We start from the raw sequence: 57,671 nt of genomic DNA on the forward strand, positions 1-57,671 counted from the left end.
TATTGATCGTCAACGATGGCACTTCATGAGCCAAGCCTGCACGAATGGAAGCCTGACGTGCCGGATTCTGACCAAGCCCTGCCTGCAGCACGTTGCCCATAATGACTTCATCTACAGCGTCCCTGGATACTCCAGCACGCTCCAATGCTGCTTCTAATACAATACCGCCCAGCTGCGTAGCACTAATCCCCGCGAGCGCCCCTTGAAAACTCCCGATTGCTGTACGTACGGCACTGGCAATAACGATTTCCTTTTGACTCATCGTTTTTCACTCCTCGCACCTTAACATGATGTTCACGCTTTCATATGATTCCATCTTTTTCGATTTTCTCCTGCTTTGCAAGGAAAATACACCACACATTCCGTTAGCAAAATCAGGCTTCCTCCACTGTGAAAGGAAGCCTAGCTACCGACTTACGGTCGTTCATTATTGCTGATGCAGAATTCTGTAGAGTGCCACGACGCAAACCGCGCGTGTCGTAGCTTTGTTCGGGTCAAATTTTCCGCCGACAGGGTCAACCAGTCCAAGTCCAACCACGTTGTTGATAGACGAAGCTGCCCAAGATGGCCACGTCTTGGAATCTGAGACGGACTTAGCCGTTCCCTTTTTATTCACCATGCGATCGAGGATCACCGCCGCTTCTGCACGTGTCACTGGCTGATCCGGCTTGAAGGTATTGTCAGCATACCCCTTAACCAGACCTTTGGCGACAGCGACCTGAACCGCTCCCTGTGCATAGTCTGGTATCTTGTCTTTGAATTTCAGCTGCGCTGAGGCCGGCAGCTCCCATTCAAACGTACGAGCCAACAGCGTGACGAATTGTGCGCGGGTCAATGAAGCTTCTGGACCAAAGGTCGTTGCGGTCAAGCCTTTGACATAACCCTGATTCGCCATATAGGTAATTTCAGCTTTTGCAGGATGGTTCGCGATATCGACGAACGCCGCACCTGGCATATCGAGATAATAAGGCACGTATTTACCGAGGGAATTCACCTCGTAGACCCATTCCCCTTGTGCATTGAGGGTGCCCAAAAGCGGATCCAGCGTGTTGTTCACTTCGTTGACGTACAATAATCCGATTCCTTTACCAGCAAGCCAATTCTTCGGCACGAGCTTCAATTCAGCCGGTACTGTCGAACTCATATTTTGTTGATCGCCATTCGGCTTGATGGTAAACGAGTAGTCTGCCGGGACGTAACCAGGCAGTTGCTGCTCGATGATCGAATCTACATCGATGGTGATGCTGTCGAGGGAGGAAGCGGCCTGCGCAAATGAATACTTCACGTCGAGCTCGCTACCCAATGAGAGACTGCCCGGAATCTCCGGCACGACGATCGCACCGTTTGGCTTGCCCGCCTGATTTGGCAGGAGCAGCGACATCTCGTCGAAGTAGAGCGTGCCTTTGTCCTGCGTAATGCCATCGTTTGCCTGATCCACGACGTAGATACTCTTCAGCTGCAAAGGATAAGCCACTCCGCCCGGGAAGTACCCCTTCACTTGTTTCCAGCCGGACCAGTCTATCTCTTTTGCCAGATCGACGTATACCGGCTTGCCATTCGCATCGATGACTTCCGCTCGCAGCCAATGTCTGCTGTTGTCTCCATATACCCACATTCCGATTCCAATCGGATTGCCAGGAATCGTTACCGGTTTTGCTCCTAGTACACCGTATGCAATACGCATTTCCGAGCTCGGTGCCCCCGAGAAATTGTACACCAGCTTGCCAGCCTTCTTCGTGCGGAAAACGGGTTCCGTAACGGCAGCAAAGGCTCCGCTAGAGCTGATGCTGGCAGGCAATGCCGTATGGTACATGCCTACCTGGTTGTCGAAGGTGAGCCACGGCTGTTCAAATTGGCCGACAGCAAAAGGAACTCTTGTGCTTACACCATCATAGGAGATCGTCAACGTTCCATTGCCAGGCTGCTCTCCGGCCACCAGCTGTAGCTTGTTATTGACGCTGGCTACAGCAGAATCCACGCTGACCTGTACGCTTTGCGGCGTTGCTGTCAGAGTCGCGCCCTTCTTTGTCTTCAATTTGATATCGAGGGTCAAGGCTTGTCCTGGAGCAACCGTAATTGGATTCGGCGTCACGGTGATCTGTTGGATATCCTGACCGGAGACGACCTGAATCGCTTTACTCTGCACCACATTGCCCGATCTTCCTGAAATCGTAACGGCACCGGAGCGTGTTGGGGTAAATTGCTGACCTTGTATCGTCCCCGCATCAGTATCCCAAGCAACCTGAGACGCATTGAGCGCGTATGGCAGGTAGTGAATGTCATAGCCTTTGCTCGCATTCAATGTCACCGTCTGACCGATCAGGATGTCTGTCGGTACGTCAATCTGAAAGCCTCTCAGATCGCCACCCGTAGGTGCCGTATTGAAGACAGCCAGCCCGGTCGGTACGCGCCGTTCTGTTCCTCCCGTTGGACGGATCGCCAAATTGGCATGGATATCACCCAGCATGCGCGCAGACATGGTTGTCGATCCGCCGCCATCAAAGTTCACAGCCCGAAAAGACCCGATCTCAACCATGATTCTGGCCAACTCATCCAAATAAACGCCTTTATTTCCCTCTACCGTCACCATGTACAGCGTCTTGCCATCCTGGGAGGCACCGACTGCCGTACGGGCATTGAGGGATGTAATCGATTTGTCAGCCTGGAATGAGGTCAGCGCTTTTCCTTGATCGACGAGCAGGACGTTCCCTCCGACAGCTTGTACCCAGTCTTGATTGAGCGGTGTTGTTTGGTACTCTACTTTTGCTGTAGAACCAACCGGGAATTGCTGCTTCAAAAATTCGGCTGCTGCTCCGTGTCCCCACAGGACATAGCCATTGTAAGGTATGTAAAAGCCCGGCTGATTAACACGTACTTCTTTCGCTACGTTATCGACGAAGAGAACTTCGACGACATCCTTATAGCCGGAGATTGTCCCCAAGCTCGTTTGCCCAAAGGCAGGTGTATACATGTTCAACTGATTTTGGTGACTTTTTCGGCCCTCGCTTGGGTTGTACTCTTCCTTATTGATCCCCTGTAGCGGGTATGCGGTTCCGCTGTTTGCCGTCACTTTTCCATTAAATCCGAACTTTTCGACGAGAGCGGTCTTATCGGAAGTGATCCCCAAGCTGTACCAGTACGAGATCAGTCCCATCGATGAAACCAGCTGCTGATCCTTCATGACGATGCCAAAGGGAGCCCCTCTTTTGGTCATGTTGAAAAAGTCCGCGTTGATGGCCGCCACAGCTCCCGTTTCTCTCGCCATTTGGGTAATCGTTTGACGCTCTGTCAGCCTGCCATTGGTTCCGTAAATGGGCTTAACCTCTACATACGGATTGTTCAGATCCACCTTAGTGACCATGACCGTGACGGCCTGATCTCCATATGATTTGGTATATTTGATTAATGTGGTCCCTTCCCCAATTGGCGTTTGCCACATCATCTGCAATGCACTTGTCTCCGATCTGGCCTGTGCGACATTTGTCGCAAGTGGCACAAACGGAACAAAAGCTCCCCAGGCCATCGTGCTGGCCGTGAGCAGCGTAACGACATTCCGCGCTCTCATGTTGGTGACTCCTCTCCGTTTACCGAACTCTTTTTTCATCTATCTGCTGCTGAACATGTCTAAACTGGCCACTGCCAGTGGTATTTGATAAGCAGACAACTAGTAGTTAGACGCACGAGGTGGATTGATAGTTTCGGATTTTTTCCATTTTCATTCCTTACAAATCATGACAAATCTTTCGAATAGGCTGGCAATGAGAAAAACCGTCCGGGGTTCGCTTGCTTCCGGACGGTTTCTTTCACACGATGAGCGATTATGATTTAGATTGACCGGGCACAAATGGAGCAGGTCGTTCGGCACGCATGCCATAGTGATGAAGGATCGCTTCCACGATGCGCCGTGACGCCTCGCCATCGCCGTATGGGTTGGCGGCGTGCGCCATTTCATCATACGCCTTTGGATTCGTCAGCAGTTCCTTTGTCATCTGATAGACCTGAGCTTCATCCGTTCCCGCGAGCTTCAACGTCCCTGCAGCGATGCCCTCGGGGCGTTCCGTCGTATCACGCAGCACCAGAACGGGTACGCCGAGCGAAGGAGCTTCCTCCTGTACGCCGCCCGAATCCGTCAAGATCAGGTGAGCACGTGCAGCAAGGTTGTGGAAATCGAATGCATCCAACGGATCGATCAACACGATACGCTGATGATCGCCCAGCACCTCCTGCGCTACTTCCTGCACAGCTGGATTCAGGTGAACCGGATACACGACAGCGATTTCCGGATGCTCATCTACCAACCTTCTGACGGCGCGGAAAATTCTCCGCATGGGTTCTCCGAGATTCTCCCGGCGATGCGCGGTCATGAGCACCATTTTGTGGTCAGATACATGTTCCAGGACTGGATGCGTGTAATCTTCACGTACGGTCGTTTTCAAGGCATCAATAGCGGTGTTGCCGGTAATGTAGATGGCTTCTTCGGGCTTGTTCTCGCGTCTCAGATTGTCAGCCGCTCCATCCGTTGGGGAGAAGTGCAGATCAGCCATTACGCCAGTCAGCTGACGATTCATCTCCTCCGGAAACGGCGAGTACTTGTCCCATGTCCGCAGTCCCGCCTCTACATGACCAATCGTGACCTGATTGTAAAAAGCAGCCAGACTCGCGACAAAGGTCGTCGACGTATCCCCGTGTACCAGCACGATGTCAGGCTTCACTTCCTTGATCACCGCATCCAGACTTTGCAAGGCGCGTGTCGTCACATCCACCAAAGTCTGTCTGTCCTTCATGATATTTAAATCATAATCAGGTGTAATCTCAAAAATCTCCAGGACTTGATCCAGCATCTGACGATGTTGGGCGGTCACGCAAACGACCGACTCAATCTGTTCATTGTATTTGTTCAATTCATGAACCAGCGGAGCCATCTTTATCGCTTCCGGACGTGTGCCGAAAACCGTCATTACTTTACATGTCTTCATCGGATTTCCTCTCCTACTGCTACTTTGTGCCGTACAAGCGATCTCCTGCATCCCCCAAGCCAGGAACGATATAACCGTGGTCGTTCAGTTGCTCATCTATGGCTGCTACGTAAATATCTACTTCCGGGTGCTCTTCCTGCACCATTTTAATGCCTTCCGGTGCGGCAATCAGACACATCAGCTTCAGGTTTTTCGCACCGCGGTTCTTCAGTGCGGTAATCGCTGCTACAGCTGATCCTCCTGTGGCCAGCATTGGATCGATCACGATCAGTTCACGTTCCGCCACGTCAGATGGCAGTTTGACGTAATACTCAACAGGCTGCAGCGTCTCTGGATCACGGTAAAGGCCTACATGGCCTACCTTCGCTGCCGGGATCAGCTTCAAAAGTCCGTCTACCATTCCCAGTCCCGCGCGCAGGATCGGTACCAGCCCTACTTTTTTCCCAGCAATGACATTGGACTTGCAAACTGCCACAGGTGTCTCGATCGTCGTCTCTTCCAAGGGCATTTCACGGGTAATTTCATATCCCATCAAAGTAGAAACTTCGTCTACCAGCTCTCGAAACTCCTTGGTACCCGTGTTTTTGTCACGAATATACGTCACTTTATGCTGAATTAGGGGGTGGTCAAACACATATACACGGCTCATGTACGTTCCTCCGTTTTCCTATCAATATCTTTATCATAATAGCGAACGAGCCTGCTGACGTCAATTTGCCTAATCTTCGTACATTTATGCGCAACGCGAAAAAAAAGACCCGGTTCACATGACAACCGGGCCTTCCTCTACTGCTATTTAGATGCTGAGACCTTCGTACATAGGAAAACGTTGGCACAACGCAGCTACGCGCTGGCGAGCTTCATCATGCTTTGCAGCGTCTTCCGGATTTTTCAGGGTCAGGGCGATGATCGCTGCCACTTCTTTCATCGCTTCCTCGTCAAAGCCGCGGCTCGTTACAGCAGGTGTACCCATGCGCACGCCACTCGTTACGAACGGGCTTTCCGAGTCGTATGGAATCGTGTTTTTGTTGGTAGTGATGTTGACTTCATCCAGTAAATGCTCCGCTACTTTACCAGTCAGACCGATCTTGCTGACATCGATCAGCACGAGGTGATTGTCAGTACCGCCAGATACGAGAGTCAATCCCTCTGCTTTCAACGCTTCTGCGAAAGCTTGTGCATTCTTTACGATGCGGGCAGCGTAGTCTTTGAAATCAGGCTGCAGCGCTTCGCCAAAGGCAACTGCCTTCGCAGCGATCACGTGCATCAAAGGACCACCCTGTACGCCTGGGAATACGGATTTGTCGATGCCTTTTGCAAATTCTTCCTTGCACAAGATCAAACCACCGCGAGGACCGCGCAGGGTTTTGTGTGTAGTGGAAGTGACAAAATGTGCATATGGTACTGGGTTTGGATGCAGGCCTGCAGCTACCAGACCCGCGATGTGCGCCATGTCTACCATGAAATAAGCGCCTACTTCATCCGCGATTTCACGGAATTTCGCGAAGTCAATTGTACGTGGATATGCACTCGCACCAGCCACGATCAATTTCGGTTTATGCTCCAATGCTTTTGCACGTACGTCTTCATAATTGATGCGATGTTCTTCCTGATCTACCCCGTACTCTACGAAGTTGTACAGCGTACCGGAGAAATTGACCGGGCTACCATGTGTCAAGTGTCCACCGTGGGAGAGGTTCATACCCAGAACGGTATCTCCTGGCTTCAGGATGGTGAAGTAAACGGCCATGTTTGCTTGCGCGCCGGAATGCGGCTGCACGTTGGCGTGTTCTGCACCGAACAGTTCTTTCACGCGATCGCGGGCAATGTTTTCAGCAATGTCCACGTATTCGCATCCACCGTAGTAGCGACGGCCTGGATAGCCTTCCGCATACTTGTTAGTCAGCACAGTGCCCATTGCTTCCATGACTGCCTCGCTGACAAAGTTTTCAGACGCAATCAGCTCGATTTTGTCGCGCTGTCTGCCGAGCTCCAACTGGATAGCCTCCAGAATTTGTGGGTCTTGTTTGCGTAAATGATCTAACATCGTAGGTCTCCTCCTCAAGATAGGCTTGTCCCTTATTGGGTTTGGAATTACGTACAGCTTTGGTCAGATAGTTTGCGATCGTAGACAGCCCGCGCTCCGCCAATCAGTTTGGGACGCGTCCGTGCTGCTGTGACGTGGGCTTCCCCTACCGTACGCAGTGAGGGGCGAATCGGGACAGCCACATGCTTCATATGCATCCCTATCAACGTATCGCCAATGTCCACGCCTGCATGTGCCTGAATATGCTCCACGACTACAGCATCCTCCAGCTGTTGGTACGCATGAGCAGCCATCGAGCCTCCTGCAGCAGGAACGGGAATGACCGTAACCTCATCCCAGCCGAATCGCTCCATCACTTCGCGCTCCAGCACCAGAGCCCTGTTCAAATGTTCACAACATTGAAAGGCGACAGCAAATCCCATTCGTTCCTGAACCTCGCGAACGCCACGATAGATCGCAGCAGCCACTTCCTGGCTCCCTGCATTCCCGATCTGCTTGCCTACTACCTCGCTCGTGCTGCAGCCCAGGACCAGCAGCTGTCTGGAAGTCAAAGCTGCTTCACGTGCCACTTCGTCCACAATCTCGCTGACTTGTCTTTCAATAGCGAGCAAGTCCACTTACTTCACTCCCAATTGATTCGCTTCGATTTGGGTGATCTTTTCTACGCGGCGCTCATGACGTCCGCCCTGAAATTCGGTTTCCAGCCAAATTTTCACGATATCCAATGCCAAGCCTGGGCCAATAACCCGCTCACCCATAGCCAGCACATTGGTGTTGTTGTGCTCTCTGGTCGCTCTCGCTGAAAAGGTGTCGTGCACCAGAGCACAGCGAATACCCGGAACTTTGTTGGCGGCAATCGACATGCCGATCCCCGTCCCGCAAATCAGGATTCCCCGGTCAAACTCACCTGCGGCTACTTTTTGCGCTACAGGCAAAGCATAGTCGGGATAATCCACCGAGTCTTCACATGAGCAGCCAAAGTCTTCTGTCTCGATGTTCATGGAAGATAGCCAGTTCCTGATTTCTTCCTTCAGCTTATATCCACCATGATCAGCAGCAATTGCTACTTTCATCCGTCATCCCCCGCTTGTTTCATGATCTCAACCATTATACATCATTTTCCGACAAGTAAAAAGTGAACATTTATCCCTGTTCATCAATAAATGTTCGTACTCTCATGAAAAACAAGGCTCTGGATTGGAACCAGAACCTGCAAATCTTTATGATTCACGAAAACGCTTTTGAACGAACACCTCTAAAAGCATGTCCAGTGACTCCTCGATCTCAGCCGCACATCTGCGGTAGTCTTCCAAGGCGCCGCCAAAAGGATCCGCAATATCGCCGTAGCCTTCCACGCCGACAAACTCACGCAAGGTGAAAACCTTGTCCTTGACCGCAGGAAAATAGTCCAAGATCGCTTGCTTATGGCTATTTGTCATCGTCAGAATCACATCTGACCACTCTATCAGCTCTTCACTCAAACGGGTAGACTTGTGGTCGTGTTCGATCCCCCGCTCCTTCATCACCTGGATGGCGTGTACAGAAGCAGGCTGGCCATCATAGGCAGCGACTCCTGCCGAGCGAATTTCATATCCTTGCCCTTGCGTCTTGGCCCGGAACAACGCTTCCGCCATTGGACTGCGGCAGGTATTTCCGGTACAGACAAACACGATTCGTTTCACGATCTCGCTCCTCCTATACCCACGTCATACAGCTATAACACAAATTTTAACCCAAAACCAAACAAAATAAGACCACCTATTATTTCGCTATACTCCCCAAGCCATCCTCCCACACTTCTGCCAAGCAGCAAGCCACAGTACGACATGGCTGTGCCCATCAGACCAAACAAAGAAATGGCCAGTATCTTATTTACTTCCATCAGACCAAAGGATACCCCGACAGTCAAGGCATCCAGACTGACACTGAAGGCAAACAGCAGCAGGCCAAACCCTGTCGTTCGCAAGACGCTCTTCTGGTCGCCTTTCCCAAATCCGTTCCATAGCATATGCGCTCCCAGCAGCATCAGTACACCACCGCCAATCGAAACAGCGATATCTCCGATCAGCTCAGACAAGTAGGCACCAACAGCGATACCGAGAATGGGCATGACAATATGAAACAAGCCAATCGTTATACTGACTCTCACAATCTCTCGCAAACGAATTCCTACCATGCCAACGCCAATTCCCAGTGAAAAGGCATCCATACCGAGCGCAAAGGCGATCATAAGCAAGGTCAGGAATTGTCCCCATTGAAACAAGACCAGGTCCAATTTGCCTCCCCCTCCTGTCCTTTCACCTTATGCGGACAAGAAGGAGTTTAGACGCTTTATACTGACAAGACCCGGCCACCTGCAGCCTTTTCCAGACGATTCATTACGGCCATCCCCAATCCTTCACGGGAAAATGTCTCAGAGACGATATACTGGACCTTTTCTTCATCAAACTGCCGAAGTGCCGCGTAGAGCTGCTGAGCCACCTCGTCCAGTCGAGCGGTAGAACCCACAGACAGCACCACGTCCGCCTCTGCAAATCCACCCCAAAAATCGGCAGATTCTTCGGTAGCCAATACCCCCGTGCGAAGCCCGTTTCGCTTTGCCTCCCGCAGCATATCTGCCTGTTGCCTGCGAACTTTGTCGGCCTCACCCGTTACGAGCCACATTTCCCCTTCTGGAGCGTAATGCGTGTACTTCATTCCCGGCGCTCGCGGTGTCTCTACTGCGCCCACTTCGAAAGACGGGTCCAACTCGACATGTCCGATCACCGCTTCCAGCTCTTCTCGAGTAACGCCACCCGGCCGCAGAATAATCGGCGGGTCCACAGTCACATCGATCACCGTGGATTCCACTCCCACACCCGTTGGACCTCCATCCAGCACACCCGCAATCCTTCCGTCCAAATCAGCCAGTACGTGAGCGGCAGTAGTCGGACTCGGTCTACCCGAGCGATTCGCACTTGGGGCAGCAATCGGCACGTCCGCTTCTTTCAATAAAGCAAGAGCGATTTTGTGATCCGGCATCCTCACCCCGACAGAATCCAATCCGGCTGTCACCAGGGAAGCTACCTGATCCGTTTTGGGCAGTATGATCGTCAATGGGCCCGGCCAGAACGCTTCCATCAAACGATTTCCCTTTTCCGGGATATGTCGCGCTACCGTAGGCAGTTGGTTTCTTTCCCCAATATGCACAATGAGCGGATTATCACTCGGTCTGCCTTTTGCTAAAAATATTTTTTCCACAGATTCATCAGACAATGCATTGGCTCCCAGTCCGTAGACAGTCTCTGTCGGAAAGGCTACTACTTCCCCGCTTCGCAGCAGAGCGGCTGCATCCACAATCTGTGTACAACTCTGTAAGTTTTCCACATTTTTTTCCACATGCTTATCCACAATCCATACCTTTGTAGCTTGATCCAGCTCCATTGCAAAAAATCCTCTCTCTAGCTCGTTTCATAACCATTAGTGACTTTAGTATAGTTGTGCGTGATGAAGTTTTCAACAGCCTGTGGGTAACTTGTGAATAACTTTTTGGTTACTCGTGGAAAAAGCAAGTGTTTGCAATTTGTTACTTTCTTTTCCCGGCTATATAGTAGTATGTGTAAAGAAGCTACTCCTTCATTACACGTTTAATAACGAAAGGATCTGATCCTGCCATGACTACGCGCAAATCCGTTGTTTCCGCGCTGTTGAGCACAAGCCTCATTCTCGGTGCGATTGCAGTACCTGCTTTGGCTGCTCCTCCTGTACAGCCTGCGGCTGCTGGTACCCAACAAGAATCCCGTATCGTATTTACCCCGAAATCCACCAACATCTCTGCCAAAGAATATGAGGCAAAAATCACAATCCCTATCATTAGCGGTCTGGCAGACAAAGCATTTGAAACCCAGCTAAATGCCGAATTGCAGAAATTTGCCGCTGAATCGCTCAAGAATACCCAAGCGCAGAGCAAGGCAGATGCGGAACTTGCCAAGAAGGGAGGCTGGGAGTTGCGTCCTCACGCTCTCGATATTTCCTATAACGTAATCCACACAGGAAAGCTCCTCTCCTTTGCTGTCACAACCTACACCTATACAGGCGGCGCTCATGGCATGACAAATGTAACCTATTACAATATCGCCAATCTGGATAAAGCTCAGAGTCTCCAGCTTTCAGACCTGTTCCAGCCCGGCTTTGACTTCAAATACGTCATCAACAACCTGATCAAGCAGCAAATCGCGGATGAAGAAAAACGGACTGGCTTCGAGATGTCGTATTGGTTTGAAGGAATTTCCGACAACCAAGCCTTCTCGTTCAAGGATGGAAATCTCGTCATTCACTTCGGGCAATACGAGATAGCTCCTTATGCAGTGGGCATGCCTTCCTTTACAATCCCTGCCCATCGCTTTCAAAACCTTTTGAAGGCCGATATACGCGACCTGTTGAAATAGCTTGTACACAGGTTTCCTAGACAAACTTCTTTCTTGGATGCACTACCTCGATCGTTGTTTCCAAAAAGAAAAAGACACGGACACGTGTCTTTTCATCCCTTTACGAAAACAGACTCTCCAGCTTTTCCCACAAAAAGAACTTTACCTGCACTTCGGGTTGTGGAGGAGCCGTTGGCACTTCGGAAGCCTTGGCTGTCTCGGGCTGTTCCTCCACGAATTCAGCTTCGTCATCGGTCACATCACCAGCTACCGCATCTGATCTGTACAAAGCCGTTCTAAGCTGACGTTCATTCTGCCAATCTTCCCTGTAGGTGTGGATGCTGCTTCTTTTGGGTTCTTCTGGCGTCGAAACAGTCGGCGCCATTTCCGCGGCATCCGCGTTGGACATATCGATAAAGCAGAGTGGCGGAAACAGAACACACCACCAGTTTTGCCCTTGCGCTTCTCCAATCGAGACTCGCAATGCCTGATACTCCCCAGCCGGATAGACGTAAGAGCCGTACATTTTCGTCGGGAATGGCACCTGTCCAAAATCAACGACTGCCTCGTACGCAAATCCCCGCTCACGCATCGTTTGATCTACGACCTGCTGCAGTTCAGGCAGGCGAGCTGCGACGAACTCCTGCGCCTCTTCATACGTCTTGATTTGGTCCGCCCAGCTGTTCATTTTTTCGATCAACGCGTCACGTACTTCTCGCTTCAACCATTGGTCCTGTACGGAGTCGCTATTGGCAATAATCCGCAAGCGAATCGATTCTTGAGGGATTGGCCCATTGTCAAGCACATTGGCCGAGGTAAGCTGTCCCTCCCAGCTCATCATCAACAGGAAAAAACTAAAGCCCAATAATAGCAATCGTTTCATATATATCCGTCTCCCTTTACCGTTCTGTCTCTATAGCCACAGTATGGGGAAAAACGGACGATTTCATACCCGATCGCACGAATCTTTTCACAATTCAAGCAAAAAAACAGGTTGATGCCGGAAGCCTATTTTCTCAGCCCCAGCACAACCCGCTCGATTCCAGCCAAATCAGGGATGACCACCACTTCATCAATCACGCCCGATAGGCGCAGCAAATCTGCCACATCCCGCGCTTGATAAATCCCAATCTCAAAAGCGACCAAAGCCTTCTGCTTCAGGATCACAGGCAATGCTTCGCACAGCTGTCTGTAAAAATCCAAACCATCCTGCCCTCCGTCCAATGCGAGGCGCGGCTCATAGGAACGGACCTCCTCATCCAGCACATCGACATCGGAGCTAGGGATGTACGGAGGATTGGAGACTAAAATATCGAGTTGTTCCCCGGCCTGAATGAATGGCTGTACAAGATCGCCTTGTAGAAATCGAACCTGTACCCCTAGACGGTCAGCATTTTCCCGCGCAATCGCTGTGGCATCTGGCGAGATATCCACTGTAGAGATTTGCCAATCCGGTCTTTCACTGGCCAGTGTGATGCAGATAGCCCCGCTCCCGGTCCCAATATCTGCAACAGTCAACCGCTCACCATCTGTCCAGAGCTTAGCAGCATGCAGGAGTACCTGTTCCACTAAAATCTCTGTCTCCGGCCTCGGAATCAATACACCTGGACGTACGACAAAAGAACGGCCGTAAAATTCCTGTGTCCCAAACATGTACTGCAGTGGCTCATGGTGGACACGTCTCTCGCATAAAGCAGCCAACTGTTGGACTGTCTCAGGGGAAATCGGATCGGTCATCGACGTGAGAAATCGCGTACGATCCCATTTCAGACAGTATCGGATCATCAGCTCGGCTTCAAAAACCGGATCTTTCACACCGTGCTCGCGTAAAAAGGAAGAAGCCCGTGTCAGGGCTTCCCGTAACGTCGACAAATCCGACCAATTAGGCTGTGTGGGCATGGCTTTTCAACAGCTCCGTCTGTTCGTGCATGATCAGGTTGTCGATCACTTCGTCCAACTCGCCTTCCAATACTGACTCCAGTCGATGGAGGGTCAAGCCGATCCGATGATCCGTCACACGGCTTTGTGGATAATTGTACGTACGAATCCGTTCGCTGCGGTCACCTGTACCTACCAGGCTTTTACGAGTTGCATCTGCCTCCGCATTTTGCTGCTGCATGTAAAAGTCATACAGACGAGCACGCAGTACGCGCAATGCCTTATCCTTGTTGGAATGCTGTGATTTCTCATCCTGGCAGGAAACCATAATGCCTGTAGGAATATGGGTCACACGAACGGCTGATTTTGTGGTGTTTACGCTCTGACCACCCGCTCCACTGGAACAGAAGGTATCGATACGAATATCTTTTTCGTTAATTTCTACTTCCACGTCTTCTGCTTCTGGCAATACGAGAACCGTTGCCGTGGAGGTATGAATACGTCCGCCCGATTCCGTAGCCGGAATACGTTGTACACGGTGTGCACCACTTTCGAACTTCAGCTTGCTGTAAGCTCCTCGACCACTGATCGAAAAGACGATTTCCTTATAACCACCGATGTCTGTCGGACTAGCCTCCAAAATCTCCAGCTTGAACCCATTGCGCTCGGCAAAACGTGTATACATACGGAACAGTACCGCTGCAAACAAAGCCGCTTCATCGCCGCCTGCTGCACCGCGCACTTCCATAATAACGTTCTTTTCATCGTTCGGATCTTTTGGCAGAAGCAGGATTTTCAGGCGATCTTCCAGCTGTTCCTTACGCACCGTCAGCTCGGAAATCTCCAGCTTCACCATTTCACGCATTTCATCGTCCAGTTTGTCTTCCAGCATGATCTTGGCATCGTCCATCTGGGACACAACTGATTTATATTCACGGTAAGCCGTCACTGTTTCTTCCAGGGAAGACTGCTCCTTGGACAGCTCACGCAAGCGCTTTGTATCGCTGATGACGTCGGGGTCACACAGGAGATCGGTTACTTCTTCAAAACGCTCTTCAACTGCAGATAAGCGCGTAAACACTGTACTTCACCCCATCGCAAAGAATACTGAAATACAATCGTATCGTAACAGATAAATTATAGGAAGAAAACCGTAATAAGTCAAAGAACAATATTTGCTGGAACGGCATTTGGGGGATGTAAAAAGGCCCGGCATTGCCGAGCCTCCCGTAGTCAGACCCGGGCTATCTGTGAAAACCTTCATTCGAGGTTACGTGAAAGTCATAACGCGGTATTTTTCGGTGAAGTGCAGCAATGACCTTCTTTTCAATCTCCCGTGCCTCTTTGGCCGTTACGTTGTGCTTCAGATCAAGAGTAACATATGCATTGCCGCCGTTGAGTGTGATACGGGCATTTTCCACACCCGGAACCGATTTGGCCATCATTTCCATGTTGTTCATATCCACATGCGAATTTCGCACATTGGAATGTCCGATAATCAGGTTGGGATTTTGATTGCGTCCCATCAAATCGTCACGATCCACCGAACGAGGAGCTGGACTGTGCAGGACATCCCCGGCCTGGTTCGTCTGTGTCGTTCTTTTCGTCATCATTTGTTTGCGATCGTAATCAAAGTTCCCGTAATTGGTGCATCCGGCTGTCAGAGCCGTAGACAGAACGATGATGCTTGCCAGCATAAGCGGGCTTTTCCAAATGGCAGCGCGTTGCATGAAACAGCCACCTCCTTTTTGCCTTTAGTCTGTGCATCGGCGAACACAGACATGCACGGGCAAAAGAAGAGGCGGCCTTTATTGTTCGTTCGTGAGCGGGGGATGGTAGTAATGAGGGCGGCATACGCTGCTGTAAGTATCATTGCCTGCGATTTCTATTGTCTCCCCACTGTAAACCGGCTTCCCGTTTTTAAACTTGAGAATATGTGTTGCTTTTTTGTTGCAATAAACGCAAACCGTTTTGATCTCTTCCACTTTGTCGGCTTCACACAGCAGTGCAGCGCTTCCTGGGAACAGCTCATTTTTAAAATTCTTCAACAACCCGTATACAATCACTGGAATACTCAGCTGATCGACAATGGAAACCAGCTGGGTAACGTGGTGCTTGCCAATAAACTGCGCTTCGTCTACCAGCACACAATCCGGCTTCGTCTCTTCTCCCGCTACAATTTCAAACAGATCTGTCTCTTCACTGATCGGAATCGCTTCCCGACTGATCCCCACACGAGATGCCACTTTGCCAACCCCAAACCGGTCATCGACTGCCGGCGTAAAGACCATCACTTTTTTCCCCGATTGCTCGTAGTTGTGTGCAACGGTCAGCAACTGGATCGATTTCGATGCGTTCATTGCTCCGTAACGAAAATATAATTGTGCCACGATTCCTATCTCCCTTGGTTAAGAAGTTCTACCTGCGATTCTACTCGGTTTCTATACTATTTTAGAGGAATTTGACCGATCTCGTGAAGTCATCAAATAAAAACAAAACCAGGCAGATCGCTCTACCTGGTTGCTCCAATCCTCTCCGATTAGGAAAGATTGTATTTGCGTTTGAAACGGTCCACACGGCCGCCAGCGTCTACGAATTTTTGTTTACCTGTGAAGAATGGGTGGCAGTTGGAGCAGATCTCCACTTTCAGCTGTTGCTTCACGGAACCGGATTCAAATTCGTTACCGCACGCACATGTAACGGTTACAATGTTGTACTTTGGATGAATACCTTGTTTCATTTCGCTACACCTCTTTTTGCCCTGAATCGTTTGCCGAAACAGAGTTATTAAACACACCTTACAGATTAACACGACACTCATTGATTTGCAACAACAAGTCCGCTTACGCCATGTTTTTCCTACGACGCAATTCTTCAGGCGGGATATGGGTAAAGGAGCCAATCACTACATCTGGAAGCTCCTCCTGATAGATCTCGATCGCCTGCTTCATCCCGAATACTTCTCCCTGTGCTTTCGGAATCATCGACAGGTAGCTTTCCGGATCGATGTTCAGATTGCGCAGCTGAATCAATTTGATCCCTGTGCGACGGATGAAGTCGATCATCGCTTCCATCTCTTCTTCACGGTCAAACACGCCTGGGAAGCACAAGTAGTTAATCGAAGTGTACACTCCTTTGGAGGAAGCGTACTCCGCAGATCGCGCCACATTTTCCAACGTGTAGTTGCGTGGACGATAGTAAGCATTATAATGCTCGTCGATTGCACTGATAATGCTGACGCGCATCAGATCGAGGCCAGCATCCACAATTCCTTTGATGTGATCAGTCAGCCCTGCATTGGTGTTGATATTGATAAAGCCCATGTCGGTCTGTTCGCGAACACGCCGCATGGCAGGGACGATAATGGAGGCCATCGTGGAAGGCTCGCCCTCACAGCCTTGTCCAAAACTGATGATGCTGTCCGGCGTCTGCAAATGATGCAGCATGACTTCCACCAGCTCGTCTTCGGTCGGTTTGAAGTTCATCCGTGTCTGCGGTGAAGGGAATCCACTGTCCTCTGGCTGCTCGGAAATGCAGCCGTAGCAGCCTGCGTTACAGGTATAGGAGACAGGCAGACTTCCTTCCCAGCGATGAAAAAAATTATTGGACGCAGTCAGGCACTCATACTCCAGCGCACAGTGCGACAAATGCTGCAGAATGCGGTTTTGTGGAAACAGCTCCAAGGTGTTCTCCACTCGCTTCTTCAGCTCGTCCATCGGGAAATTGAGTGGGTCCCATTTGTAAATATCATCGCTTGCTCTCCCAGCTACCCAAAAGCGATCGTCCTTCCACACGACGGCGGAATAGCCAAAGAGCGGCAATTTGCTCTCTTTGTTGCTTTTTACGTAGCCTGGGAGCAGCAAGCGGGTAATTCCCTGAGGAACCAGTGCTCCCACCGCGGTATATCCGTCCAGCTTCACCATTTCTCCTGATTCGGGGTCCATCCCGATCGGTAATGTATCAGGAAGGCTGACCAATGTCGCACCTTCCGGCAGTGGAATCAGTTCTTCCTCAAGGATTTCCGTCAATATATCACCATTACGCGCAACCGCGAACAATTCGGGGTGTTCATAGACATTGCCTTTTTCATCTGCATATACCAAATACATGGAAAAAACTCCTCGCTTCTTTGCTTTGCCCATTGTATCGCATTGAAAATGCAATGTAAATTAGTGAAGGTTTACCTTCCTAAAAACGGCATAGGGTTGATAGGGACATCATCCTGGCGTACCTCAAAATGTAGATGATAGCCTGTAGAATCACCTGTTCTACCCATGAATCCAAGCACTTCTCCCACCTCTACTGTTTGCCCTGGCGAGACGAGGATACTCCTCATATGGGCGTAGAAGGTTTGCAAGCCGTCTCCGTGGTCGAGCACCACCATTCGTCCGTACCCAGATCGATTAGCACCTGCTTCAACGACCAATCCGGCTTTTGCAGCAAGTATAGGTGCCTTGGCTTCTTCTTGATTCCACAGGTCTACCCCTTTATGGCTTTTCCCCCAGCGAGTGCCAAACCCACTCGTAATCGTGGCTTCTTGAACCGGCCATGCCAATCCGCCTCGTATACGAGCGGACACTTGTCTGCTCGCTGCCTGAGCCGTATTTCTGCGTTGATTGACCTCTTCTGGCTGCATCTGCTTGTTGGCCATCACAGGAACATAGACGACCTGTCCCACGTACAGGTTGTCCGATAACCACCTTAACAAAGGATTGCGTTCGATCAGCAGCTCTTTGCTGACTCCGTAGCGCTGGGCGATATAATTGAGTGTCTCACCGCGTTTGACCATATGTCGTACTTCGTCATTGCTGATAATGAGCTTCAGGCCAATACCAACCAAATGTGGATTCTTGATCTTATTGGTTTCCACCAGCTTATGTAGGGATAATCCGTATTTGTGAGCGATTTCGGACAGGGTTTCGCCCTCTTGGACGGAATAGACCATGACCTTACTTGCAGGAGCATTTCCTGCCAAGCCGACAAACGGATTAAAGGCTTGAAACAAAGCCTGTTCGACAATCGCTTTTTGTGCATCCTCCCAGCTTTCCACGGGAGGGGTTACTTGTGCGTAATCCACCGCCACTCCTCCTTCGTTTGGCTACTCCTCCTACGGTATGCTTTCAGGCAAAAAAAAATGACGGCGAAATTAACTCACCGTCGTCGTACTTGCTGTTTTTCCTCTGCTTTGTTTAGCCTCTAAGGATTGTACAAATTCCTCATTGGTCTTGGTATCCGCCAATTTCTTAATGAAGGAATCGACGAACTCGTTCGTTTCGTTCATATTTTTGCGGATCATCCACAGTTTTTCCAGTTCTTCCTTGGTGAGCAGCAGCTCTTCACGCCGCGTACCCGAACGGCGGATATCGATCGCCGGAAAAATGCGGCGTTCCGACAATTTGCGATCCAAGTGCAGCTCCATATTTCCCGTTCCTTTAAATTCTTCGTAAATGACGTCGTCCATCCGTGAGCCTGTCTCCACCAATGCTGTAGCCAAGATGGTCAGACTGCCACCCTCTTCAATGTTCCGCGCAGACCCAAAGAAGCGTTTAGGGCGATGAAAAGCTGCCGGATCGATCCCGCCTGAAAGTGTCCGACCACTCGGCGGAATGACGAGGTTGTACGCTCGAGCCAGTCGTGTAACGGAATCGAGCAAAATCACAACGTCCTTTTTATGCTCGACCAGACGTTTGGCACGCTCCAGCACCAGTTCTGCCACCTTGATGTGATTCTCAGGCAACTCGTCAAAAGTAGAGGCCACTACTTCCCCTTTGACGGAGCGTTGCATGTCGGTCACTTCTTCCGGCCGTTCATCAATCAACAGAACAAACAAATGAATATCGGGGCGGCTTTCCGTGATACTGTTGGCAATTTCCTTCAGCAGCATGGTCTTCCCCGCTTTTGGAGGAGCTACGATAAGTCCACGCTGTCCAAGTCCAACCGGAGCAATCAAATCCATCAGACGAGTGGAAACACGATCTGGGGCAGTCTCCAGGACGAGCTTGTTTTGCGGATAGAGCGGTGTCAATGCAGGGAAATGAAGACGCTCAGCTGCCGTCTCAGGATCTTCTCCGTTTACAGCCTCTACTTGCAAAAGTCCAAAATAACGCTCATTTTCCTTCGGGGGTCTGGCTTTACCGGAGACTACATCACCCATTCTCAGATCAAATCGACGGATCTGGGATTGGGAAATGTAGATGTCCTCAGAGCTGGGAAGATAATTGATGGGACGAAGAAATCCGTACCCTTCCGGCAGGATTTCCAAAACGCCCTCCATAAACATCAGCCCATCCCGCTCCGCTCTGGCACGAAGAATGGAAAATATCAATTCTTTCTTTTTCAATTGTGAATAATACGGAATGTGATATTCCTTCGCCAGTTTGTACAGATCGGTCAGCTTCTTCTCTTCTAATTCAGAAAGTAACATACATCCACCACTCTTTTTATACTCTTCAACTTATTCTCGTCCGAACAAGGAATTACAATACCAGTGTAGGTTTGCGCTCCAATCGGTGATTTCCTTCAATAAATCGAACTGTTCCTGTTTTTGCACGCATGACCACGGAATGGGTAGAAGCCCGCATTCCCTGGAAGCGAACACCCTTCAGCAGTTCACCGTCCGTAACGCCGGTCGCAGCAAAAATCGCGTCGTCACCTTTGACCAGATCATCCATAAAGAGCACTTGATGCGGATTGATCAGGCCCATTTGCTTACAGCGTTCGATCTCCTCTTCACTATGCGGCAGAAGTCTCCCTTGAATTTCTCCACCCAGGCACTTGAGTGCGACAGCAGCCAGAACACCCTCCGGTGCACCACCGGAACCAAACATAATATCTACACCCGTATCAGGAAATGCCGTGTTGATCGCAGCCGCCACGTCACCGTCAGAGATCAAACGGATACGTGCGCCAGCTTCGCGGATTTCATGAATGATCTTTTGATGGCGGTCCCGATCCAGGACGATCGCGACCAGATCGCTGATATCTTTGCCTTGCGCCTGGGCCACCGCTTTCAAGTTGTCACGGACGGGGGCATTGATATCAACCTTGCCTACCGCTTTTGGCCCGACAGCCAATTTTTCCATGTACATATCCGGTGCATGCAGGAGATTGCCTCGGTCCGCAATAGCAATGACAGAGATCGCCCCCCACGTTCCTTTGGCAAGAATGTTGGTTCCTTCCAACGGGTCAACCGCTACGTCCACAGCAGGTGCAACACCTTGTCCCAAGCGTTCCCCGATATAAAGCATCGGTGCCTCGTCCATTTCACCCTCACCGATAACCACGACTCCGTCCATCGGAACCTTTTCAAACTCGTTTCTCATAGCAGTAGTTGCTGCATCGTCAGCCTCGTCTTTTTTTCCGAGACCCATCCAACGTGCAGACGCCAAGGCTGCTGCCTCTGTCACTCGTACCAATTCAAGCGTTAAACTGCGTTCCATTCTGGAAGACTCCTCTCCTGGTGATAGGCTAACGTTGATGTTGTTCCGAACGCTGCAAACCGACACGCTTTATGTCAGCTCCGAGTGTTTGCAGCTTTCCAACTAGATTTTCATAGCCGCGATCAATGTGCTCCAGTCCTTCCAATTCTGTCGTTCCCGAGGTTGCCAGACCAGCAATAAACAGCGCTGCACCAGCTCGCAGATCGGAAGCGACTACCTTGGCTCCATTCAAACGACTGCCACCTTCAATGACAGCGGAACGGCCTTCCACTTTGAGCGTCGCACCCATACGGCGCAATTCATCGACATGGCGAAAGCGCGAGCTGTAAATGTTGTCAGTCACAATACTGGAGCCCTTCGCCATCGTCAGCAATGTCGTGATCGGCTGCTGCAGATCGGTCGGAAACCCGGGATACGGACTTGTTTTGACATCAATGGAGCGATAACCCATACGTCCAACCACTTGGATCGCGTCGTCCATCTCCGTCACGTCAACCCCGATCTCGCGCAGCTTGGCTGTCACAGACTCCAGATGCTTGGGGATAACGTTCTCTACCATGACGTTGCCATTGGTAGCCGCTGCCGCGATCATATACGTACCTGCCTCAATCCGATCCGGGATAATCGTATGACGACAGCCGCGCAAACGGTCAACACCCTGGATACGGATCAGATCTGTCCCTGCACCCTTGATGTTTGCCCCCATATTGTTCAATAGAGTAGCCACATCGACAATCTCTGGTTCCCGGGCCGCATTTTCAATCACTGTCACACCGTCTGCTTTGGCAGCAGCAAGCATGATATTAATCGTCGCTCCCACACTAACCAGATCGAGGTAAATGCGCGCGCCACGAAGCTTGCCATCCCGAGCACGAATGGTCATGACGCCGTTCTTGTTCTCCACTTGTGCACCCATTGCTTCGAATCCTTTGATATGCAAATCGATGGGACGTGGCCCCAGGTCACAGCCGCCCGGCAAACCTACCTGTGCTTCACCGAATTTTGCTAAAAGAGCGCCCCACAAGTAATAGGAAGCGCGCAGCTTTTTGATTCGGCCATTCGGCATCAGCATCAGTTTCATTTCACGACCGTCGATCTCCATCCAATCTTCTTCGAACAACACATCAGCTCCCATTTCTCTCAGGAGCTCCTGATAAATGTCTACATCCTGAATACGGGGAAGATTGTCAATGACAACTGGCCCATCAGCCAGTAGTGCGGCCGGAATAAGGGCAACCGCGCTGTTCTTCGCCCCACTGATGGTTACTGTCCCAGCAAGTGGTTTTCCACCGTTGATGATTAGCTTATCCATGCTTTGATCTCCTCAGGCGTAATCGGGAAAGAAGCACCTTCCCCGATGGAAAAGGTGCTTGGAAATGCACAAGTCTGTCCTATTTTTGCATGCTTGCCCAGTCTGCAAGGAATTTCTCCAGGCCACTTTCCGTCAACGGATGGGCAATGAGCTGTTTAAACACTTTTGCCGGAATCGTGGCGTAGTGAGAACCGCGTCGTGCAGCCTCTGTTACATGAACAGGATGACGGACGGAAGCCGCGATAATTTCGGTGTCGATGTCGTGGGCCGAGAAAATTTCTGCAATATCTTCAATCAACTGCATGCCATCCTGACCAATGTCGTCGAGGCGACCCAGGAAAGGAGAGACGAACGTTGCACCCGCTCTGGCAGCCAGCAGTGCCTGATTGGCAGAAAAGACCAGTGTCACATTCGTTTTGATTTTCTTTTTCGCAAAGTACTTGGTTGCTTTCAAGCCTTCTGCTGTCATAGGCAGTTTGACCACGATGTTTTTGGACAAGGCAGCCAGCTTCTCGCCCTCTTCAATCATGCCTGCTGCATCTGTGCTGATGACTTCGGCGCTGATGGGACCATCGACAATGTCGAGAATTTCTTTCAAGGTTTCGATGAAATCGCGGCCTTCCTTGGCAACCAGGGAAGGATTGGTCGTGACGCCTGCGAGGACGCCCCACTCATGGATTTCACGAATTTCTTCAACGTTCGCTGTATCAATCAAAAAGCGCATGATGTACCTCCTTGGTTACGCACGGTTGCTACTGCCGAACAGGCGCATTTTGCCTTTGACAACTTCCTTGATCGCATCGCGACCAGGGCCGAGATATTTGCGTGGGTCAATCTCGTTTGGTTTGGCAGCCAGGATTTTGCGAATCGTTTCGGTGCATGCGACTTGGCTTTCTGTGTTCACATTGATTTTACCAACACCGAGGCTAATCGATTTCACGATCGCTTCATCCGGCACTCCGGAACCACCGTGCAGTACGATTGGTGCCCCAATTTGGCTGGCTACCTTTTCAATGATGTCGTAGCGGATTTTCGGAACGCCTTTGTACATTCCGTGCGCAGTACCTACTGCGATCGCCACGTAATCCACTTTGGTTTCATTCCAGAAGTGAATGGCTTCATCTGGATTTGCCAGAGTAGCATCTTCTTCGTCTACGGACAGATCGTCTTCCACTCCACCGATTGTACCGAGCTCACCCTCTACGGAAACGCCAACCGCATGAGCCGCTTCTACAACCTGTTTCGTCAAGCGAATGTTGTCTTCAAAGGAATGGTGGGACCCGTCGAACATAACGGAAGAGAATCCCGCACGAATACATTTCATGACGATATCAAAGTTGCTTCCGTGGTCCAGATGCAAAGCAACTGGTACTCCAGCGCGCTCTGCTGCTGTCTTGGCAATCGCTACGGTATAATCGAGGCCCATGTATTTAAGAGCTCCCTCAGACACACCAAAAATCACAGGCGACTTTTCTTCCATAGCGGCTTCTGTGATTGCTTGAGTAAACTCCAGATTATTAATGTTGAATTGACCAACAGCATACTTATGCTTTTTGACATCTTCGGTAAAGGCGGTCATAGGTACCAGTGGCATGTTTTGTAAATCCTCCTCTAGCAGACTTCATTAATGTCGCTTATTATACCACAGAGCCGTATTTGTTAACAGGTACGCTTGTATCGAATCTGTGTATGACGAAAGACTAGCATGCCAGCTGTTGATGAACAGCCAGACGTAATTCATCAATATCAAAAGGTTTGGTAAAATGAGTCAAAGCACCCAATTGCGTAGCTTCCTTGATCATGTCCAGCTCTCCATAGGCCGTCATCATGATCACCTTGATATCCTGATTGATCTTTTTGATATGCTTTAAAATCTCAATGCCATCCATGCCAGGGATTTTCATATCCAGAATGACGAGGTCAGGCGATTCTTTTTCCACGATTTCCAAAGCCATTTTCCCATTTGCTGCCTGAAACGTTTTGTAGCCCTCTTTGCCCAGCACCTCGTACAACAAAATGCGAATGCCGTACTGATCATCGACAACTAACACTTTTTTGTCGTGCTTGTCAAACATGACTAAATTCCTCCTGACCAAAGCTATTACTTAACTTACTAACTTCGCCTAATTTCAGGAAACTCCTTCCCCGAAAGGATTGAATTTTTCCCTTTGAGAGCTTTGGAGTATAATGGAGAGTACTTGCGATTAGGGGGATTACCCTTATGTATACCATTTTGCTGATCTGCACGTTGACTTTTATTATTCATACAACCGAAACGCTTTCATATGCCCTTCGCTTTGCAGGTGTACAGACGGGAAGGCTGGCTGTCGCCTTGTCTTTATCTGGCATGATCCTGCTTATATCCCGCACCTCCAATCTGATCCAATCCCCTTTTTCCGGGGGACTTATCGATCAAGCCGTGCTGATGCATACAGACCCAAGCTGGAAGCTGCACCTGATCATCGTTGCATCATCCTTGGGTACCTTGGCCGCCATCTTTCTGTTCCCTACCTTTGTACAGCTGTCCAAGCGCCTGATCTCCCATCTGGAATTGGCGGGCTCTATACCCGGGATGCTGCGTTCAACTGTTAATATTCAAAGCATCCGACGCGCGCGCCACCACGTTCGCTTGCCCAAACTAGCGTCCCTCTCCCGCTTTCGGATCAAAGGAGTACCCAAGCGCCTGCTCATACTGAATGCTTTGGGCACGGCCATCTATACATCCAGTGTACTGTCTGTCCTCTACGCCTCGATGCTCGCTCCTGACTACAAGGCAACGGTTCTGACATCCTCTGGCCTGATCAACGGATTTGCCACCATTTTCATGACCATTCTCGTGGATCCTCAGGTCGCTCTCTTGACCGATAAGGCGATACAGGGACAAGCATCGCACGAAGAGATTCGGCAAATGTACCTGTGGCTGATGCTCTCCCGTTTCTTCGGGACGCTGCTGGCTCAGTTCATCCTCATCCCTGCTGCTTATTGGGTGGCGTGGCTCGCTCCTTTGTTTCAGTGATTCACTGACAAACCAAAAACGCACCTGCGACTCCCCAATGGGACACAGGTGCGTTTTTCTATTTACAAGATTACTTGTGGTTCAAAGATGCTTGAACAAAATCACGGAAAAGCGGTTGTGGACGGTTCGGACGGGAAGTAAACTCTGGATGGAATTGGGTAGCCACAAACCAAGGATGCTCGGATACTTCCACGATCTCCACCAGACGGCCATCCGGAGTCGTACCCGCGAAACGCAGACCCAATTGTGCCAATTGCTCGCGGTATTCGTTGTTCACTTCATAGCGATGACGATGGCGTTCGTACACCAGTGTATTTCCATATGCACGCTCGGTGAGGCTTCCTGCGATTACTTTGGTTGGACCTACGCCCAAGCGCATGGTACCGCCCTTGTCCTCCACTTCTTTTTGCTCCGGCAACAGATCGATGACCGGATATGGAGTTTGCGGATTGATCTCAGAGCTGTTCGCACCATCCAAGCCTGCCACGTGACGGGCAAACTCGATGACAGCAATTTGCATCCCCAGACAGATACCCAGGAACGGAACTTTATTTTCACGCGCGTAGCGTGTAGCGGTGATTTTCCCTTCAATACCACGATCACCGAAGCCACCTGGTACGAGGATTCCGTCTACATCACCCAGCAGCTCTTTCACATTGTCAGGGGTTACTTCCTCAGCGCTCACCCATTTGATTTCCACGTTGGAATCATTTGCATAACCGCCATGATACAGCGCTTCAGCAACGGAAAGATACGCATCGTGCAGCTCTACGTATTTACCAACGATGGCAATGCGCGTCACTTTGGACAGGTTTTTGATTTTGTTGACCAGTGCTTTCCACTCGGTCATATCCGCTTCTTGGCAATCCAATCCGAGATGACGGCAAACATAATCATCCAGTCCTTGCGCTTGCAATTGCAAAGGAACGTCATACAAGGTTTCGGCATCCGCACATTCGACTACCGCTTTTTTGTCGATGTCACAGAACAGGGCCAGCTTATCCTTCATTTCTTGTGTCATCGGCTTCTCAGTACGGGTCACAATCACGTTTGGCTGGATACCCAGGCTGCGCAGCTCTTTTACGCTATGCTGAGTCGGTTTGGTTTTCATTTCACCAGCTGCCTTGATGTAAGGTACCAGTGTTACGTGAATGTACATCACGTTTTCGCGACCAATGTCACTCTTAATTTGACGAATCGACTCCAGGAAAGGCAAGCTCTCGATGTCACCAACTGTACCGCCGATTTCTGTGATCACCACATCGGCTCCCGTTTCACGGCCTGCACGGAATACGCGCTCCTTGATTTCATTGGTGATGTGAGGAATAACCTGCACCGTGCCGCCCAGATAGTCGCCACGGCGTTCTTTCGCGATGACAGAAGAGTAAATTTTACCAGTCGTTACGTTGGAGTTCGCACTGAGGTTGATATCAATAAAACGCTCGTAGTGGCCCAGATCCAAATCCGTCTCTGCTCCGTCGTCAGTTACGAATACTTCCCCATGCTGGTACGGGCTCATGGTTCCCGGATCCACGTTGATGTATGGGTCAAACTTTTGAATCGTTACTTTGAGTCCCCTGTTCTTCAGGAGTCGGCCCAGAGAAGCCGCTGTAATCCCTTTTCCCAACGAGGATACGACCCCGCCTGTTACAAAAATATACTTCGTCATCGTTTACGTCCCCTCTTCCCTATTCCTTTTAAATGATGATGAATGCAGATATAAAAACGGCTTATGAAAAAAGAAAAAACAAAAGCGAGTCCTATCCCGAAGTTGTTCGGGTAGGGGCACTTTTGTTTTATAGTTTTCCATATTTAATCCTTCTTCATGTGAAGCCCAAGGAGTATTTTATCTGTCCCTCAGACGGAAGTCAAGGACTTATCACCGATCGTCTTCTTCAGAGTCCTCTTCTACTTCTTCTTCCTCTGCTTCTTCATCTTCGAACAGCTCATCTTCTTCTTCAATTTCTTCTTCGTCGATCTCGCCATCGATCTCTTCTTCCTCGATTTCAGCTTCTTCATCGACAAATTCTTCCTCGTCTTCGAAGATCACAACTTCATCTTCCTCGTAATCATCAACGAGCTCATCTTCGGATTCGAAATCGTCGAAGTCGTCGTCCATGATGACCTTCTTCTTCTTGCTTACGCCGCCTTCTTGGGTTTCATCTACGGTATCTGTCGGGTACCAACGCTTGAGACCCCAGACATTGTCACCCAAGCAAACGAAACGGCCATCGATATTAATTTCAGTGTATACTTGAGCGATGATGGCATTTACTTGTTCTTCCGTCAGCTTGCGCAGAACAACCAGCTCATCCATCAGTTCGCGGAAGTTATAAGTGCGATTGTTTTCACGCAGAATTTCGTATGCAATGTCAACCAATGCCATCTCACTTAGTCTCTCAGCATCAATGTGTGCAAGTTTTTGACTCACTACAGGCACGCCCTTTCCTATACAAAACTTGACTTTGTATCCACCCTTGCCGCTAAGCGACTCGGACTTGCTTACTGTATCGAAAGAATGAACTTCTCAATCGTACAAAGATATGAAGGCTATCATACAGTATTCCTTATTTTAGACGAAAATGCAAGGCTTTCAAACCCCGTAGAAAAAAACATATCCCTTGGTCAAAAACCAAGGGATCGGATGCTACATATTTCGACGATATTGGCCGCCCACTTCATACAAAGCAGCACTGATTTGTCCCAGGGAAGCTACCTTGACCGTCTCCATCAGCTCAGCGAAAATATTGCCTCCTGATACCGCCACTTCCTGCAATCGGCGCAAGGCCACAGGGGCTGTATCCCGATGAAGCTCCTGGAAAGACCGCAGATTGACGATCTGCTGCTCCTTCTCTTCCTCCGTTGCCCTAGCAAGCTCAATCTCGTAATCTTCCTCAGACGCATTCGGATTGATAAAGGTGTTCACGCCGATGATCGGCAGCTCGCCTGTATGCTTTTTCATTTCGTAATACATCGACTCATCTTGAATCTTGCCTCGCTGGTACTGCGTTTCCATCGCTCCGAGGACGCCGCCACGGCTGCTCAGGCGTTCGAATTCTTGCAGCACGGCTTCTTCTACCAGATCTGTCAGCTCTTCGATGATAAAAGCACCCTGCAGTGGATTTTCGTTCTTCGCCAATCCCATCTCTTTGTTGATGATCATCTGGATCGCCATCGCCCGGCGTACCGAGTTCTCCGTCGGCGTCGTGATCGCTTCATCATAGGCATTGGTATGCAGCGAATTGCAGTTGTCGTAGATGGCTACGAGCGCTTGCAGCGTCGTACGGATATCGTTGAAATCCATCTCCTGGGCATGAAGGGAGCGGCCCGAGGTCTGAATGTGGTACTTCAGCTTCTGGCTCCGTTCGTTGCCCCCGTAGCGGTTTTTCATCACTGTAGACCAGATGCGACGTGCAACTCGACCAATCACCGTGTATTCAGGGTCCAAGCCGTTGGAGAAGAAGAAGCTCAGATTCGGCGCAAAGTCGTCGATATGCATGCCACGGCTCAGGTAGTACTCTACATATGTGAAGCCATTGGCCAAAGTGAAGGCAAGCTGCGTGATCGGATTGGCTCCCGCCTCGGCTATATGGTAGCCGGAAATGGAAACCGAGTAGTAGTTGCGCACCTTGTGATCGATAAAATACTGCTGAATATCGCCCATCATCCGCAAGGCGAACTCTGTGGAGAAAATACAGGTGTTCTGTCCCTGATCTTCCTTGAGAATATCCGCCTGCACGGTTCCGCGTACAGTAGAAAGGGTATACGCCTTGATCTGGGCGGCTTCCTCCGCAGTAGGCTGGCGGCCTTCCCGCGCTGCAAAGGCCTCGAGCTGCTGTTCGATTGCAGTGTTCATAAACATCGCCAAAATCATCGGCGCAGGTCCATTGATGGTCATCGACACAGAAGTGCTTGGTGCGCACAGATCAAAGCCCGCGTAGAGCTTCTTCATATCCTCCAGCGTACAGATGCTGACCCCGCTGGTCCCGATCTTGCCGTAGATGTCTGGCCGATAATCTGGGTCCTCCCCGTACAGGGTCACAGAATCAAAAGCGGTGCTGAGGCGCTTCGCTTCATCATTTTGAGAAAGGAAATGAAAACGTCTGTTGGTGCGCTCTGGTGTCCCTTCCCCGGCAAACTGCCGCTTGGGGTCCTCGCCCTCCCGCTTGAACGGGAACACACCTGCTGTGTACGGGAATTCTCCAGGTACATTTTCTTTCATTGACCACTTCAGAATCTCGCCCCAATCCTGGAAGTCGGGTAGAGATACCTTGGATATCCGCGTACCTGAGAGGGATTCGCTGAACAGCTTGGTCACGATCTCCTTGTCGCGAATCTTGGTGACCAATTGGTCCTGCCTGTACGCTTCCTTCAGCTGAGGCCATTTTTCCAGTATGTGCTGACACTCCGGATGAAGTTTGGCTTCAAAAAGGGCAATCTGCTTATCCAGCACTGCCACTAATTCCTCCGCGGTCGCTTCACCTGATGCCAGGAGCGTTTCCTTTGCCCCGTGCAGTTGGAACAGCTTTCTTGCAATCCCGGACTGCTCTTCTGTATAGACACGGTATTGTCGCACCGCATTGGCAATATCCTGCAAATAATTGACGCGTTCTACCGGAATTAACGAAGTTTTATGAATCTTAACCGGTGTCGCATCGAGCTGTTCTACAGACCAATCCACACCCGTTTTTTCTACAATCCTGCGCATCAGCGCGGCGAACAACACATTGGTGCCGGGGTCATTAAACTGGCTGGCAATGGTCCCGTATACCGGAATCTGCTCGTCTGGCAAATCAAACAGCTGGTGGTTGCGTCGATACTGCTTGCGCACTTCCCGCAACGCGTCCTCCGAGCCTTTTCTCTCAAACTTGTTGATCGCAATCAGATCAGCAAAATCGAGCATATCGATTTTTTCCAGCTGGGAAGGGGCACCGAATTCACTGGTCATGACGTACATCGAGACATCGGAAACCTCTGTCACCTGTGCATCGCCCTGACCGATCCCGCTCGTCTCGACAATGATCAGATCGAAGCTGGCTGCCCGTGCGACACGGATCGCATCCTTTACCGCTGCCGAAAGCTCAGAACCTGATCTGCGTGTAGCCAGGCTGCGCATGTACACCCTTGGCGTATTGTTTGCGTTCATGCGAATCCGGTCACCAAGGAGCGCACCACCTGACTTTTGCTTGGATGGATCGACCGACAAAATCGCCACCGTCTTGTCTTGGTACGTGCGAATAAAACGTCGAACCAGCTCATCCGTCAGGGAGCTTTTTCCTGCCCCACCCGTTCCTGTAATACCCAGGACAGGGATGGTTACCTCCGGCTCTGATACCTTTTTCAGTACCGAATCTTGCCATTCCGAATTTTCCACTGCGTACTCCGCTACAGAAATCAGACGGGCAATTGCCTGATGATTCTGCTCGCGAAGCTCACTCAGTTCCTGATCGATTTGTTTCACTGTAGGAAAATCGGATTGCCGAATCATGTCGTTAATCATGCCCTGCAAGCCCAGTCTACGCCCTTCATCCAGGGAGTACAGCTTGCATACGCCATAGGACTCTAATTCGCGGATTTCGCGTGGAACGATGACACCGCCACCGCCGCCAAAGACACGGATGTGTCCAGCTCCGCGCTCTTTCAACAGATCAATCATGTATTTGAAATACTCGACATGCCCGCCCTGATAGGAGCTGATGGCAATTCCCTGCGCATCCTCCTGTATAGCAGCGGTTACGATATCGTCAACGGAGCGGTTGTGTCCCAGATGGATCACTTCCACTCCCGAAGATTGCAAAATACGACGCATAATGTTGATTGAGGCATCGTGACCGTCATACAAACTGGCTGCAGTCACAAAGCGGACCTTGTTTCGCGGACGATACACTTCTGTTTCCATCGTTCCACTCTCCCCGATAGCTTATTGTTCGGAGACGCTGATTTCACGAAGCAAGAGTGCAATCTGCTTCTCCGTAAATTCTTCCAATGTATAATGCTTGTGCAAAGCCCAACGACGGAACACCCACATCTCTGCCAAAACCATGATGTTATCCGCCATCAACTTGACATGCTTCTCGTCGATGTTGATAGAGCCGTCTGCTATTCCTTTGCGTAGAATTTCCACAAAAATTTGAGCAATCTCTTCTTCGCGCCCCAGCACATAGCGCAGGGTTTCTTTTGGCAATGATTTGGATTCCTGATAAATCAGGAGCACGCGATCACTCATCTGGTCCATCACGCGAATCAAGCTTTTCAGCGCCAGTTTCATGATCTTCAATCCAGTGCCGTTAAAATTGATCGCTTCTCTCAAACGTGTCTCCATCTCGGCATGAATCGCATCACAAACGAGATACAGCACGTCTTCCTTGGACTCGATGTATTCGTACAAGGTTCCGATGCTAAAGCCGGATGCGCGGGCAATTTCCCGTGTGGTCGTTTTATGAAAGCCTTTATGAATAAAGAGATCAACGGCAGCTTCGACAATCTGTTCACGCCGTTTTTCAATAAGCTTTGGATCTTTTACCAGGGAAGGTATCGTTCTTTTTTTATCAGACACAATGAAACCACCTTTCAAACTGACTGAGCGTTTGGTCAGACATATGTTGGAAAGAAAGGAAAAAAAACGCTCTGCTGTGATACGTATCGCCATTATTATACGCGAGTGTAAAGCGGAAGCCAAATCTTTCTTTTCCATCAATGAGAGGGGAAATGTGCCTTCGAACGTTGAGACCAGACGGGAGTGCATGACGGATCACGACACTCCCACACTGCTCCCTGAACCCATTCTATTCTTTCAAGAGGAAATTGCTGATCACGACGCGCTGAATCTCGTTGGTACCTTCGTAGATTTGCGTGATTTTGGCATCGCGCATGAACCGTTCTACCGGATACTCACGCGTGTAGCCATAGCCGCCGAATACCTGCACCGCTTCTGTCGTGACTTCCATCGCAATGTCACCAGCAAACACCTTGGACATCGCTGACGCCTTTCCATACGGCAGTCCCTGGTCCTCGAGCCATGCTGCCTGGTACGTCAAGAGACGCGCCGCTTCGATTTTGGTTGCCATATCCGCCAGCTTGAACTGGATGGCCTGCAGAGAAGCAATTGGCTTGCCAAACTGATTGCGCTCCTTGGCATACGCTACCGCATGCTCAAATGCTCCCTGTGCGATCCCCAATGCTTGCGCGGCAATGCCGTTGCGTCCTCCGTCCAAGGTCATCATGGCAATCTTGAAGCCTTGACCTTCTTCGCCCAAAATATTTTCTGCAGGGACCCGGACATCTTCAAAGTTAATAGCCAGCGTCGGCGAGGAGCGAATTCCCAGTTTCTTTTCTTTTTTGCCCATCGTAAAGCCAGGCATGTCTTTTTCCACGATGAAGGCCGTGACGCCTTTATGCTTGAGTTCAGGCTGGGTCACCGCGAACACGATGTAGATTTCCGCTTCTCCGGCGTTGGTGATAAAAATTTTGCTGCCGTTCAGGATGTAGTGGTCGCCGTCGCGAACAGCGGTCGTGCGCATTCCTGCCGAATCAGAGCCGGAGCCTGGCTCGGTCAGACAGTAGGCACCCATTTTCTTGCCTTCTGCCAGCGGACGCAAATATTTTTGCTTCTGTTCCTCCGTACCGAACTTGTAGATCGGCCAGCTTGCCAGCGAAACCTGTGCAGACAGAGTCACACCGATGGAAGCATCCACACGGGAAAGCTCTTCAACTGCAATCACATAGCTGAGATAGTCAGCTCCAGCACCGCCGTATTCCTCTGGCCAGGGAATTCCCGTCAGCCCCAGCTCTGCCATTTGCTCAAAAATCGAACGGTCGAAGCGTTCTTCCTCGTCGCGTTCTGCTGCTGTCGGTGCTACCTGATTCTCTGCAAAGTCACGAATCATTTTGCGAAGCATTTCTTGTTCTTCTGTCAGTTGAAAATTCATCTCTTTCACTCCCCCAAATAGACGTGTCTGTTTCCCCGGTCATCGTCAAATCTGCTGCAACGAGTCAGGGCGTATTATTCAGCAAGCAATTGCTTGGTGATGACAAGATGTTGAATTTCATTGGTTCCTTCATAAATCTGCGTAATCTTTGCATCCCGGAAAAGGCGTTCTACCGGATATTCACGTGTGTAGCCATAGCCGCCGAATACCTGGACAGCCTCTATCGCCAGCTTCATGGCAGCATCCGATGCAAAGAGCTTTGCCATCGAGGCTTCTTTCGTGCAGGGAAGCCCCTTGCTGCACAGCCAAGCTGCTCGATAGACCAGCAGACGTGCTGCTTCAGCCTTGGTCGCCATGTCCGCCAGTTTGAAGCCCACTGCCTGAAGCTTGCCGATCGCCTGACCGAACTGCTTGCGTTCTTTGGCGTATTCGGTAGCGTAGTGAAGGGCTGCTTCAGCGATCCCTAGCGCTTGTGCCGCGATACCGATCCGTCCTTTATCCAGATTGGCCATCGCGATGGTAAATCCTTCTCCTTCATTCCCCAAAAGATTGGCTGCCGGAACGACGGCATTGTCGAATACGAGCTCTGTCGTATTGGAGCCGTGCAGCCCCATTTTCTTTTCTTTTTTACCAACAGTCAGACCGGGGGTATCCTTATCTACAATAAAGGCGGAAATGCCTCTTGCCCCTTTACCCGGATCGGTTACTGCAAAGGTAATGTACGTATCCGCTACCCCGCCGTTGGTAATGAAGATTTTGCTGCCATTGAGAATGTAGGCATCCCCTTTGCGAACAGCCTGTGTACGAATACTGCTGGCATCCGAGCCTGCATGCGGCTCTGTCAGGGCAAAGGCTCCCAGATATTCACCTGTCGCCAATTTCGTGACGTATTTATGCTTCTGCTCTTCCGTACCAAAATAGAGGATGGGATTGGTTCCCACAGACGTATGGACGGAAAGAATGACACCCATTGTTGCGCTGACCTTCGCTATTTCGTTGATCGCCAGAATATAGGAGACAAAATCAGCCCCTGCACCTCCCCACTCTTCCGGTACCGGGATGCCCATCAGCCCCATTTCTCCCATCTTTTTGACAATGTGGAGCGGGAACTGTTCCGTCTCTTCCATAATCGGAATAAACGGCGCCATCTCCTTGTTCGCGAAATCACGAACCATGCGACGCATCATTTGCTGCTCTTCATTGAAATGGAAATCCATCTTAGTCCTACCTTTCTGCCTTCATCTCGTCAGTTGTACTCGTAGAAACCTCGACCGGATTTTTTACCTAGCCATCCCGCTTTTACGTATTTGCGCAAGAGCGGGCATGGGCGATATTTTGAATCGCCAAAGCCTTCATAGAGCACTTCCATGATCGCGAGACACGTATCAAGACCAATAAAATCGGCGAGCTTGATCGGACCCATCGGATGATTCATCCCCAGCTTCATCACTTCGTCGATCGCTTCGGGAGTCGCTACTCCTTCGTATACGCAGTATATGGCTTCGTTGATCATCGGCATCAAAACACGATTGGATACAAACCCCGGAAAATCATTCACGCTGACCGGAACCTTTTCCATTTGCTTGGACAGATCCTCCGTGAGCTGATAGACCTCATCGCTGGTTTGCAGGCCACGGATGATCTCGACCAGCTTCATGACAGGAACAGGGTTCATGAAGTGCATCCCGATGACTTTCTCAGGACGTTTGGTAACCGCTGCAATCTCTGTAATCGGCAAGGAAGAGGTATTGCTCGCCAGAACCGTGTGTGGCGGACAAATCTCGTCCAGACGGACAAAAATCTCAGATTTGATCTTCATGTTTTCCGTTGCTGCTTCGACGACGAAATCCACATCCCGTGCGTCAGCCAAATCGGTGGAAGCTACCAGCCGTGCAAGAATGGCTTCCTTGTCTGATGCTGTCAATTTGCCCTTCTCTACATTGCGGGACAGGTTCTTTTCAATAGAAGCTAGACCGCGATCCACAAAATCCTGGCGAATATCATGGAGGTAGACACGAAAGCCTGCCTGAGCTGCTACCTGTGCGATTCCACTGCCCATTTGTCCTGCGCCAATCACCATAATGGTTTGTACATTCATATCAAAAGGCCTCCCTAATCGACTTTGATCAAAATGGCATCCCCTTGTGCTGCGCCACTGCAAATGGCTGCGATTCCCAAACCTCCGCCACGCCGCTTCAGCTCGTAGGCCAGATGCATGATAATCCGTGCTCCACTGGCCCCGATCGGATGACCTAGCGCGATTGCTCCACCATTTACATTTACTTTTTCTTCGTCCCAGCCGACGATTTTACCGCTGGTCAAGGTAACGGCAGCAAAGGCCTCGTTCACTTCAAAGAGAGCGATTTCGTCCAGTGCTACGCCTGTCTTTTGCAGCAGCTTTTGAATCGCCAAGCCTGGAGTCGTAGCGATATACGGCGCTTCTGCTCCGACCTGTGCGTGTCCTAGAATCGTAGCTAAAGGCTGTATTCCGAGCTCCTGGGCTTTGGCATCCGACATCAGCACCATCGCGGCTGCTCCGTCGTTGATGCCTGGCGCGTTGCCGGCAGTTATCGTTCCGTCCTTTTTATATACGGGCTGCAGTTTAGCCAATCCCTCTATTGTCGTATCCGGGCGCGGCCCTTCGTCAGTCGCTACCAGCAAGGGCTCGCCTTTTCTTTGCGGGATGGAGACAGGTACGATTTCCTCCGCAAATAGTCCATTCTGCATCGCTTGCGAGGCCCGCTGCTGACTGCGCAGCGCCCACAGATCCTGGGCTTCACGCGTAATGTCGAACTCCTCTGCGACATTACTGCCGTGAACGGCCATCGGCACCTGATCAAAAGGGCAGGTAAGGCCGTCGTACATCATCAGGTCGCGTACGGTTGCGTCACCCATACGCAGGCCGTAACGAGCATCAGGGATTGCATACGGGACGTTGCTCATGCTCTCCATGCCACCCGCTACGATAATCTCGCCATCTCCCGCACGAATGATCTGATCGCCCATCGTGACGGCACGCATCCCGGAGGCACATACCTTGTTGATCGTCTCGCTCGCTACCTCCCATGGAAGTCCCGCTTTGCGCGCTGCCTGGCGGGAGGGCACCTGACCTGCTCCAGCCTGTACGACCATCCCCATGATGACCTCGTCCACCTGATCCGCTTCGACACCAGATCGCTCCAAAGCCGCCTTGATCGCTACGGCCCCCAAATCCACGGCAGATAACGCTTTCAACGAGCCGCCAAATTTGCCAAAAGGTGTGCGAGCTGCGCCTACAATCACTGTTTTAGTCATCTATCCGACCCTCCGCTTCGATGATCTATTTTTCGGCCTAGCCGTTTTTGAATACATACCCAACTGATTGAGCGGTCGCTCATTTTTATTCTACTCTCATTTTGCCCCTTGGTGTTGCAATAGTCAATGCATTTGAAAAAGAAAAAGTTGTACTACCTTAGCAGTACAACTTTTCCCAGAGCGGCGATGAATCAGATCGCGTCTGCCAGAATTTCGGCTACATCGCGCGTCTTCACTTGCTCTTCTTGCTCCTTCATTTTCACACCATCGTTCATCATCGTCAGGCAGTAAGGGCAGGCACTTGCGATGGCAGTCGGATTGACTTCCAGCGCTTGCTCGGTCCGCGCCACGTTGACGCGTGTACCCTCGTGCTCTTCCATCCACATCAAACCGCCGCCGGCACCGCAGCACATACTGTCGCAGCCGCTGCGTTTCATCTCGACCACTTCCACGCCCGGGATCGCTTCCAGAATTACGCGTGGCTTGTCGTAGATTTCATTGTAACGCCCCAGATAACAGGAATCGTGGTAGGTGATGCGCTCTTTTACTTCTTTGGTCGGGTTCAGGCGACCTTCCTTGACCCACTGCGCCAGCAGCTCGGAATGATGGTACACTTCCGCCTGCAGCCCAAATTCCGGATATTCGTTCTTGAACGTATTGTAGGCGTGCGGGTCGCAGGTGACGATCTTCTTCACCTCATACCCTTCGAACAGCGCGATGTTCTCCTGTGCCAGCTGCTGGAACAGGAATTCGTTCCCGATGCGGCGGGCCGTATCGCCGGAGTTTTTCTCCTCCGTGCCCAAAATGGCAAACTTGACGCCTGCTTCGTGCATCAGTTTGACAAAGGCTTGGGAGATTTTTTGGCTGCGCAGGTCAAACGAGCCCATTGAACCAACCCAGAAGAGGTACTCAAATTCTTCTGCTTGCTTCACGGTCGGCACCTCGTACTCGCCGTTCAAGCCCTCGATCCACTTCAGGCGATCCTTCCGGTTGATTCCCCACGGATTGCCCTGGCGCTCGATATTGTTGAGCGCACGCTGCGCCTCAGCTGGCATGCTTCCTTCCGTCATCACCAGGTAACGGCGCATATCGATAATTTTGTCTACGTGCTCGTTCATCACCGGGCATTGGTCCTCACAGTTGCGACAGGTGGTACAAGCCCACAGCTCCTGCTCTGTGATGACATCCCCGATCAGGTTCTTGTCGTATACTTCTGCAGCAGCTCCCTCGGAAGCAGCAGCTACCTGAGAGGATTGCACAGCGATCTGATTCGCTGTTGTTTGGGAAAATGCAAAGCTGGGCATCCACGGCGTGCGGGATGTAACGGCAGCTCCCTTTTCTGTCAGGTGATCGCGCATCTTCGTAATCAGATCCATCGGAGAGAGCATCTTGCCCGTTCCCGATGCTGGACACATATTCGTGCAACGCCCGCATTCCACACAGGCGTACAGGTCAATCAATTGGGTTTGCGTAAAATCCTCGATCTTCCCTACTCCAAAGACTTCCTGTGATTCGTCTTCAAAGTTGATGCTGTTCAGCTTTCCAGGCGGGTCCAGCTTTTTGAACCAGACATTGACCGGCGCAAACAGCAAGTGAGCGTGTTTGGATTGTGGGACATAGATCGCAAAACCGAGCAAAATGATCAGGTGCAGCCACCAGAATACATAGAACAGCGCTGCTGCTGCGGTGGGCCCCACACCGATAGCGGTAAACAAGCCAGCCAATACAGAAGAAATCGGAGCGAACACAGATCCTTCATGACCAAGCCAGATCAGCTCGAAAGCAAGCGACAAAAGAACCGTAGCCATCAGAGAGGAGATCAAAAGCAGGACAATACCGGATTTGAAGCCGCGCTTGAGACGCTTCAGCTTTTCGATATAACGACGGTAAAAGGCATATCCGACTGCCGCCAGGATCAGGAAGGTCGTTACCTCCTGCATCAAGCTAAAATACTTGTGAGCGCTACCAAACGGAAGCTCAAAGCCCTTTGACAGCCCTTTGATGATCAGCTCAATCGCACCGAATTGCAGAATGATAAATCCGTAGAACATCACGACGTGCATGACACCGCTCTTTTTGTCCTTCAGCAGCTTCTTGTGAAAGATGACGTTGTCCAGCATCAGGTTGATTCGTGCACCAAAGTCGTCCTTCACGTCTGGCTTTTTGCCGAGCTTAATGAAGAGATAACGGCTGTACACAACATGACCGGCCAGGTACAGCCCGTACGCAAGCACCAGGATAAAGGCGATCAGGTTTATAAGTGCCAGCATGATTTTCAACTCCCCTTCTTGTCTGATTGTCTATTATTTTCTATCTTATCAGAATCAACCGAAAAAATGAATGGCTATTCACTCATTACCCACATTCCTGAGCGAGGTATTTCGAGCGACCGCTCAGTCTCGCGTCAGTCTTGTTCTTAATGATACAACCAAACCATTACATATGACCACACTTTTATTAGAAAACTTGGCTACGCCAAGCTTTTGGCGGAGCCTTAGTTGCACTTATACTATCTTCCGCTAATCTTTTTAGCGCTTTAGCGCACTTAAACTTTCCGATAGTATAAAAAAAGCAGCTGCCGTTTTTTTCTTCTGGCAGCTGCTTTGTGGACTAGCTAGTTCGTTTCCAAACGTTATTTTCCGGATGCTTCTTTAGGGGACTCCTCTTTTTTCGTTTTTTGCTCGGTGCGCACATCAGCAAGTGATTTCACCTTGGTAGCCTTGATGCGCTTGTTGCGTGGCAAATCTGTCGGCTCCAGGTTGTCTGCTTCGTCCTGCATAAGTGCCGCGATACCGACTGCTTTACCTTTGGCTGCTTTACAGAATTCGCAGTTTTCCTCGTCATGCTCATGGTAGTTTTTTGGCTCCGGATAAGAGGTGATTACACCTTCGAAGTTGCGCAGCACGACTTTGTCGGATGCCTGCGAGATGATATAGTTCGGGCTTACCGGAATTTTCCCTCCACCATGCGGAGCGTCAACCACGAATGTAGGAACGGCATAACCGGAGGTATGGCCGCGCAGGTGTTCAATGATTTCAATCCCTTTGCTGACTGGTGCGCGGAAGTGACCGATTCCTTCAGAGAGGTCGCATTGATAGATGTAGTAAGGACGAACGCGAATTTTGACCAGGTCCTGAACCAGTTTCTTCATGGTGTTCGCGCAGTCGTTGACACCTGCCAAGATAACAGCCTGGTTGCCCAGCGGCACACCGGCGTTGGCCAGCATCTCACACGCTTGCTTTGCTTCTGGCGTGATTTCCTTTGGATGATTGAAGTGTGTGTTGAGCCAGACTGGATGATATTTTTTCAGGATGTTGCAGAGATTTTCCGTGATGCGTTGTGGGAAAACAACTGGCGCACGCGTACCGATACGGATGATTTCCACGTGTGGAATCTCGCGCAAGCTGCTGATAATGTATTCCAGAACACGGTCGTTGATCAAGAGACCGTCTCCGCCGGAAAGCAGAACGTCACGCACTTCTGGCGAGCGGCGGATATAGTCGATACAGGCATCCAGCTGTTTCTTCGGCACGCCCATTCCGATCTGACCGGAAAAACGGCGGCGCGTACAGTAGCGGCAATACATGGAGCACTGGTTGGTTACAAGGAACAGCACGCGGTCTGGATAGCGGTGCGTCAGACCCGGTACAGGTGAATCTGTATCTTCATGTAAAGGATCTTCCATGTCGTACTTGGTGCGCACCATTTCCGAGGACAGTGGAACCGACTGCATACGAACCGGATCGCTCGGATCGTCTGGATCCATCAACAGTGCGTAGTAAGGTGTGATATTGAGTGGGATTGTCTGCGTGGAAATGCGGACACCCTCTTCTTCCCCTGGCGTCAGATTAATCACTTGCTTCAAATCATCTACCGTTCGAATGGTGTGAGTGAGTTGCCACATCCAGTCATTCCATTGTTCGTCTGTCACGTCTTTCCACAATTCGATTTGGCGCCAATCACGTTTGGTTGCTACCGTCATTTCGTCACAACTCCTCTTCATCGATGGTGTAACCTCTAATGGTTCATTCACCGAAAAGAGAGTTGCAAGTGTCGTGCCAACCAAATCGAAATATTTGGAAAATGGAGAATAGCGCGTTCTGAAAGGGTTTTCAAGCTACGGACAAGCTCAGCAAATCTGATCACCAAACGCTTAGGGTGCCGGATTTTCGGCAATTTAATTGATCTCAGGTGTGGACCGCTGCGATAGCTTATACTGCAAGGTTTGTCTGGGAATGCCCAGAAGCTTGGCAGCTCGGAGCACATTTCCCCCGGATTGTTTCATCGCCTGATCGATCATTTGCTCCTCCAGCTCTCGTACGACCTCCGGCAGAGTACGTCCCTCTGCAGACCAAGACGCTGCTTTTCCCTCTACATGAGCTGTGGTGCGCGAGGATTCGCTCCCATTCTGCCGATCCAGCAGGTGTGGTGGCAGGTGCTCTCGCTCGATGATCTCTGCCTCTACCATGTTCATCGCTGCTTCAACACTATGCTCCAGTTCCCGAACATTGCCCGGCCAATCATAGCTTTCGAATAACTGCTTCACTTCCATGCTGATGGATTGGACGCTCATCCCGAACTTACGGTTGAACAACTCGATAAAATGGCGAACCAATAGCTCTATGTCCTCTCTTCGTTCGCGCAAAGGCGGCAGCTCAAAGGAAACGACATTAATACGGTAGTACAAATCGCTTCGCATCTGCCCGCGTTGAACCAGTGCTTGTGGCGCTTCGTTCACAGCAGCGATGACACGCACATCTACCTTGGAGGTCTGACTACCACCGATGCGCCGAATCTGTCCATCCTGCAGAACCCGCAGCAGCTTTGCCTGCAAATCCAATGGCATGCTGTTTAATTCATCCAAAAACAGCGTCCCCCCGTCAGCAAGCTCAAATAACCCGGGGCGGTCATCGGCACCCGTAAAGCTGCCTTTTGTTGTACCAAAAAGCAAGCTTTCCAAAAGAGAGGCAGGGAGCGCCGCACAGTTTTGCGCAATAAACGGTTTCATGCTTCGTGCAGACGACTGATGGATGGATTGGACAAACAGCTCCTTGCCTGTGCCCGTCTCCCCGTAGATCAGCACAGGCGAAGAGGTTCTTCCTGCTCGTCGTCCCCGCTCGATCAAATGCTTCATTGCCTCGTTTTGTGTCAAAATATCCTCAAACTGAAAGTACACCCCGTCTGCTTGACGCTTTGTTCGTTTGGGCTTGCTGATCTGCGCCTGCAAATCAACCAATCGTTCAGAAAGCTCTTTCAGCTTTCCGATGTCCTTGGATACCTCTACTGCTCCGACCAGCCTTTTACCCACACGCACCGGGAGCGTCGTATTGATTGTTTCTACGCGCAAGCCCTTCCAGTTGGTAAACGCCTGGGGCTCATTATAGATCGATTCCCCGCTCTCAATGACCCGCAGCAACGTACTGGAGTGCCGATCGAGGGAAGGGAAGACTTCCAGCAAGGGCTTGCCCAACACTTCATCCGGTGTCAATCCATCCAATCTGGCTGCTACATGATTATAGAAAATCGTGATTCCATCTGCATCGACCACGTGAATTCCTTCATCAATAGCCCCCAGTATGGCTTGCAGCATTTCTACCGTGTCTGACAACGGCATCCTGTTATTCCCTCCTCTGCAAACGAACTGCCAAAAAACCATCACTATGCCGAATTTTCGGCATTTTTATCTTGTTTATTATCGATGCTTTTCCATTTGAATCATCAGCATCACGGTATAGAGCAAGTGACCCAGCACCCAAATCAAAAATCCCGTCCAGGACATCACAGTTCCGCTCAACCAGCTAAAGATCACATAGGCAGCGGCAAAACCGAGATTCCAGTATCCCAGGTAACTGGCTACTCCTCTGGATTGACCGCGCGGATAAAAATACATCAGAAAAAAGGCAACTCCGATACTGATCAGCAAGTGAATCAACAGCTCGACGATTGAGGGCAAGTTTTCCATCCCAGGCACATAGCTGACATCGATCAGAACGGAAAAGGTATCTGTACCAAAAAGCCCGTCACCCAGCGCCAAAAAAGCAGCTAGTCCCAATCCTGCAATGAGTCCATTGACAAGAATAAACATGATCTCGTCTTCACCTTCCTCTCTTGCTGCAAGTCACTCCCTATTGTACGTGCAAAAAACCGCCCTTGCCAAGGACGGTTTATGGTTGTACCCGTATCTTCAGTTGATGCTCGCCTGCATATTGCTCGCTCATCCACAGCTGATAAGCGATTTCCACCAGTGCTGGTCTGTCGTTCTCGTACTGGATACGCAGCTTGCTGGTATGTGTCTCCATGTCAAACGGTCCATACGGGCTTTGATAGACTGAATGCGTACTCTTCCCCTTTTCAAACTGCTGTCGGGTAGAGACATTTCCTTGGCGGATCAGGGTGACCGCACCCTCTCCCAGCCTTAACGTCGTTGCGACTTCACCGACTCCCTCCAGCTGCTCTCGATAAGTGAGGTACCAGGCGTTGGCCTTTTTCACGCATTTTCCCGCGTAGTCATGGACAGTCTCTTCCTGATTCCCTTCCACGAGATGCTTGGCTGTCAGTTGGATGTTTACATCTTGCATGCTGATTTCCACACTCCGCTTTCCTTATGCTTCGTTCATTGTACGATCAACTCTATTTCGGTGCAACTTCCTTGGCACGCTCTGCATCTATCAGCAAAAAGCGCATCGTACCTACAACCCCGACTGCCGCCAGCAATAACAAGCCCGCCAGAATCAAATAGCCTGTGCCTGCACCTGTATGGTCGATCAGGAGGGTAAAGAATCCGATCAGGATAAGACGCATCATCATGCCAATCGAATTGAAAAAGCTCATCACTCGCCCCATCATGTGCCTAGGTACCATCGACATGTAGAGCGATTGCCGAATCAAGCGTACAGAAGCATTGCACCAGCCATAGAACGTGTACGCTGCAATCAAGGCCCAGCCGTACGGCAAAGCTACCATCGATACCATCGCCATCGCAAAGAGCAGGATGTTGCCGACCATCGCCTGAAATTCGCCCAGCTTTTGTACCAGGACGAGGATCAGCAGACCAGCCGCTACCGCACCGATTGCATAGGTCATCTCAGCTAGCGAAAACGTGATGACATCCGCTTTCAACGTCTGATTGATGTAAACAGGCTTCAGCAGATTCGTCGCCATCACTACAATAAACGGCATGAAGGCAGCTATTCCGAATATGAGAAAACCGCGTTTTTCCCGAATGTACGTCCAGCTTTGCCCAAGCTGCGTCAACCAGGACACGCCCTTGTTGGCTCTGGCTTCTCCTTCCAGGCTGAACGTGTATTTCATCGTGGATAAGAGACTGAAAGCAAACAAATAGGTACACGCATTGAAAATCAGAACCACATGCAAGCCATAGTATTGAAGCAAAATGCCCGCAAGTCCCCCTGACAAGACAGAAGCCGTCTGCCCTTCAATCTCCAGCAGACTGTTGATGCTGCCGTAATGTCTGGGCTCATAGCTCTCTTGAACAAGCGCTGATTGCGTCGGGTAGTGAATCTGGTACATGAAGGTGGTAACCAAATAGATCAGGATCAGCATCCACTCTGAATATGTACCCCAGAATCCCCATATGGCCAAAATGCCCAACACCGTAAAGCCCATCAGATTTTCAAATAGAAGCATTTTTTTGCGAGAAAACCGATCTATCAACGTTCCGATATAAGGCCCGATAAAAAACATCAACAGAGCAGACGTAAACATGGTCGAACCGAGAAGCTGCGCCGAACCGGTCTTCTCCACCAGATACCAGGCAATTCCGATCATGGTCATCCCCTGACCAAATCCAGAAAACAGATTTGAGAAAAAGAGCTTGCGAAAATCCGGATAAGCAAAAACTTCTCTCATGCTACACAACCCCTTAGCGTGGTAATTCCTTCAATCGTATTTAGCATACACTTTTTAAAATACTTTGTAAATTAAAATGTTTATTAACTAATGATGAAAGACGTCTTCGACCGTACAGCCGAAGACGCCTGAAGTGCACATCATTATTTTACGAAACCAAGCAACAGCTCGCGCACGATCTTGGAAGCCACGATTTGGGTCATCTCACTGTGATCATAGACAGGAGCCACTTCCACCAGGTCGCAACCGATCACGTTGGCACCGTTGTTGGCCATGAAGTGGATGGTATCCAGCAGCTCGCGGGAGGTAATTCCTCCTGCCTCGGTCGTACCCGTGCCTGGAGCGTGTGCTGGGTCAAGTACATCGATATCAATCGACAGGTAAATCGGGCGGTTACCGATCGTCGGCAATACCTGCTTCACCGGCTCCAGCACGTCGTATTTATACAGATGCATGTTTTCCTTTGCCCACTCGAACTCTTCCTTCATCCCGCTGCGAATCCCGAAGGAATACACGTTTTTACCACCGATCAGACCGCATGCTTTCTTGATCGGAGTGGAATGGGAGTAAGGATAACCCTCGTAGTTGTCACGCAAATCGGTGTGCGCGTCAAAGTGGAAGATAACCAGGTCCTTGTATTTCTCATACACAGCCTGGAATACCGGCCAGGAAACGAGATGCTCGCCGCCCAAGCCAAGAGGGAATTTGCCGTCCACCAACACTTGGGAAACGAAAGAGCGAATCGCGTCCAGACTTCCTTCCACATTGCCAAAAGGCAAAGGAATGTCGCCTGCATCAAAATACTTGATGTCTTCCAACAGCCTGTCCAGATACGGACTGTACTCTTCCAACCCGATCGATACTTCGCGGATGCGGGCAGGGCCAAAACGGGAGCCTGGGCGGAAGCTAACGGTCCAGTCCATCGGCATACCGTAAATGACAGCCTGGCTTTCCTCGTAATTGGCATGGCTGCGGATAAAGACATTGCCGGAGTATGCTTCGTCAAAACGCATGGCTTCTCTCTCCTCTCCGGTCTTAGTCGCGGGTCAATTCCGCTACGAAGTTAGGCAGTTTGAATGCTGCGTGGTGAATGTCCGCATTGTAATATTTCGTATCCAGGTCCTTGATTTGGCTTGGATCTACTTCCAATGGATCATACTTCTTGGAAGCAATCGTAAAGCCCCACAGACCGGATGGATAAGTCGGGATGCTGCATGTGTAGTAACGGGTAACCGGGAAGATGGATTTCAGATCTTTGAACACGCGTTTGATCAAATCGCGGTTGAACCAAGGCGATTCATTCTGTGCAACCATGATGCCATCCGGCTTCAGTGCATCGTAGATACCCTGATAGAAGCCTTTTTCAAACAGTCCCACTGCAGGTCCTACTGGCTCTGTAGAGTCAACCATGATCACATCGTACTCACCCTTGTTGTCGTGGATGTGCTTGATTCCGTCGATCACTTGTACATCTACGCGAGGATTGCCTGTCAATGCGCTGGCAATTTGAGGGAAGTATTTTTTGCAGGTCTCGATCACTTCTCCGTCGATCTCAGCCAGGACCGCTTTTTCTACAGATGGATGCTTCACGATTTCACGGATCGCTCCGCCATCTCCACCGCCTACTACCAGTACCTTTTTCGGGTTCGGGTGAGTATTCAGGGCTATGTGGGTAATCATTTCATGGTAAACAAACTCATCCACATCTGTGGTCATGACCATGCCATCCAGTACCAGCATGCGACCAAACTGCTTGGTCGTGATGACATCGATTTGTTGAAACTCTGATTTTGCGCTGTATAGAGTATCCGTAATTTTTGTTGTAATTCCGTGATTTTCCGTCTGTTTCTCGGTGTACCACAATTCCATATTCATGGTTATGTACCCTCCTTCAAATAAACGCATGAAATACAAGCATCATAGACAAGCAGAAAACCTAGCTTCGCACCTTAGGTACGGGCAAGGTTTCGTCGGCAATACCATCCATTTTCACACCGGCAGACTAGCTGACAGTACAAGAAAATTATAGTAGTTGCTACCCAAAATGCAAGGTTTTTTTGCAAGCGAAAAACGTGCCGACGCTTTTCAAAAAATAGTTGTAACAGTTTGCGCATGAAAAGACGGTCTTGACCGTTTCTTCTTTTGTATTTAGGCAAGTTTATCCAGCCCGAAAACGACCCATACTGGAAGTATTACGGGTCTTAGTATGCCCTTATTTCAGTGTTATACCGAAAGAAAGGAGGCGAGACGATGGAGGTCATCCGTGAAGCTCCACTGATTCGCTATCTTCGTTGGGCCAAGCAATTCTTAAAATTTCTCATACTCAGCCTTTTGTTCGCTTCGTTTGCTGTCCTGCTTCTGCTCTTGTACCTGCGCTCTCAACCACTGCCGGAAGCTTTTATCAAGCAAACAACAACAATCTACAGCGCGAATGGCGAGGTACTGGATACCATGCATCGTGGAGAAAACCGGATCGTGGTTCCCCTGCACGAAATGGCGCCAGACCTGGTAGATGCCACCATCGCTATTGAGGACCGCGCTTTTCGCGAGCATTATGGCTTTGACTTTAAACGACTCGGCATGGCTGTCTATGTCAATGTCATCAATATGGACAAACAGCAAGGAGCAAGTACCATTACCCAGCAATTGGCACGCAATCTGTACCTCACGATGGAAAAAACCTGGGATCGGAAAATTCGGGAAGCGTTTCTCGCCATCCAGCTGGAGCTGAATTACAGCAAAAACGAGATTCTGGAAATGTACATGAACCAGATCTATTATGGCCACTCCGCATATGGTGCTCAGGCTGCCGCTCAAACTTTTTTTGGCAAAGACGCGAAGGACCTGACCTTGGCGGAGTCCGCCATGCTGGCCGGGATTCCTAAAGGCCCCAGCTACTACTCTCCTCTGGTCGATTTTGAACGGGCCAAAAACAGGCAAAAGCTGATTTTGGGTGCGATGGAACGAGAGGGAATGATTACGGCGCAGGAATCCGAAACAGCGTATGCCGAAAAGCTGACCTTCCGCGAGCGGTCAACGGAAAACACCGCCGATACAGCCCCTTATTTCCGCGATTACATCGCCAACCTGGTGAAAAACAAATACGGGATTGATGAGGAGCTGTTTATTCATGGCGGGTTGAAAATTCATACGACTCTTGATCCCGTCATGCAGAAAAAAGCGGAGGAAATTGTGGCGCAGGTCATGCCGAAGGATAATCCAAACCTGCAGGTCGCGCTGGTAGCCATGGACCCGCTCACCGGTCATATCAAAGCCATGGTAGGTGGTCGTGATTATCAGCAAAGCCAATACAATCGCACTCTCGCAAAACGACAGCCAGGATCAGCTTTTAAGCCGATCATGTATTTGGCAGCTCTGCAAAATGGATTTACCCCACTGACCATGATGAAAAGTGAGCCTACGGTCTTCACCTATGACCGCAACAAGCAGTACATTCCGAGGAATTTTGGCGGGCGTTATGCCAATGCGATGATCAACATGCGGGAAGCGCTGAAGACCTCCGATAATATTTATGCGGTCAAGACCATTGATTTCCTCGGTCCACAAAAAGTGGTCGACGAAGCGAAAAGATTGGGCATTACCAGCCCATTATTGGCCGTTCCCTCATTGGCATTAGGTACTTCTCCCGTGTCTCCACTGGAATTGAATGCAGCCTACGTCGCAATCGTCAATCAGGGTGAAGCCGTTGCGCCGATCGCGATCATTTCTATCGAAGACAGCAAGGGAAACATCCTGGTTGAGGAAAAAACCGTGAAAACGCGAGTCGCTGATCCTGTGGCATCCGCACTACTCGTGAACATGATGCAAAGTGTTTTTGAGCGCAGTGGAACCGGTTATCGGGTCGCGAACGAGCTGAATCGTCCAGTCGCTGGAAAGACAGGTTCGACCGACGTAGATGCTTGGCTGAGCGGTTTTACTCCACAGCTGGTATCTACGGTATGGGTTGGATACGATAAAAACCAGAAGGTCGACGATGTAAAGGAAGGATATTTGTCCAAAAAAATATGGGCGCAATTCATGGAGAGCTCTTTGAAGGATCAGCCTCCTGCCTTGTTCAACATGCCTGCAGGTGTCGTCTCGGTATATATCGATCCCGCATCCGGCAAGCTGGCTACCGAGCATTGCCCTGCTCCTGAATTGTTCTATTTTGCCACAGGCACGGAACCTCAGGAGTATTGTACGGATCACCTGCCAGCGAATGAATCGCCAACGCCTTTGCAGCCACCTGACTCATCCTCTTTCTGGCAGCGGATGGGCAGCTGGTGGAAGCCAAGCGAATAGAAATGGAAAAGAAGGGACGCTGCATCGTCCCTTCTTTGTTCTGTGATAACGCCCCCGCAATGTGGAGCAACGGTCACAGCCGTTTGGACTTACATCAAGCTCTGACCATTTTTCTCCCCGCCACCGATGACACCGTCACCGTCAGCGAAGACATGGTCATTACAAACTGTAATCAGACCGGCATGCTCCAACTGCTCCAATACCTCAAACAAGCTTTCCCGTTTACCAGCAGGCAGTCTGCCGATAAACCGATTGATTTCTTGAGGGGAAACATGGCTTTGAAAATGAACACCGCCAAACTTCGCAAAGTGCTCATTGCTCGCAGCTTGCTCACGAGGTTCCTGGTTCACCGGGTAGCGCCCCTTCCGTCAGACAGTTTGGTTGTGCACTTTTATTGTTCCGCAACAGCACCGTCGCATGACCTGAAAAAAAAACCTCTCCTCTAAAAGAGAGCGCTTTCAATAATACAAAGACAAACAGGGAAAGAGTGACGGCTCTTTCCCTGCTTGTTGACCTAGTGTACGTGTACACAGATATGAAAATAAGTTTACCTGACTTCAATACTGGTAACAATTGATTTCACGATTTGTTCACAGACCGTTCACGATTTCCAAGTTCAGGACAAATTTTCTTTCAGTTCTTCAGAGGAATTCTCCCACATAGCAGCATTATTATCGATTAAAAGTTTTTTCAGAGCTGCCTTTTCTTTCTCACCCAGCTCCGATACCATAATGCGGCGCTTCATGGAATAATCCATCCGGTTCACATGATCGGCCAAAATCTTGTATCCGCGACGCGCCTCGCGGTCAATCTCCATGTAGCAGGCAGTCGCTCCAGCGTAATACGGACCCTGTTCGTTGCGGTCGATGGTTACCCATACCAACCAATACGGCTTTCCATTCGGTACCTCTTCCTTGTTGGCGGTCCATTTGATTCCTTTTTCTACTGCGCTTTTCGCGTGCAGAGCTCCCATATCGATATAAGCTTCTTCGCCATCAATAATGACAGAGGAAACAGCATTTAAATCCAGAACACCCTGGCCAAAGCCACCGTGTACATCCGTTTTGCCGCTCATGATAGTAAAGCCGCCTTTTTTATTATCAAAAATATCCACGTTATTCGCCCTCCCGAATAGATCTGCTACCCTTATTCTACTCGGAAACCCGATGTGAAGCAATTTGCCGGTGCGCCCGGTTATTTTGCTGTCGGGTGCTGCTGCCTGCTCGCTCGTTTGCGAAGGGCTTTATCCACCAGATACAAATAGACGGTAACCATCCAGGTGGTATGAACAACCATTGGAATTTTAAAATAGTAACTATTCAATATCCAGCTGTCTTCCGGTATAGCGAATTCATATGCGAGAAAACTGATGATAGGTGTAATCAGCAGTGATATCCACACTCGAAATCTAACGAATAACGATAGTGTTCCGACAATAACAATCGCCATCCAAAATCCCGGTTGCAGCCACGATTGAATGATCGGCGCAAAAAAGAAAGCTGTAAAACCGTCCATTTCCAATTCCTCCATGAACTCAAATAGCTACTCTACTTCAACCAGTCCATCTGGACCCAAAATGAACTCCCTTCCTTCCTCGCGATATCGTTTGGAATCTTCAGATGAAAATTGTCGGACTATGATTCGAGAAGGATTTTCCTGGTTTTGCTGCGATGACCATTTAAACGCAAGGGGCTGTTGGTCTTTTACGTGTACGACGATGATCTTATCGTGGTATTCAATAGAGAGGTCCTCCCACCATTCCTTCAGCTTGGGTTCGAGCGTCATTTCCCTTCCATCCTTTTGAATGGTCACTGAGGGAAAGGTACCGTCCTCGCTCTTGATAATATAGTAGAGATAATCGAAGTTCTTCACTGCCGATGTACGTATGCCAGATTGCTTTTCGTCCTTACCTTGCAACAAATCAATGACCTGTTCGATCACCTGTGGAATCAGCGGAAGTTTGGCATGCTCTCCGGTTACATAGTATTTCTTCTTGATATCTTTCAGGGAGTGGTTAGCACTTTCATATGGCACAGTACCATCGCCTGAGTTGTTATCATAAAAGGGAACAAATTCCTTGGTCGCTTTGTCAAAGAAATAACCTAACAAGGTGGCTTGTCCCTGGCCGATAATACTGTATTGCGGTACATTGATTACTTTATTGTCCCATTTGTCATGCAGCTTGATTGCTTGATTCAACAAAGGAAGATAAGTTACTTGCAGGTCTTCATCCCGCAGGAGGTCATTGTAGCTGTAGTTCGCTTTCTGGTTTTTTTTCAGAAACGAAGAAGCGTGCACATATTTTTTGGAAGGCAGTAATTCGTACACTGCTGGAGCATATTCGGATATGGTCTTGCCTGTCCCCGCATCAAACAAGGGAATGCCAAAATCATAGCCGTGTTTGATCGCCTGATACGCTCTAGGAGAGCCTAGAAACGGCGTTCCCATATAAATGATTCGATTTACCTTCGACTGATACGAAATGTTGGATAAAAGCGTTTCTCTTACTAATAAACCTCCCATACTATGAGCTACCAGATGGACCTGCCGTGCACCTGTTCTTTGTAGGGCGAGATCAATTTTTTCTTTTAAATGTTTGGCGTTTTCAGCATTACTATACCGCCAGTCATATGGCATCGCATATATGGTACGGAACTGTAGGTACCCTTTCTTTCTCAATTCTTTTATCATGCTGTCGTATTGTTCAGATGTCTCATGTGCAGTAGGGATTTTTGTGTTGTAAGTCAAATATTGAATAGCTCGAAATCCTTCGTCTGCTCGTTCTGGGAATATCCGAATACCATTCACACGAGGTTTTACCTCCACGCTGCCCTCTCTGACTGGCATTAACGATAGGACCCTACGATGATGTGGGTCGTTATATTCCGTCATAGCCCTCCCCAGCGATAGCCACGCTTCAGAAATACTTCCGTTCTCTTCCACCTCCAGGCGCGAGCCGCCTATGCCAGGAATGAAAATAACGGGAATCGTATGAATCTTGACATCGAGCTTGTACGAGTTTGCCGTAAACCCGGAAGTGCGGCTAGCCATAACCTTGATTACATAAGTTCCCGGATTGGCGTTAAATACGATCTCCTCGTCAGCGTTTCTCGGCTTTTCTGACTTCCCGAGCAGCTTTCCCTTTTCATCGAGGAGCTGTACATCTATGTCCATCCCCGTTGGTATTTCTGCCAAACGGACGAACAAGGTCGAGGTACGCTTGAAAGAAAAGCGGTAAAAATCCACATCCTGCAAGCTGTGCAAATTGGCTTTCAGCGTTTGCTCGACTCCCATGTCGTAGGCATTTGCCAACGTGTTATTTGGTTCGTATTCATCCGACTTTACGTTGCCCTGCACAGACTGAAAATCGATGCGCAAACGGTAGCTGTGGTGTGGATCATGCGAATTGCCCGCACCTTTTACCATCACGTAGTACCATTCTCTTCTCTCTGTCCCTACTCCCTCTATGATTTCTTCCGCTTCCCCCGAAAGCTCCGAACGCGCCAGCTCTCGTTCATTGACATCGAATACGTACAGATGGTAATCCTGTTTATTCGGAATGTCACGCAGAGAGACATTCATCACGCCATTTTCTGTCGCCCTGATTTTCCAGAAGTCTACATCACCGCTTTTTCCGATCTTGCCAAACGCATCCTGCTTATCAAAAAGCCAGTCCGCTTTTTTGACAGTGTCATTGGGCTCCATCTCAAACACGACACGACTGCTGCGAATGTCTGCCTCCTTTGGCTTCTCACCTGGGGCAAATTTTTGATAGAACTCCTTTTCCCATCGCTCTAGTTGAGTAAATTTTGCTGCTTCTTCCTTTGGTTCGGGATTTCTGTCCTCCTCCCTTTCTTCCAGCTTACGCATTTCCAAAAGACTGTCTTTTTGAGCTGCTTTCTTGTCCCAATCAGCTTTGCGCAGCTTCCCAGCGTCTTTCGTCTCGATCGTATTCGGAAGCTGTACCTCCCAGCGACTCACCTGATCAGTCCTGGAGGAGGTCGATCTTAATGCCACTTCAAGAGATTGGTGCGATTCAGGTACTAGGGCAACAGAGAGACGCGAAGCTTTTCGATAGGTACGCGATTGCTCCCAATCTTCCTGCACGATGGTTAATTCAGATTCCTCCGGCGCTTTCGCAAAAGCGATCTGCAGTCGTACCTCGCCATCCTCGATCCAAGCAACGGCTTCTTTTATAATCGACTCGTCCTCCCTTTGCTTTGCCCATCCTGCCGGAGCCACACTGCCCACGATCAGCACGAGAATCGCTATCAGCTGGAGCAGACGTTTGAAGGATTTCCTCAAAAAAATACCCCCTTAACCGTTTCTTCCACCTCAGAGTAGAAAAAGACAGAATGGGGGTGCAAATAAATTTACTGTGTGGTGTGGTTGCGAATCCCTTGACGCTCCCATGCATTGGCAATAATGCGGAACGGTACGCGATAATCGCCCTGATCGTGGCCTGTCAAATGCTGCTTGGAGGAGTAAGGGTATCCTTTTTCTACGCCGAAGCGGTATTGAACCGAATAGTAGACAGCATAGCTTGAATCCTTCTGGAAGCCTCGCTGTTTGTCTCCCATCAACGGAGTGTCTACCCCGACCTCCCGATTTCCCAGCTTGGTTGCCAGGTACTGGGGACCTCGCCATTGACTTGCGGAAATAGACAGCAAGGAGAGTTGGGATTGGAGCAGTGTCTGCCGTTTGCCGGTCTCCGAGATCCATGCCCTCGCTGACTCAATCACAGGGTATTTCCCACTGACAGGATGACGATGCCTTTCTTGTAGTTCTACCTGTGTCAAAATTCGTTCACCTGCATAGAAGTCGTTGGGCTGGCTATTCGGGTAACGGTCACGTGCATGATATTCCAACCATTCCGCCGTATGATGAATGGAGCCTGTGGCATTGGGCTCAAATACTTCGAAAAAGCGATTGCTTCCTTTTACCGTAATCGTATAGCGTCCTGTCATGCTACGGGTCAAGTTCCCAGGTTCACATGCTTCGTTCTCCTCTTCATCCGTAGAACAGCTCTCATAGGACACATCAAACACAATCTCGTAATCCATGACGATCTGAAACCCGTTTATTTCAGCTTGATACTTGGTGCTTTGCAAGGTCTGTCTCCAAGTGGTTTGCGTCGGCACATGGGTCCCGGTGTACAGGTAATCGCCTCCCCCAGATGCACTGCTTACCTGCCACTGCTGAGGGATTCCTGGACCGGTAACTTTCAGATCCAACATCGCCGGGTTGTAGACAGCCATGCCTTTCGCATCGGCTATCCACTCTGGCTGCGCCGTCACAACGACGTTTTTCATACCTTCACCATTGGCAAATTGTTCGAGCTGGATCTTGTAGACATTGATTTTATCGTTGATTTCTTGCTGTGTGCGCTGGAAGCCTTCGTTGATCTTGCTCTGATCCAGTACAACCTGGATTTTTGCCGGTTCTCGTTCCCATACGCCATCTACGTGCAGCCCCAGCTTTTCGAGCTGCCGTCCGTCGCTGTCGTAAATCTCCAGCCCAATTTCACCACCGTCAAAATCTCCTCCACCCCCTGGCGGCTCAGGCGGTTCGATCACACGAATGACTTTTACTGGCCATGTGGCTCGGTTGTCCGTCCAGATACTCTCATTTTCAGGCTTGTTCCTGGACGGGTTGATATGCGCGATAAAATCCTCTGACTGCTGAGGATATTGGGATGGTATGGTAATGGTCCGCACCTCTCCTGCCTTGAATTGATCGACATCCAACGTAGTTTCCTTGTCAGAGCTTTCCCAACGGACAGCCAGCTTGGTATCATGCACGGTTTTTCCCGCATTTCTCACCTGAAACGTAATGGTAGCCTCGGTTCCGGGCATTTGTGGGTCCTTCGGTGTAATGGTGAAGCTATTCTTGATGACCAGCAAGTTCTCCACATCTGGAGGCTCGCCTACCTGTACGAAAAAGCTTCCATCACAAGTCAGATTAGGTCGGTTGTCAATCCAGCCATTGTCCGTCCAGAAATCGATTTTGTACAGTCCTTCCAAAAACTGATCCGTCTCAGCGTTTTTGGGAAAAGAGAAGAAGTGAGAATGATCGTATTCGTTACTTTCCGATAACCATTTGCTGTTTCTCTTTCGCGACCACTGCTGCGTATCGGGATCAAGCCAATACATGAGAAATTCTGTTTTTTCACGTGTAATGAGTTCCGGTCTGTATCTCTCATTGAAATCACTATGATTCAGTTGTACTGTTTCTCCACGTCCTACTTCCCGTTTCCACAGATAATCTACGCCACCGTATCGAATCATCCCCATCGCTGCGGTGTAGCATTTGGCATCCGACATAATCTCAAATGTTACCTCTGAGATACATCCAATATCAGATACGAATACTAGGTTAACAAGGTCTCCGACATCAAAATCTCTTGGGAGAGTGAGCTGGAAGCTTTGATGGGCTGCTAGCTGTCCCGTCAGTGGAATCTGCCCCGTGCCATGCTGCAGGTACCAGGTGCCAACGGTGTTCCCGGAAAAACTCAGATTCGTTTGGTAGTTGCCTTCTGGTGTTTGAGAAAACGCAGAGATGTATATCGGATCACTGATGCCATTACCGCTAATATCATCTCCATTCGGTGAAAAAGGATGGGGTGGACTGCCGTAAATTTTGAATTTGATCCGCCGCTGTTCCTCAATCGAACACGCGGTATCTTTGACATGAAGGGTCACTTGCCAATTGCACTCCGGCCTGTCCAGCCAATTGGTCCCCTTGTAATTAAGCTTGATTTTATAGGTCTTCCCTTTTTCTAGAAGGACATGGTGCGATTCACGGCCATCGCCGAAAGGGAGCTCCAGCTTCCAGTAAGGTCTCGAGACCAACCGATCTCTTCCATTCACTTCCTCATAGTAGGCAGGCAACGATACGATTTTCCCGTCCGGCCGGGTAACGTCCCACAATACATCAGCTGTTTGGGTCTCGCCATCTGAATCGGTGTATTCAGCCCGAAAGTACACGATCTGCTGCGGCAGCACTTCCAACGTATCCCCATCTCGTGCCTTGGAGCCGTTAATGGTAATAATTGGGCATGATTCTTCACGCGGTTTATCGGATTTGACCTGAAAGGTATTTTCCCAGCAGTCCTTGTCGTCGTCACTTTTGTACACCACTTTATAAGTCCCGGAGCTGCCGAAATAACCTTTTCCACTTTTTCGGTTGTTGCCTGAGCCGATTTCCATGTCAGCGCCGTTCATGATGAAGGTTCCGTTCTTAGCGGCGAACAAGGTGATATCTGCATTTTTTTCTACCAAGATGGGGCTGCCGCCACTGGTTATGGAGGTGTAATCTTTTACGTCATTACCTACGATTTGGAAATCCATTTTCGTGGTGCTTTGGTTGATGGAGCAGGAGGGGGGTGGGTCTGGGTCTGGATTTTCGGGATCGGGAGGTGGGATATCCTCACCTACTGTAAATTGGACGGTATAGGGAGTAGATTGACTAATCGAAGGAGAGCCTTGTCGGGAGCGTAAGTGTCTGTCCGTTATGGTGAATGTTACTTCGTACAGCCCCTCTTCGGTAGGTTTATAGGTATAGGTATGGCTCCATTCAAACGCCTTCGGATTGCTTGTCGCACTCGGCGTCTCCAGGTACCCGCTGTTATCCCTTATTTCTTTGTTTGACTCAAAAAGTTGATATCCCCTCCCTGTTGTTTTATTGATTACTGACATGTGAGTAACAATAATCCCCCGATCATAGTAGGAAAAATCATGGGCTTTGGGGAGGATGGTAACGGTATCGTGGATCTTGAATTTTGTTTGATTGTCTTTGATCCTTACTTCACCTGTGGGTCGTTGTGTCGTCCGGAAATGACCAAAGGATATATAACCATTTCCTCTTGGAACGAGGTTGTCGCCGATTTCGTACCCGGCTCCTCCTGAGGCTGCGGCTAGTTCTGCTAGGTTGTAGGCGTTGTACCCATTAAATCCTGGTTCGTCTATTGCATCAACCCAGCTACTAAAAACATTCGCTTCTCCTCCCCCTAGAATATAGGCAGGATTACCACCGAAGCGATTTACCCAGTATGATGCCTCATTAATATCCACATAGTACCAACCTCGATCTGTTTTTCCATCATAATCTGAAAATCCAAGCACCGTTGAGTGATCTTTTTCACCGTCAACTTCAATTTCAGAAATATGAGCACCTAAGTATCCAGGAATCCTCTGAATAGTAAGTTTCGTGTAGCCGTTTTTTGGTACAAGCTCTTTGTGAGTACCTACTGAAGCCAATCTGATATTATGTTCATTCGCTGCTTGTACAAAAATCTGGAATTCCCCTACTATAATGCAATACATAAAAATGAAAGTCAAAAAATGAATTAAGTAACTACGAGTACTCTTTACATATATCATTGAAATATGTCTTCCTATTCAGATTTAGAAAACTGCTGTGTTTTATTTAATCTTTCCAGAGTATTCATATCCAAATAATGATAAACAGCTGCAATAGTGTAGTCTAAGTTATTTGTAGCTGCAAAACTTATGGCTCTTAAATTACTTACTTTAACCCTAAATTTTTCTCCATTTGAATAACTTAATAATTTGTTGTCTTTATCAAATAACTTGGCATTAAGATCAAGTAACTTTTCTCCTGTGGGTACCACTCCCATCAAATAACCATCCACAACCTTCAAACTCTTATGAAACTCAAGTGCATACTTCTCTCCCAACTCTATCTCATACTTATCCTGCCACATCTTTCTTAGAATTACGGCTGCATCTGACCTAGTCACCGGTAGATCCTCTCGAAACTTCGGTTGCCCATGTGGTGCCGGGTCCATCCACCCCCAAGTCACGAGCGCCCCCGTATTCGTAAACCCTTTATCCTTCACTCCCCGATACGGCTTCCATGCATTAAACACCAACAAGGCCGTTTCTTCCTTGGTCAACAGCTTATCCGGATTAATCTCCACATCCGTCAATATCCCCGCTTTTTGCGCTCGTTCATAGGTTGCTTTTGCCCAATGTCCTTGTGGCAATTGTGAAACAGGCTCCCCATCTTTCAGACCTCGAATGGTGACCAGACTGGATACAAATTGTCCCTGCGTGATTTGCTTTTCCCCGTGAAACTGACCATCTGCGTACTTCCACATGTATCCCTTCAACAAAGCGAATTCTACAGCTCCCTTTTCAGGGGTGGCTGAATAATTGGCAGTCAGCGGTTCGGCGGCTATTG

49 protein-coding genes (2 of these 49 cut by a window edge) are annotated in these 57,671 nt (G+C 49.7%); 3 read left to right on the plus strand and 46 right to left on the minus strand.

The genetic code is table 11. The features are described from left to right. From EDM52_RS04955 to EDM52_RS05000, 10 genes are all read right to left on the minus strand, one after another. A protein-coding gene (locus EDM52_RS04955; protein ID WP_122907929.1) for an acetyl-CoA C-acetyltransferase crosses the window boundary here: on the minus strand, window positions 1–262 show its 5' end (the start). Its footprint begins 929 nt before the window's first position; 262 of the gene's 1,191 nt are visible here — the first part of the coding sequence; its start codon is at window positions 260–262; the stop codon falls past the left edge of the window. A 165-nt stretch (window positions 263–427) separates the two neighbouring features. Beyond that, window positions 428–3,565, minus strand: a complete 3,138-nt coding sequence (locus tag EDM52_RS04960) for a phosphodiester glycosidase family protein (protein WP_122907930.1) — start codon at window positions 3,563–3,565, stop codon at window positions 428–430. 253 nt (window positions 3,566–3,818) lie between these two features. Next, window positions 3,819–4,976, minus strand: a complete 1,158-nt coding sequence (gene wecB, locus EDM52_RS04965; RefSeq protein WP_122907931.1) for a non-hydrolyzing UDP-N-acetylglucosamine 2-epimerase — start codon at window positions 4,974–4,976, stop codon at window positions 3,819–3,821. A 19-nt stretch (window positions 4,977–4,995) separates the two neighbouring features. Continuing rightward, window positions 4,996–5,625: a uracil phosphoribosyltransferase gene (gene upp / locus EDM52_RS04970; protein ID WP_122907932.1), complete on the minus strand. Its 630-nt coding sequence runs from the start codon at window positions 5,623–5,625 to the stop codon at window positions 4,996–4,998. A gap of 147 nt (window positions 5,626–5,772) precedes the next feature. After that, complete coding sequence (locus tag EDM52_RS04975) at window positions 5,773–7,023, minus strand: serine hydroxymethyltransferase (RefSeq protein ID WP_122907933.1); 1,251 nt, start codon at window positions 7,021–7,023, stop codon at window positions 5,773–5,775. 47 nt (window positions 7,024–7,070) lie between these two features. Then, window positions 7,071–7,640, minus strand: coding sequence for a TIGR01440 family protein (locus tag EDM52_RS04980; protein ID WP_122907934.1), 570 nt, complete (start codon window positions 7,638–7,640; stop codon window positions 7,071–7,073). After that, window positions 7,641–8,096, minus strand: coding sequence for a ribose 5-phosphate isomerase B (rpiB, locus tag EDM52_RS04985; RefSeq protein ID WP_122907935.1), 456 nt, complete (start codon window positions 8,094–8,096; stop codon window positions 7,641–7,643). It abuts the gene before it with no gap. Between the two features lie 147 nt (window positions 8,097–8,243). Next, complete coding sequence (locus EDM52_RS04990; RefSeq protein WP_122907936.1) at window positions 8,244–8,705, minus strand: low molecular weight protein arginine phosphatase; 462 nt, start codon at window positions 8,703–8,705, stop codon at window positions 8,244–8,246. A 32-nt stretch (window positions 8,706–8,737) separates the two neighbouring features. Then, window positions 8,738–9,298 (minus strand): manganese efflux pump MntP, encoded by a 561-nt coding sequence (locus EDM52_RS04995; protein WP_122907937.1) that lies wholly within the window; start codon window positions 9,296–9,298, stop codon window positions 8,738–8,740. A 56-nt stretch (window positions 9,299–9,354) separates the two neighbouring features. Then, on the minus strand, window positions 9,355–10,446 hold the full coding sequence (locus EDM52_RS05000; RefSeq protein ID WP_122907938.1) for an L-threonylcarbamoyladenylate synthase: 1,092 nt from the start codon (window positions 10,444–10,446) through the stop codon (window positions 9,355–9,357). Window positions 10,447–10,676: 230 nt separating this feature from the next. Here EDM52_RS05000 and EDM52_RS05005 point away from each other — a divergent pair, with 230 nt between their 5' ends. Continuing rightward, window positions 10,677–11,450, plus strand: a complete 774-nt coding sequence (locus EDM52_RS05005; protein ID WP_122907939.1) for a DUF3298 and DUF4163 domain-containing protein — start codon at window positions 10,677–10,679, stop codon at window positions 11,448–11,450. 100 nt (window positions 11,451–11,550) lie between these two features. Here the strand turns inward: EDM52_RS05005 and spoIIR are convergent, their stop codons facing one another. From spoIIR to EDM52_RS05075, 14 genes are all read right to left on the minus strand, one after another. Then, window positions 11,551–12,312 carry a stage II sporulation protein R gene (gene spoIIR / locus EDM52_RS05010; RefSeq protein ID WP_122907940.1) on the minus strand — a complete coding sequence of 254 codons (762 nt, stop codon included), beginning with the start codon at window positions 12,310–12,312 and terminating at the stop codon, window positions 11,551–11,553. Between the two features lie 125 nt (window positions 12,313–12,437). Further along, on the minus strand, window positions 12,438–13,328 hold the full coding sequence (gene prmC / locus EDM52_RS05015) for a peptide chain release factor N(5)-glutamine methyltransferase (RefSeq protein WP_122907941.1): 891 nt from the start codon (window positions 13,326–13,328) through the stop codon (window positions 12,438–12,440). Then, window positions 13,312–14,388, minus strand: a complete 1,077-nt coding sequence (gene prfA, locus EDM52_RS05020) for a peptide chain release factor 1 (RefSeq protein ID WP_122907942.1) — start codon at window positions 14,386–14,388, stop codon at window positions 13,312–13,314. Before prfA ends, prmC begins: the two co-directional genes overlap by 17 nt. Window positions 14,389–14,551: 163 nt before the next feature. Further along, complete coding sequence (locus tag EDM52_RS05025; RefSeq protein ID WP_122907943.1) at window positions 14,552–15,037, minus strand: YhcN/YlaJ family sporulation lipoprotein; 486 nt, start codon at window positions 15,035–15,037, stop codon at window positions 14,552–14,554. 78 nt (window positions 15,038–15,115) lie between these two features. Next, entirely contained in the window at window positions 15,116–15,697 is a 582-nt protein-coding gene (locus EDM52_RS05030) for a thymidine kinase (protein ID WP_122907944.1), read from the minus strand. 149 nt (window positions 15,698–15,846) lie between these two features. Beyond that, window positions 15,847–16,047: a 50S ribosomal protein L31 gene (rpmE, locus tag EDM52_RS05035; RefSeq protein ID WP_122907945.1), complete on the minus strand. Its 201-nt coding sequence runs from the start codon at window positions 16,045–16,047 to the stop codon at window positions 15,847–15,849. Window positions 16,048–16,150: 103 nt separating this feature from the next. After that, entirely contained in the window at window positions 16,151–17,416 is a 1,266-nt protein-coding gene (locus EDM52_RS05040; RefSeq protein WP_122907946.1) for a radical SAM family protein, read from the minus strand. Between the two features lie 71 nt (window positions 17,417–17,487). Continuing rightward, window positions 17,488–18,384: a peptidoglycan DD-metalloendopeptidase family protein gene (locus tag EDM52_RS05045; RefSeq protein ID WP_122907947.1), complete on the minus strand. Its 897-nt coding sequence runs from the start codon at window positions 18,382–18,384 to the stop codon at window positions 17,488–17,490. A gap of 69 nt (window positions 18,385–18,453) precedes the next feature. Next, window positions 18,454–19,731, minus strand: a complete 1,278-nt coding sequence (rho, locus tag EDM52_RS05050; RefSeq protein WP_122907948.1) for a transcription termination factor Rho — start codon at window positions 19,729–19,731, stop codon at window positions 18,454–18,456. Window positions 19,732–19,783: 52 nt separating this feature from the next. Continuing rightward, window positions 19,784–20,746 carry a class II fructose-bisphosphatase gene (gene glpX / locus EDM52_RS05055; RefSeq protein WP_122907949.1) on the minus strand — a complete coding sequence of 321 codons (963 nt, stop codon included), beginning with the start codon at window positions 20,744–20,746 and terminating at the stop codon, window positions 19,784–19,786. A 28-nt stretch (window positions 20,747–20,774) separates the two neighbouring features. After that, complete coding sequence (locus EDM52_RS05060; RefSeq protein WP_122907950.1) at window positions 20,775–22,058, minus strand: UDP-N-acetylglucosamine 1-carboxyvinyltransferase; 1,284 nt, start codon at window positions 22,056–22,058, stop codon at window positions 20,775–20,777. 79 nt (window positions 22,059–22,137) lie between these two features. Beyond that, window positions 22,138–22,782 (minus strand): fructose-6-phosphate aldolase, encoded by a 645-nt coding sequence (fsa, locus tag EDM52_RS05065; RefSeq protein ID WP_122907951.1) that lies wholly within the window; start codon window positions 22,780–22,782, stop codon window positions 22,138–22,140. 15 nt (window positions 22,783–22,797) lie between these two features. Then, entirely contained in the window at window positions 22,798–23,652 is an 855-nt protein-coding gene (gene fba, locus EDM52_RS05070; RefSeq protein ID WP_122907952.1) for a class II fructose-1,6-bisphosphate aldolase, read from the minus strand. A 106-nt stretch (window positions 23,653–23,758) separates the two neighbouring features. Next, entirely contained in the window at window positions 23,759–24,133 is a 375-nt protein-coding gene (locus EDM52_RS05075; protein ID WP_122907953.1) for a response regulator, read from the minus strand. Between the two features lie 146 nt (window positions 24,134–24,279). Here EDM52_RS05075 and EDM52_RS05080 point away from each other — a divergent pair, with 146 nt between their 5' ends. Beyond that, a complete protein-coding gene (locus EDM52_RS05080) occupies window positions 24,280–25,074 on the plus strand; it encodes a lipid II flippase Amj family protein (protein WP_122907954.1) in 795 nt (264 codons plus the stop codon). 70 nt (window positions 25,075–25,144) lie between these two features. On the opposite strand, the gene EDM52_RS05085 is transcribed toward EDM52_RS05080, so the two are convergent. From EDM52_RS05085 to speE, 16 genes are all read right to left on the minus strand, one after another. Continuing rightward, window positions 25,145–26,743: a CTP synthase gene (locus EDM52_RS05085; protein WP_122907955.1), complete on the minus strand. Its 1,599-nt coding sequence runs from the start codon at window positions 26,741–26,743 to the stop codon at window positions 25,145–25,147. A 210-nt stretch (window positions 26,744–26,953) separates the two neighbouring features. After that, window positions 26,954–27,505: a DNA-directed RNA polymerase subunit delta gene (rpoE, locus tag EDM52_RS05090; protein WP_122907956.1), complete on the minus strand. Its 552-nt coding sequence runs from the start codon at window positions 27,503–27,505 to the stop codon at window positions 26,954–26,956. Between the two features lie 216 nt (window positions 27,506–27,721). Next, complete coding sequence (gene icmF, locus EDM52_RS05095) at window positions 27,722–30,973, minus strand: fused isobutyryl-CoA mutase/GTPase IcmF (protein ID WP_122907957.1); 3,252 nt, start codon at window positions 30,971–30,973, stop codon at window positions 27,722–27,724. Between the two features lie 21 nt (window positions 30,974–30,994). Then, window positions 30,995–31,630, minus strand: coding sequence for a TetR/AcrR family transcriptional regulator (locus tag EDM52_RS05100; protein WP_122908121.1), 636 nt, complete (start codon window positions 31,628–31,630; stop codon window positions 30,995–30,997). 229 nt (window positions 31,631–31,859) lie between these two features. Continuing rightward, window positions 31,860–33,002 carry an acyl-CoA dehydrogenase gene (locus tag EDM52_RS05105; RefSeq protein ID WP_122907958.1) on the minus strand — a complete coding sequence of 381 codons (1,143 nt, stop codon included), beginning with the start codon at window positions 33,000–33,002 and terminating at the stop codon, window positions 31,860–31,862. Window positions 33,003–33,076: 74 nt separating this feature from the next. Continuing rightward, window positions 33,077–34,219 (minus strand): acyl-CoA dehydrogenase, encoded by a 1,143-nt coding sequence (locus EDM52_RS05110; RefSeq protein ID WP_122907959.1) that lies wholly within the window; start codon window positions 34,217–34,219, stop codon window positions 33,077–33,079. A 29-nt stretch (window positions 34,220–34,248) separates the two neighbouring features. Further along, window positions 34,249–35,100 (minus strand): 3-hydroxybutyryl-CoA dehydrogenase, encoded by an 852-nt coding sequence (locus EDM52_RS05115; protein WP_122907960.1) that lies wholly within the window; start codon window positions 35,098–35,100, stop codon window positions 34,249–34,251. 14 nt (window positions 35,101–35,114) lie between these two features. Beyond that, the gene (locus EDM52_RS05120) at window positions 35,115–36,296 is read right to left on the minus strand and encodes an acetyl-CoA C-acetyltransferase (RefSeq protein ID WP_122907961.1); all 1,182 of its coding nucleotides are present in this window, start codon (window positions 36,294–36,296) and stop codon (window positions 35,115–35,117) included. Between the two features lie 191 nt (window positions 36,297–36,487). Then, the gene (locus EDM52_RS05125; protein WP_122907962.1) at window positions 36,488–38,566 is read right to left on the minus strand and encodes a heterodisulfide reductase-related iron-sulfur binding cluster; all 2,079 of its coding nucleotides are present in this window, start codon (window positions 38,564–38,566) and stop codon (window positions 36,488–36,490) included. Between the two features lie 362 nt (window positions 38,567–38,928). Next, entirely contained in the window at window positions 38,929–40,278 is a 1,350-nt protein-coding gene (gene kamA, locus EDM52_RS05130; RefSeq protein ID WP_122907963.1) for a lysine 2,3-aminomutase, read from the minus strand. Window positions 40,279–40,473: 195 nt separating this feature from the next. Next, window positions 40,474–41,910 (minus strand): sigma-54 interaction domain-containing protein, encoded by a 1,437-nt coding sequence (locus tag EDM52_RS05135; protein ID WP_122907964.1) that lies wholly within the window; start codon window positions 41,908–41,910, stop codon window positions 40,474–40,476. 78 nt (window positions 41,911–41,988) lie between these two features. After that, complete coding sequence (locus tag EDM52_RS05140) at window positions 41,989–42,381, minus strand: hypothetical protein (protein WP_122907965.1); 393 nt, start codon at window positions 42,379–42,381, stop codon at window positions 41,989–41,991. 79 nt (window positions 42,382–42,460) lie between these two features. Further along, window positions 42,461–42,886 (minus strand): YwiB family protein, encoded by a 426-nt coding sequence (locus tag EDM52_RS05145; protein WP_245996522.1) that lies wholly within the window; start codon window positions 42,884–42,886, stop codon window positions 42,461–42,463. A gap of 40 nt (window positions 42,887–42,926) precedes the next feature. Then, window positions 42,927–44,165, minus strand: coding sequence for an MFS transporter (locus EDM52_RS05150; RefSeq protein ID WP_122907966.1), 1,239 nt, complete (start codon window positions 44,163–44,165; stop codon window positions 42,927–42,929). Between the two features lie 143 nt (window positions 44,166–44,308). Continuing rightward, window positions 44,309–45,178, minus strand: coding sequence for an agmatinase (gene speB / locus EDM52_RS05155; RefSeq protein ID WP_122907967.1), 870 nt, complete (start codon window positions 45,176–45,178; stop codon window positions 44,309–44,311). Between the two features lie 22 nt (window positions 45,179–45,200). Further along, window positions 45,201–46,034, minus strand: coding sequence for a polyamine aminopropyltransferase (gene speE / locus EDM52_RS05160; RefSeq protein WP_122908123.1), 834 nt, complete (start codon window positions 46,032–46,034; stop codon window positions 45,201–45,203). 381 nt (window positions 46,035–46,415) lie between these two features. On the opposite strand from speE, the gene EDM52_RS05165 reads away from it, so the two are divergent. Then, window positions 46,416–48,467 carry a transglycosylase domain-containing protein gene (locus EDM52_RS05165; protein WP_122907968.1) on the plus strand — a complete coding sequence of 684 codons (2,052 nt, stop codon included), beginning with the start codon at window positions 46,416–46,418 and terminating at the stop codon, window positions 48,465–48,467. 89 nt (window positions 48,468–48,556) lie between these two features. On the opposite strand, the gene EDM52_RS05170 is transcribed toward EDM52_RS05165, so the two are convergent. The 6 genes from EDM52_RS05170 to EDM52_RS05195 form a co-directional block, all read right to left on the minus strand. Then, on the minus strand, window positions 48,557–48,817 hold the full coding sequence (locus tag EDM52_RS05170) for a hypothetical protein (protein ID WP_122907969.1): 261 nt from the start codon (window positions 48,815–48,817) through the stop codon (window positions 48,557–48,559). A 266-nt stretch (window positions 48,818–49,083) separates the two neighbouring features. Then, complete coding sequence (locus EDM52_RS05175) at window positions 49,084–49,581, minus strand: YwhD family protein (RefSeq protein ID WP_122907970.1); 498 nt, start codon at window positions 49,579–49,581, stop codon at window positions 49,084–49,086. Between the two features lie 80 nt (window positions 49,582–49,661). After that, entirely contained in the window at window positions 49,662–49,982 is a 321-nt protein-coding gene (locus EDM52_RS05180; protein WP_122907971.1) for a hypothetical protein, read from the minus strand. A 27-nt stretch (window positions 49,983–50,009) separates the two neighbouring features. Continuing rightward, entirely contained in the window at window positions 50,010–52,772 is a 2,763-nt protein-coding gene (locus tag EDM52_RS05185; protein WP_122907972.1) for an alpha/beta fold hydrolase, read from the minus strand. Window positions 52,773–52,840: 68 nt separating this feature from the next. Next, on the minus strand, window positions 52,841–56,539 hold the full coding sequence (locus tag EDM52_RS05190; protein WP_245996524.1) for an ABC transporter permease: 3,699 nt from the start codon (window positions 56,537–56,539) through the stop codon (window positions 52,841–52,843). Window positions 56,540–56,862: 323 nt separating this feature from the next. Beyond that, window positions 56,863–57,671 carry the 3' portion of an S-layer homology domain-containing protein gene (locus EDM52_RS05195; protein WP_122907974.1) on the minus strand. Its footprint extends 82 nt past the window's final position, so the window shows 809 of its 891 coding nt (coding positions 83–891); its start codon lies beyond the right edge, outside the window; it ends in the stop codon at window positions 56,863–56,865.

It is taken from the genome of Brevibacillus invocatus, from assembly GCF_003710915.1.
In the GTDB taxonomy this organism is placed as follows: Bacteria; Bacillota; Bacilli; order Brevibacillales; family Brevibacillaceae; genus Brevibacillus; species Brevibacillus invocatus.

Coding starts and splice junctions, on each gene's coding strand:
- EDM52_RS04960 (WP_122907930.1), bottom strand. CDS start 3,565: ATGAGAGCGCGGAATGTCGTTACGCTGCTCACGGCCAGCACGATGGCC.
- wecB (WP_122907931.1), bottom strand. CDS start 4,976: ATGAAGACATGTAAAGTAATGACGGTTTTCGGCACACGTCCGGAAGCG.
- upp (WP_122907932.1), bottom strand. CDS start 5,625: ATGAGCCGTGTATATGTGTTTGACCACCCCCTAATTCAGCATAAAGTG.
- EDM52_RS04975 (WP_122907933.1), bottom strand. CDS start 7,023: ATGTTAGATCATTTACGCAAACAAGACCCACAAATTCTGGAGGCTATC.
- rpiB (WP_122907935.1), bottom strand. CDS start 8,096: ATGAAAGTAGCAATTGCTGCTGATCATGGTGGATATAAGCTGAAGGAA.
- EDM52_RS05000 (WP_122907938.1), bottom strand. CDS start 10,446: ATGGAGCTGGATCAAGCTACAAAGGTATGGATTGTGGATAAGCATGTG.
- EDM52_RS05005 (WP_122907939.1), top strand. CDS start 10,677: ATGACTACGCGCAAATCCGTTGTTTCCGCGCTGTTGAGCACAAGCCTC.
- spoIIR (WP_122907940.1), bottom strand. CDS start 12,312: ATGAAACGATTGCTATTATTGGGCTTTAGTTTTTTCCTGTTGATGATG.
- prmC (WP_122907941.1), bottom strand. CDS start 13,328: ATGCCCACACAGCCTAATTGGTCGGATTTGTCGACGTTACGGGAAGCC.
- EDM52_RS05025 (WP_122907943.1), bottom strand. CDS start 15,037: ATGCAACGCGCTGCCATTTGGAAAAGCCCGCTTATGCTGGCAAGCATC.
- rpmE (WP_122907945.1), bottom strand. CDS start 16,047: ATGAAACAAGGTATTCATCCAAAGTACAACATTGTAACCGTTACATGT.
- EDM52_RS05040 (WP_122907946.1), bottom strand. CDS start 17,416: ATGTATTTGGTATATGCAGATGAAAAAGGCAATGTCTATGAACACCCC.
- rho (WP_122907948.1), bottom strand. CDS start 19,731: ATGTTACTTTCTGAATTAGAAGAGAAGAAGCTGACCGATCTGTACAAA.
- glpX (WP_122907949.1), bottom strand. CDS start 20,746: ATGGAACGCAGTTTAACGCTTGAATTGGTACGAGTGACAGAGGCAGCA.
- EDM52_RS05060 (WP_122907950.1), bottom strand. CDS start 22,058: ATGGATAAGCTAATCATCAACGGTGGAAAACCACTTGCTGGGACAGTA.
- fsa (WP_122907951.1), bottom strand. CDS start 22,782: ATGCGCTTTTTGATTGATACAGCGAACGTTGAAGAAATTCGTGAAATC.
- fba (WP_122907952.1), bottom strand. CDS start 23,652: ATGCCACTGGTACCTATGACCGCCTTTACCGAAGATGTCAAAAAGCAT.
- EDM52_RS05075 (WP_122907953.1), bottom strand. CDS start 24,133: ATGTTTGACAAGCACGACAAAAAAGTGTTAGTTGTCGATGATCAGTAC.
- EDM52_RS05080 (WP_122907954.1), top strand. CDS start 24,280: ATGTATACCATTTTGCTGATCTGCACGTTGACTTTTATTATTCATACA.
- EDM52_RS05085 (WP_122907955.1), bottom strand. CDS start 26,743: ATGACGAAGTATATTTTTGTAACAGGCGGGGTCGTATCCTCGTTGGGA.
- icmF (WP_122907957.1), bottom strand. CDS start 30,973: ATGGAAACAGAAGTGTATCGTCCGCGAAACAAGGTCCGCTTTGTGACT.
- EDM52_RS05105 (WP_122907958.1), bottom strand. CDS start 33,002: ATGAATTTTCAACTGACAGAAGAACAAGAAATGCTTCGCAAAATGATT.
- EDM52_RS05110 (WP_122907959.1), bottom strand. CDS start 34,219: ATGGATTTCCATTTCAATGAAGAGCAGCAAATGATGCGTCGCATGGTT.
- EDM52_RS05115 (WP_122907960.1), bottom strand. CDS start 35,100: ATGAATGTACAAACCATTATGGTGATTGGCGCAGGACAAATGGGCAGT.
- EDM52_RS05120 (WP_122907961.1), bottom strand. CDS start 36,296: ATGACTAAAACAGTGATTGTAGGCGCAGCTCGCACACCTTTTGGCAAA.
- EDM52_RS05125 (WP_122907962.1), bottom strand. CDS start 38,566: ATGCTGGCACTTATAAACCTGATCGCCTTTATCCTGGTGCTTGCGTAC.
- kamA (WP_122907963.1), bottom strand. CDS start 40,278: ATGACGGTAGCAACCAAACGTGATTGGCGCCAAATCGAATTGTGGAAA.
- EDM52_RS05135 (WP_122907964.1), bottom strand. CDS start 41,910: ATGCCGTTGTCAGACACGGTAGAAATGCTGCAAGCCATACTGGGGGCT.
- EDM52_RS05140 (WP_122907965.1), bottom strand. CDS start 42,381: ATGTTTATTCTTGTCAATGGACTCATTGCAGGATTGGGACTAGCTGCT.
- EDM52_RS05150 (WP_122907966.1), bottom strand. CDS start 44,165: ATGAGAGAAGTTTTTGCTTATCCGGATTTTCGCAAGCTCTTTTTCTCA.
- speB (WP_122907967.1), bottom strand. CDS start 45,178: ATGCGTTTTGACGAAGCATACTCCGGCAATGTCTTTATCCGCAGCCAT.
- speE (WP_122908123.1), bottom strand. CDS start 46,034: ATGGAATTGTGGTACACCGAGAAACAGACGGAAAATCACGGAATTACA.
- EDM52_RS05165 (WP_122907968.1), top strand. CDS start 46,416: ATGGAGGTCATCCGTGAAGCTCCACTGATTCGCTATCTTCGTTGGGCC.
- EDM52_RS05180 (WP_122907971.1), bottom strand. CDS start 49,982: ATGGACGGTTTTACAGCTTTCTTTTTTGCGCCGATCATTCAATCGTGG.